Below are 57671 nucleotides of genomic sequence, written 5' to 3'. Positions count from 1 at the left end.
AGCTATGGATTTACGCGTGATATCATGTATGTCACCATCGGCATGAACGTGCTGAATGTCATCGGCAACTATTTCTTCATCTTCGGTCCCTTCGGCTTTCCAATACTTGGGGTTGAAGGTGTAGCAATATCAACAACTGTCAGCCGGATCTTCGGGTTGCTCGCGGCCATTTTTGTCATGACAAAGCGGATCCCTGGATCGCTGCCCTTGTCGATGCTATTCAGTTTTCCGAAAAGGCATCTAAAGAACCTGCTCAATATCGGGATTCCTTCTGCAGGCGAGCACCTTAGCTATAATGGATCGCAAATGGTGATCACTTATTTTATTGCTTCCCTTGGAACCCAGGCACTGACCGCAAAGGTTTACACGCAAAATGTCATGATGTTCATCTTCCTTTTCAGTATCGCAATCAGTCAGGGAACACAGATTTTGATTGGCCATATGGTCGGAGCAAAAGAAGTTGAGAACGCATATAAACGAGCATTAAAAAGTTTAAAACTTGCGATATTGATCTCAATCGCAGCTGCAGTGATCGTTTCTTTCTTTTCAAAAAACCTGCTGGGAATCTTCACTGACAACCTCAGCATCATCGAACTCGGCACCATCTTAATCCTGCTTACCATCATCCTTGAACCAGGCAGATCTTTCAATCTGGTGCTGATCAGTTCATTGAGAGCTGCAGGCGATGTGAAATTTCCGGTTTATATGGGAATCCTGTCCATGTGGGGAGTCAGCGTAACGCTTTCCTATTTCCTCGGAATCTACCTGGAGATGGGACTCGTCGGCATCTGGATCGCCTTCATCGCAGACGAATGGCTGCGGGGGCTGCTGATGCTGTGGCGCTGGAGATCCAGAGTTTGGGTGAAAAAGTCGTTTGTAACCGCGGAATAAATGAAAATTACCGTATTAAAGTAAAAATGCACTTATTTTGCAGAAGAAATGGTCACTCGGAAAACTAATTTATATATTTATAGCTAAAAAAATATTTATATAGCGAAAATCATGATTTTATAGTGACTTTTTTATTTATATAGCGAAAATTTCTTTTTTATAGCGACTTTATAATTTATATAGCGAAAATCGAATTTTTATAGCGAATTGGTAATTATTAATGTTTTTTTCCATTTCTATGAAAAACTGCAGGCAAATTGGAATCGCCTGCAGTCTGCTGCAAGCCCTCTCCCAGGGCTTGCTTTTTTAATCTGCAATATTAATATTATAGTCCCTGAACCAGATATGAATCTGGGCAAGCTGTGCCAGCAGCTGTGGGCCGGTCATCAATTGGCCGAACCAGGGCACTTTGAAGGAGGCTCCTTCGGTTTCAATCATTTTTTGCAGTGTGGCTCTGTCGAAGAATTCATGCAGCGCACTGTTTGAATCGGCCATGAAATCTGACAGCATCCCCTGTACTGCCTGAGTATATGCCGGATGGTGGGTCTTCGGATAAGGACTCTTTTTTCGGTATAATACTTCATCAGGTAAAGTGCCTTCCAATGCCTTGCGCAAGATTCCTTTTTCCCTGTTGCCGTGCATCTTCATCTCCCATGGGATATTCCAGACATATTCCACAAGGCGATGGTCGGCAAACGGCACCCTAACTTCAAGGCTCGCGCCCATGCTCATCCGGTCTTTCCTGTCGAGCAAGGTGGTCATGAACCAAACGATATTTAAATAGAATAATTGTCTTCGCCTTGCATCGATATGATTCTCTCCTTCAAGTACCGGCACCTCTGCTATCGTCTCATTGAATTTCGCCATCATATACTCTTCTAGACTCAATTTTTTCCGCCAGTGGTCTCTCAGCATATTTTGCCGTTCATTAATGGACCGCATCCACGGGAATCCTTGCCGGTTCAGGTCATCCTCCCTGTGGAACCAAGGATATCCTCCAAAGATTTCATCAGCACATTCACCTGAAAGGCCTACGGTAAAATCCTGTTTGATTTCACGGCAGAACCAGAGAAGTGATGAATCGATGTCAGCCATCCCCGGCAGGTCACGAACATGCACGGCTTCTGTCAGATAGTCTGCCAGATCGTTCTGTGAGATGACGCTGTTATGGTGAACGGTCCCGAATGTTTCCGTCATTTTATTGATCCAGAAGGCATCCGCATTAGGCTGGAACTCATTTTCCTTGAAAAACTGATCGTTACCTTCATAATCGATCGAGTAAGTATGCAGGCTCCCCTTGCCCTCAGTCTTATAATGATTCGCGGCAATCGCGGTGATGGCGCTTGAATCCAATCCCCCGGAAAGGAATGTGCAAAGCGGAACATCGGAAACGAGCTGCCTTGTTACAGCGTCTGTGAACAACTCACGCACCTTCTCGGAAGTTTCTTCAAGACTGTCTTTGTGTTCTACGCTTTTCACATTCCAGTATCTCCACACCTTCAGCCCATTTTTTGAAAAAATGAGTCCATGACCTGGACGGAGCTCCTTCATATTCTTAAAAATACCAGCTCCTGGCGAACGGGATGGCCCGAGCCCAAAAACTTCGCAAAGCCCTTCCCTGTCTACCTCCGGCTTCACATCAGGATGTGCCAGCAGAGCCTTTTGTTCAGAAGCAAACATAAAACCTGACGCTGTTTCAATAAAGAAGAGCGGCTTTACACCAAGGCGATCACGCCCGATGAACAGCTTTTCCTCCTGATGATCCCAAACGGCAAAGGCAAAAATCCCATTTAAATGATCGAGGCAATTTTCCTTCCATTCCATGAAAGAATTGAGCAAAACCTCTGTATCAGAATGACCGTTAAAAGAATATCCTTTTAATAGCAGTGCTTTTCTGAGGTCTTCAGTATTATATAATTCTCCGTTATAACAAATGGTATAACGGCTGTCTCGCTGTGCTCTGGTCATTGGCTGCTTGCCTCCCTCGGGATCGACAACCACCAGCCTTTTATGGCCCAGTGCAGCGTGTTGTGAAGTCCATACATTGGTATCATCAGGACCTCTTTTACTCAAAGTTTCCGCCATTTTTGCAATCGTCTTGTGCTCATGGTCCAAATTTTTACGATAGTCTACCCAACCGGTTATTCCACACATTTACCATCATCCCTTCTAAGCGGAACTTTTTGCCTGCCAATGATTCGTCCTGAAACGCAGTAATCGCTTAAGCATTACTCATCTTATGCAGCAATATTCAAACTGGTTAATTGCCTAACTTTTAAATCATGTTATAAATTCGCCGAAATCTGTCTACAAAGAAGGTGAGCGACAATAAACGGAGGATCCAAATGAATCGACAACAACGAAGCAATTTGATTGAATTCCAGCCCCGGTCGTTCAATGCCGGGACCGTAGAATATATTAATTCGCAATGGGTTTTCTTTGATGAAGAAACGGACGAAGCCGCACTTGTTGAGGAATTTATCCACCAGGAGGTTGAAGTTCAGCGAAACAGCAAATGGTGCAGGGGGTTTTTGCTGGATAACGGAAGCATCCAGACTGGCAATGAAACCATCTCTCTGATAGACCAGGAAATGATCAGGATCAGGAAGCAGCTGATTTATTCTTTCGAGCGTCTGTTGGATGAATTGAATGATGAGGCATTTGTCCAATTTATCAATACATTGAATTCGTTGAATTTCTCCATCTATGATTGTATCTATTGTTATAACCATCTGACATTCCTCGATCATGAAACAGGGAGATCCGGTGTGAATTTTTTGATTTTCGATAACGAAGAATACATCTGCAGCGTACAGCATCACTTTGATTATTATGAAATACAGAATGACCGGTTTGAACTGACCTTGAACAACGGGAAGCGGACCGTGATCGAACGGATTTCCTAAACTGCAAAGAAGCCTGCATTCGATGTGAATGCAGGCTTTTACGTAATCGTTTTTTCTCAGATGAAATGGACATGCAAGAATCTTCGTAAAAACATAGAAATCGATTTTCTTATTTTACCGTGTAGGCAACGTTTTCTATGGTCCTGAAACCTTTTTCGAAGGCATCCGTTTCGAGCGGCTTCTGGATATAGTAACCTTGTGCATAATGGCAATCAAGGTCTCTCAAGATATTCATTTGTTCATGAGTTTCAACGCCCTCAGCAACAATCTTCACTGCTAAGCCCTGACCCATGGTGATGATTGCTTTGACGATGGCAATATCGGAAGGGTCGTCATGAAGATTATTGATAAAGGACTGGTCGATTTTAAGCGTATCAATTGGCAAATTGCGTAAATAGCTTAATGACGAATAACCTGTCCCGAAATCATCGATTGATACTTTCACCCCGAGCTCCTGTAATGACTTCATAACGGAAATGCTGTAAACAATATCCTTCAGCATCGCGCTTTCTGTCAGTTCCAATGAAAGATATGCCGGGGCAAGCCCGGAAACCTTCAGAGCTTCAATCACCTGGCCGATAAAAGCATGCTGCTGGAATTGATAGGCGGAGACATTAACAGAAATCCCGAGATTCGGGAAACCATTTTCCTGCCAGTACTTTGTCTGGAAACATGCTGTTGTCAGAACCCAGGCGCCAATCTCCTCAATCAATCCTGTTTCTTCGGCGAGCGGGATGAACTGCGCCGGTGACACAAGCCCAAGATGCGGGTGCTGCCAGCGAATAAGGGCTTCTGTACAGGTGATTTCTCCTGATTTCAAATCCATCAGCGGCTGATAGCAGAGACGGAACTCATTTTTCTGCAATGCTTTCCTTAAGTAGCTTTCCAGCTCCAGTCGCACCATTGCCTGGTCATTCATCCCGGTTGAAAAATAAGTGATTTTATTCCCGCCCTGGTTTTTTGAACGGTTCATCGCTATATCTGCATTTTTCAGCAGGGTATGCTCATCAAGGCCATCCCCCGGAAATGAGCTGATCCCAATGCTGGCTGTGACAATAAACTCCTGATTCTGGTGATATAGAGGCTTTGATATAAGCCTTTGCAATTCTCTTGCCATCCTGGTCGTCTGATCGATCTCGACGTCCTCTGTCAAAAGCATCGTAAATTTATCGCCGCTGAATCTCCCAAAATAGGCCCCTTTTGGCATCTGATTCTGGATTCTGTCAGCCAGCTGTTTCAATACAATGTCTCCCGCATAATGCCCAAGACTGTCATTGATGATCTTGAAGCGGTCTATGTCAATAACAAGGACTGCGAGTAGTTCTTTCTTATGCTTAGCGCGGTGAATCATTTCCTCCAGCTGTTCCGTAAATCTCATCCTGTTGGGCAAACCTGTGTCCTGGTCATAATAGGCAAGCTGAATGATTCTTTCCTCTGTCTTTTTTTGGCGGGTGATATTCCTGCCGATTCCATACGTTCCCACACAGGATCCATTGACCGTGATGGGGATGTTTTTTATCTGGAAAATCTGGGACTCGCCGCTCTTAATCTGAATTTCGATGGTATAGGTCTGATCTTTTCCCTTCAGCGCTTGAATAAAATGCAATTTTGCACGATGAACGTCTTCAGGATTAATAAAATTCAGCGCAGACCTGCCAATAAGTTCACTTTCACCATAGCCGAAGGTTCTCATGAACGCCTGGTTAACGCTTGTGAAGTTCCCATTCAGATCTGTCGAATAGACAAAGTCCCCATTATTGTCAAACAAGGACCGATAATATTGTTCAGAAACCTCAAGGCTCTCATTAAGATGAAGGATGTCTTGTTGTGTAGTGGCCAGCAAATGTGTCAATGTGTTGATGGTGTGCTGGTCATGGCGGCTTGCATTGAGCTCTTGTTTGTTGAAAGCAGTAAAAGAGAGGATGTAAGGATGCTCTTCATAAAAATTCCCTTTGGCTTCACAGCTCAGCACGGCAGACACAGGAAGCTGTTTCTTAAGTAATTGCTGAAGGCGCTTAAGCTTCCCTGTTTCTGTATAAAAAATTTGCACCAATAGATTGGCATGCTCTTTGAATGAATTGCTCTCTATAAAGCTATTAAGTTGTTTGTCACTTTCGTAAACGCAGCTTTTTGTCGTAGCCATTGCATTCTCCATTTTCTATATTTCTCCAATATCCCTTAACTCTTAAATTACCATAATTGACCGGGTGAAGATATGACAAAAAGAGAAAAGCTGCCCATTTCTGGACAGCTTTTTTTCGACAAATCCTATTTAGAACAAGTCTGTTCCGAGCGGAAGTGAGAAACCTAAATATAGTACAAGCAAGATTGCGACGATGAATTGCACCCACAAAATAGATGCCTTTTCGTTCTTTCTTGTACGGATCAAGATCATTTCAAGCATAGAGATGACCCACAGGCCAACCGCTGCTTTCAGCACATACATAATGTTGATATTGATGCTGAAAAGAAGCCAGAAGCCAGTCAATAGGATCAGCACGTAAAATAATCTAAGGACCATCTGGACAATTTTAGCGCCCTTTTCCTTACCGCTTTTATGTAGTCCCAGTGCAACGAAGAATAAAACAAGAGCCAAAAACCAGGCTGTCATATGGGCATGTACCATGTACCCGTCCTCCTAATAGTAAAGTCTAAAATATCATAACATATTCAATAGGAATTTCATAAGTATAAGGTAATCTGCCAGACATGAAAAAAGAGACACCCTTTTCAGGATGTCCCCCAGCCATTACATGGCCAAATCGGTATGTTGAGGTTGTTCTTTTGTCTTAAATAAATAGACTGTTACAGTCATCAAAGCAAACAGGATCAGAAAACCAAGAAGAACACCCAGATTCCTCAACGCCATTGAAAAATCATTTAGTGAAATCAGAGCTTTAAATCCTGCAATTGAATAAGTAAATGGCAAGTAGGCACTTAAACTTCGCAGGTTCTCTGGCAGCATATCAATTGGAAGGTTTGATCCAGTTGTCGAAAGCTGCATGACAACTAATGCAAAAAGAATAAACCGGCCGATATTCCCAAACGAAGCAAAGAACATAACTATTGCCGCAAATACAATACTAACCAGTATAGCAAACATTATGAATCCAACTGGGTTTGTAACCTGCAATCCCAGGAATGCGAGGACCACGATGGATAGAAGGATTGCCTGAACAACGGCCAGGGAAGCAAGATTCAAAAATTTCACGGCAAACCAGCCCACCTTGGATACATTTAGTTCCTGAGGCTTGTTGAAATTGATGAACATTGACATGATTAATATCCCCACGAATAATGCAAGCGTCATTACATATGGCGCAGAAGAATCTCTGTAAAGTGAATAGCCATTGACTTTGTTACTAATTAGTTCCACCGGTGAGGCGAACATGCCGATATTTTTTTCATTAGCTTTAATTTTACCAGTTTCCTCGGCTCCATCCTTTAATCCGGCAGCCAATTCACCGCTTCCATCATAAAGTTTCCCGGCTCCATCATTCAATTTTGTTACTCCATCTGTCAGATCTCCCCAACCTTTTTCGACACTTACATTTCCGTCGCTAACCTGGACAACTCCAGAATGAATCTTGGAAGCACCAGCTGTCAGCTCACGCCATCCATTATCTACGGCAGCATTTCCATCGCTGACCTGAGCTGCACCTGAATGGATTTTTGTCGCACCAGCAGCGAGCTCCTTCCAGCCTTTATCTACCGTTTGATTCCCGGCAGAGATTAGCGCTGCTCCCCCATCAAGCTCCTTAACTCCTGCTGTGATGGTTCCCCACCCTGCATTGACCGATTTATTTCCTGCAGCTATTTGAGATGTTCCATCATGAAGCAAACCGACCTTAGTGATCATTTCATCCCAGCCTGCCGCTACACTTGCTGTTCCGGCAGAAAGGGCTGGGGCTTTTGCTGCTAAATCAGCTACTCCATTGTTTATTAATTTCTGCCCTTCTGCCAGTTGAGTAATTCCTGATGCCAGTGATCCTTGTTCTGCAGGAATTTTTTCATTGAACGCTGCAGCAATCTGATCCGCTCCATCTTTCAGTTCTTGTAGTTTGGTTGCATTTTCTGGTTTTGTGGCAGCATCCCTGATTCCTCGGCTCGTCCCTAAAATAGTTAAAAATTCTTTATCTGTGGCTAAACTTGGGTTCTTAGCAAGATATGATTCTATCAGTACAGTCAGGTTTTGCAGATTGCTTCCTAGATTTTGAGAATTTGTAATTACTTCGCCAATCCCGTCCGCCACTTCTTTAGTTCCAGGTCCAATTACCTTTACAGCCTGTTGTGCAGCTTGTAAACCAGCCAAGACTTCGGAAGTAGCAGCCTTAAGCTCTGGCATTTTTTCTTCTAACTGCTTACCACCCGCAGCCAACTGAGTAATGCCCGGCTGCCCGTCTTTAAGCTTTTGCAGAAGCAATCCAGTCCCTGCATTTACATCTGCTGATCCGTCCGCAAGTTTTGTAATGTCCGCTGACTTTTCATTAAGAGAGCTTAATAGCAGGCCAGTACCGTTTTTCAGGTCTTTAGAGCCGTTTGCAAGTTTTGTAATATCGCTTTGTTTAGATTTCAAGCTTCCTGCCAATTGAGCCGTACCGGCTGCGAGCTCCTTTGAACCATTAGCCAATTCGGAAATACTTCCTTGTTTTTCTGCTAATGTGCCGGCCAATTGACCAGTACCGCTTTTTAGTTCCAGAGTTCCAGCCGCAAGCTTGGAAATATCCGCTGACTTCTCATTTAGAGAAGTCAATAGAAGCCCGGTTCCATCCTGGAGTGCAGCTGTTCCATCATGCAGTTGCGCAGAACCATCAGCTGCTGTCTTAAATCCATCTGATACTTCACCAAGACTCGCGAAGATATTATTCGCATACTTTTCCGTTATCTTGTTTGCCAGCTTCTCCCTTAACTTTTCAGTTGCACTTTTAGTGACCTGTGCGGCCATAAAATTAAGGCCCTCATTCTGGATATAATTGAGTTCCAACCTTTTCGGGTCTGGTTCAAGAACTGTCGTCACTCTCTCAGAGAAGTCTTGCGGAATTTCAATGACCATGTAATATTTAAAGCTTCTCAATCCTTCTTCTGCTTCCTCTGAATCTACAAACTTCCAGCCTAAGTCATTGCTTTTCTTCAAGTCTGCCACAAGATCTTCGCCGACATTAAGGGGCTCGTCCCCGGAAATGGCACCTTTGTCATTATTGACAATCGCAACTGGCAGATTGGAGAGATTATCGTACGGTCCCCAATCTGGAGACAGCAGGATTCCGCCATAGACGATTGGCACTAACAAGGCTGCTATTACAGAATAGAGTACCCCTTTACTCGATGCCAGCTGGGACATTTGAGCCAAAAACAAACTAAACCAATTCATTCATACTCCCCCATGAGAATTATATATATATGTCAAAGCGACTGAATGAGTATTCAATCACTGCCACAAATATATTCTCATGTATGGGTAAAAACTCCTGCAAAAATTACAGAAAATATGAAATATTTCTAAAATTATAATAATATAATAAAAATTCTCCCTATAATTTATAAGGAGAATCAGGAGATTATATCTATTAATTTGTCACTGTATTCCTTAACGTCCCAATGCCTTCAACCGATATTTCAATGGTATCCCCGGCTTTCAAGAACCTTGGCGGCTTAAAGCCTTTCCCTACTCCTGCCGGTGTTCCGGTCGCAATGATATCACCCGGCTCCAGCGTCATCCCTTGTGAAAGCACGGAAATAACCTCTTCAACCGGAAAAATGAAGTTTTCTGTATTGGAGTCCTGCCTTACTTCACCATTAACAGTTGTCTTTATATCCAGTTGATTCGGATTGGCGATTGTTGATTTATGTACAATCCATGGTCCCATCGGGCATGTCGTATCAAGGCTTTTGCCAATGAAAAACTGTTTATGCCTTGCCTGGAGGTCGCGGGCCGTAACATCGTTTATAATTGTGTAGCCAAAAACGTAATCCAGTGCTTCTTCCCTTTTAATTCCTTTCCCTTTCTTGCCGATGACAACTGCCAGTTCACCTTCATAGTCCAATTGCTCTGTCAATTCACTATGGGTTAAAATTTCTTGTTCATGGGCGGTGACAGTCGTAGGTGCTTTGGTAAATACCATGACATGCTCGGGAATATCTTCCTTGCTCCCCATTTCGATCGCATGCTCAGCGTAATTTTTCCCGACACAGAAAATATTCTTGCCCGGACGGGGAATTGGCGCCAGCAATTCAACGGATGATAGCGGAAGGTAATGTTCACTTTCCAGCTTGTTATCCCTTACCCATTGAACTGTCTTTTCAGCTTCCTGAAGAAATTTGTCGCCTAGCGATATGGCTTCAATCATGTCAGATGAAAAAAATTTTTCGCCACCCATTTTTTCATGAATTTCTTGCAGTGGCAAAACATGACTTCCTTCTTCATTTACGATTCCGATCCATTTGCCTTTTTCATTTTTTACTGTTGCGAATTTCATTTAAATTTCCCCCTTTATTCAATGTTTCGTGTATGAAATGCTCGGTATCCCGAGGTTTTGTGAAATGATGAATTTCTTTACCAGATGTTTTCATCTCATCCAGGAATGCAAGGATTCCTGGTGTTTTTTTACGCTTATATCCTGCCACCCACTTTATGAATGTCCAATCAAGCTTTTCCTCACAGCCTTCATTCATATCAGGCCGCGATTTCTTATGATACATGACACGCCTTTTGAAAATACCATAGAGGCATCTTGAAGTAGAGTAATCGAGGAAGATGATTGTATCCGCTGCCCGCGCTCTCATCTCGATTGTGCTGCCATAGTTTCCATCCATGATCCATGAATCTTTTGCCATGATTTCTGTTAAAATAGCCTTCCACTCATCACTTGCAGTCGTTTCCCATCCAGGTTTCCAAAACAAGGCATCAAGATGGTATACCTCTTTGGCAAGAACCACTCCCAGCTTTCTGGCAAGTGTTGATTTCCCCGCACCCCCGTTGCCAATGATCATGATTTTTTCCATCAGGCTGCACCCTTTTTAAAACGCTGTTTCTTTAAATAAGTACCGCTTCGCCACAGCCATTCGACCGGTCCATAATAAAACCTTTTGACCCACCAGCTGCTGACAGCTAATTGACTTGCATAGATGGCAAGAGCCAGCATTGTTCCAGCAAATATGGACACATCGCCATAGTAACCGAGTCCGTAACTGTAAAATATCATCGTTGAGAAGATAGACTGGAATAAGTAGTTGCTGATTGACAGCCTCCCGGCAGCTTCGAGCGGGTAAAGGATCCTGTCCATTTTCCTGTGCTCGGATAGAAGGGCAATGATCAGCGCATAAGCCATCGCCAGCATTGCACCTCCAAAAATATCCTGGGCATAATCAGTCATCAACGTTCTTCCATAAAGGTACGGAATTGACTTGATCAACAGACCGAGAATAAAAAGTGCGGCTGCGTATGACCTGATCTTTTTCTTATTCCTGTGTACTTGCTCGAACAGCCTCATTTTGGCCGCACCTGCTCCAAACATGAAAAAAGGCAGAATCGTGATTAAATAAAAAAACAAACCCATGAGATTATTATTTTTATACCACTCTGTCATTCTTTGCTCTGTCACTTCGGCAAAGCTCCCAGTTTGATAGACACTTATTGCCTGTTCTGCAGCCTGTCCATCATACATCGAAAATTCTGCCCCTCCTTCCACCGCCGAGGCTGCACCGAGCATCTGCACGAGAAGGAGATTTGGAACAATATAGATGGCCAAACCTGCAATCATCAACCTTTTTGCGCTCCATCCCAGAAATAAAAGAAAGGCAAACCCGCAGACTGCATAAGTTATGAGGATATCCCCTTCCCAGATAAAGAAAGCATGGATACAGCCAATCAGCAGCAGCAGCGAAAGCCTTCTTACGGCAAGCGGAGTGAACTTCAGACCCTTATCGAGAATACGCTCTCTTAAGATCACCAGCCCATATCCAAACAACATCGCAAACAACGGATAAAAACTTGCCTGAATCAACACATCGATGAATCTGTATGTAAATAAATTTATATTTCCCTCCCACCATGTTTCAGGATCAATATAAAAATACGGTGAGTGGAATGAAATCATGTTGACAAGAAAAATCCCTAACAATGAAAAACCCCGCATCCGGTCGATCGAAACAATCCTTCCCGATGCCCTTCCGTTAATATCCATTTTCCCCCTCATTCCATCCAATGTTTAACATATAATCTATGTATATCACACTATCAGCGAACCTTGCAAAAGGAACGGAGGATCCAGCATAGAAACCACTACCTTATATACGGATTGGATATCATGCATACAATTTTATAGAAAAGGAGACACCACCTAACGGCATCCCCCGCAATCTATTAATTCACAAATCTTCCAGCCTTTCCCTTCGTTTCCCAATATTCATTCCTCAAATGGACCTTTTGGATTTTACCTGAAGCAGTCTTCGGCAGTTCTTCTACAAAGGTTACCCCAGTAACGGCTTTGAAATGGGCCAGTTTCTCCCTGGAAAATGCAATAAGATCCTTTTCCGTGATTTGTTCATTTTCACGTAACACTACATATGCGTGCGGGGTCTCCCCCCATTTTTCATGCGGGACGGCGATGACTGCAGCTTCAAGGACAGCCGGATGGTCATACAAAGCCCCCTCGACCTCAATGGACGATATATTCTCCCCGCCACTGATGATGACATCTTTTTTACGATCGACAATGTCGATATTCCCGTATTCGTCTACGGTCGCCATATCACCTGTATGGAGCCACCCATTGCGGATCGTTTCCATGGTTGCCTCTTCATTTTTCCAGTAGCCTTTCATGACTCCATTGCTTCTCGTGATCACTTCGCCGATTTCCTTGCCATCATGTGCAACCTCTTCGCCAAAGTCGTTGACAACCTTGACCTCGCAGCCAATCATCGAGATGCCGGCCTTCGCTTTCATCCTGTACTGTACATTCAATGGCAGTCCCTTCAAGTGCGACCTGACAGTTGAAATCGTACTTAACGGGGAAGATTCCGTCATGCCGTACACCTGGATGAACTCCCAGCCAAGTTCTTTTTCAACACGTGTAACAAATGCTGGCGGCGGTGCCGATCCAGCTATGACTACACGCACCTGCTGTTCAATGTTAGGCACATTTTTCTCATAATACTGGAGCAGAGCATTCAAAACTGTCGGTGCCATATGCATCACGCTGACTTTATGCTTTTCCAATGCGCTGAAAATCGCCTTGGGGGTTGTTTTGCGGAAGCAAACCTGAGAAGCGCCGTTTGCTGTGTAATAAAATGGCGACCCCCAGCCATTCACATGGAACATCGGCAGGACATGCAACAGGACATCTTCATCGCTTACCCGCAAATGATGCATCGTGCTTAGTGCGTGCAGATAATTGTTCCTGTGGGTAAGCATGACCCCTTTGGGATTCCCAGTCGTTCCACTTGTGTAGAGGAGGCTGCAGACATCATTTTCATCTAATTCTTCGCGTTTGAACGGTTCGGGAGAATGCTGTAATAGCCACGCATCGTATCCGATTTCCTCGAGGCTGTCTTCCTTATAATGGACAATGATTTCCTTCACGGTTTCCAGTTGGTTTTTGATTGGCTCGACGAGATGGTATAAATCCTGATCGACAAATAACACTTTGGATTCACTGTGGTTAAGGATGAATAGATAATCCTCCGGTTTAAGGCGAATGTTCAAAGGCACCATCACACCTCCGACCTGGAAGACACCATAAAAACCTTCAAGCATTTCAATTGAATTTGGCGCAAGGTAGGCAATCCGGTCACCTTTGCCGGCTCCAAGCTTCCTCAAACCATCCGAAAGCTGGTTTACCCTTTCGTTCAACTCAGAATATGTAAGCGCCCTGTCCTCGGAAAAAATAGCCTTTTTGTCTCCATAAAGCGATACCGCACGGTCTAGAAACTGGTTCAACAGCAATGGAACGTTCATTATTTGCCTCCTGTAATAATAAATTTAAAATTCTTAATATATAAATATATTAACATATCTCCATCTCTGTTATACAAAATTTCAACTGTTATATAACATGATTTTTCATAGCTGATTTTACAGGAAATTTTCATAGGAACTTTGTTTAGTGTAGTTCCTTATTTGAAACAAATAGGCATTTTAATCACATTCTTTATTTGGGCACATAGGATAATAAAGAAATCAAAATAAAGGGTGTTGCTCATGCCAGCAATAGTTGGGGTCATACAGGTCATTTCAATTAGCAGCAGTGCGGTCTTCCACATTGGCGATGTCTACAGAATAACTCCCCGTTCCAGCGCTAAAACCTTCTCCGGTGCGGGCTCATTCAATACCGGAGACGGATTGACCATACACAATAATCTTAGCTCGACAAATACCTATGACCAAGATGCAATTGATCAAGGAAATTATTTGAATGTATAGTGCGGGTGATTAGGTTGAATTTTTATATACAACAATCGATCAATATCAATTTTTTAAAGGTTGAGGGAATATCGAACTCTTCTGTCCTGCAAATTGGCAGTGCTGGTTTGATCAAGCCAGTTTCTAACCTATATAACACGGGCCGCTTTATAGCACCAGCTCCAGAGGCGCTGCATCCCTCCCAAATAACAACAGGTACATCATATACACCAGAAATACTTGAGACACCTGCGGTTCCTTTACAGGCTCCGGTTACACGAAGCTAACATTTAAAAACTGGTTCGAGGCGAGGTGATTCGTTTGAATGCTGAATTTTATGAATATGTTAAAAAGCTGCATTTATATGTACAGCACCAAAGCAAAAAGATATCCAAATTGGAAAAAATGGCCATGGATTTGCAGCAAGAAGTTGCAGCATTGAAGGATCGGCCTCCAGTCCAAATTGGAAATATCGAGTACAAATTCGACCAGTTGAAGGTAGAAACTCTTGAAGGGACTTTGAATATTGGCTTGAACCCGAGTGAACTGGATGGAATTGAGGATTTTTCGGTAGATCAAAAAGCGGTTAATGTACCTACTCCTGGAAAACAGCTGTTTAAGAGGACAATCGAAATTGAAACAGCACTGTACAAATACCTTGAAACGGATTTAGAGGGTATCTATCGCGATGCTCAAGCGAAGCTGGGGATCAATGTAGATGATTCTTATTTCACTTTTATAAAAGAAGATATCAGAAAACAGTTGTCTGGCAGAGTGGCGGCACATTTAAAGGAAAGGTCCTCCGGTGAGAATGGGACGGTAATAAGCCCGGAGATGAATAATCAAGTGATTGACCTGCTAAAGCAGGAGATTCAGAATGGTGTATTCCTCTTCCTCAAAAACCTGCCAGATAATGTAAAGGAAGGTCGTTCAGAATGAATTTTCAAGTCTATAACCGGGATATTTGCGTTGGCGACATCAGAATCCTTGGCGTTTCAAGTTCCTCGCTGCTAATGGTCGGGGATGCAGATACCATCAATTTGGCATCCACATTCGATACTCCTGCAGAGTCACTGATAATCGGGCCGTTCGTCCCTCTTTCGCCGGAAGCTGGACGATGATGCTTCAAAGAATCGCTAGTGTTGATAGAATAAAAATAGATTCAGTAATATTTTCTTCAGTGTTCCAAATAGGTGATTCCCAGCAGATCCAGGCATTTTCCAGAGCTCTGGCAGTCCAAAGAGAGCGTGAAGTATTTTATGAGAATGAAGGCGCATTTAGTGCCTACCCCATTTTTTCTGAGCCCATTACATTTCAACCGGATGTTGAAACCATAAATAGTTCTACTCATAATGTTAATCCTGTCTTAAAGGTGCGGAGTATCAATATACTGGGTGTATCGTCTTCTTCAGTGGTGCATCTTGGGAATACCTGCAATGTTTCTATGGAGGCAAGGGTCAAGCACATCCGGCATCTCCTGCCGCGCCCCGAACAAAATCGTTGATGCATGCATATTGTTTTATCAAGGCTGATGTACTCTTAGGCCATTCTACCGTTCGTATATTGACTTTTGGGCAGCGCATTTTTTTAATGACTCTGAATTTGGCTAACTAGCCGCAACTTTTTATGTATATCGCCCAAAAGAATAGCAGAAAAGGATGTTTTCAATGCCAGCAATCATAGGTCCAGTCCAAATCTTGAATGTAGGCGGCGGGACGGTGCAGTTTGGCGACACACTGTTCATCTCGCCAAAAAGTAATTCAAAAACAGTCGCTGGGCAGGGTGGTTTCAATACTGGTGGTTTCATTGTTACGAATAACGGACTTAGCGCCAGTAATGTCCTTGATGCCAACCTGATCGACCAGCCGACAGTAGGAAATAACTAGCGCTTTTTACGTTTTCGAGCATTTGATTTTGAAATTCTCGGCAGCCTTGTAGAGGGCTGCTTTTTTATCCATTTCAGGAATTTTTGCAGTTCAGGATGTAAGCGGAGCAATTCAATACTATTCAATCCCGTAGCCAGCTCCTCATTTGTGAATAAAGCATGTATCTGTTTGTGGCAAGGAATGCAAAGGCTGGCAGTTGGCATGAAGGCTCCGCCCCTTTCCCTTGGTGTCAGATGATGGACCGTGACCTCGACCTCATTCCTGCCGCATAGTTCACAAGTGTTGATATGGCTTTTCTTTGCCATTTACAATCCCTCCTTCAACAAGCCCTGTTGGTAATTTCCCCTTCATGGATTTTCTTAATCAGTTGTGCACCTGTCCCATACGCTACAAAAAAGGAATCGGCAAGGATTGTGTGAACAATCAACCGATTCCTTTAATTTAGAACTGATCCATTTCCAGAAGATGTCCGCCATCAAAGAAATATAAATATTTCTCTTCAACTGGCTTTTTCCATACTTGTTGAATCGCCTTTGCATACAGGCTGATCTGGATTCGATAACGCTCTTCCAAAATCGGTTTTGCCTGTTCGAACCCGCCTTTATAGCGGTCATGGATGCCATCTGTCTTGAAGTCAAGCAGGACTGTCCCTGTCTCATCCTCGAAAATACAGTCGATGACCCCCTGGATAAAAATCGGCTCATTTTCTCCCTGCCAATCAGGGTAAACCTCTTTTGCCGGTAATGAGAGATAAAATGGAACCTCGCGGCTGACCTTGTTTGCTCCAAGGAGTCGCTGGCCGATCTCAGTATCAAAAAAGGCAAGAATCCATTTTTGATCGACTGCCTCCTTCTGTTCCGGGAACAGCAGCTCATTCTCGACCATTTGCTCCAGCTGTGATTCAAGGCTTAACTCTGTAATCGGCCTGGAAAGATCGATATGCTGCATGACCATATGCATCGCGGTTCCCCGTTCTGCAGGGGTGAGTTTTTTTTCCTGCATGAACCTTGGCCTGTTAAGGATTGGCTTCGTAAACCGGCGGACGATCTGTGTCCCGCTCTCCTCATCCCTTGTTTCGTGGTTTCTCTTCAGCTCGGTTACAGACTGTTTCGAACGGTGATTGGCCGCTTCCTTAAAGTGATATTTCCATGAAAGCTGTTCATTGACCTTATCAGCCAGTTCCGAAACCTGGTTTACAGCCTGGCCAGCTGCGACAAGATCCATCAGGCTCTCGCGCTCTTCGTCTTTCTCATCGGCATATGAAATGATTTCCTCTGCGTTAATCGTTGCGATTTTCCAGCGGGATGGATGACAGTTAATCTCTTCGTCGAGTGCAGGATGCAGGATTGCCTGGCTTCCCCTGATCGACTCACAATCCTTATGACGGATAACAGCTGGCCCTATCCAGTCAATATAGCCTGATGCCGATGCCCTTAAATATTCATCAAGGAGCCATTCCGGATGGCTTGCTTCGTCCTGCCACTTGCTGATCGTTTTATCTGCATCCTTCACAGAACCGATCAGGTAGAGCTTTTCTTTTGCCCGTGTCAAGGCAACATAGAGGACACGCATCTCTTCAGAAAGCATTTCCATCTTATGCTTGCGTTTGAACGCCAATTGCGGCAAAGATGGAAACGAAATTCGCTTCTCAGGGTTGATGTACTTAACAGCAAAGCCAAATTCTTTATCAAGCATATAGAATTTTTTCAAGTCCATCGTATTGAAATTCCGGGCAAGTCCCGCTACGAAAACTACTGGGAATTCCAGCCCTTTGCTGCTGTGGATCGTCATGATCCTGACGACATCCTCCTGTTCTCCCAGCGCCCTTGCCGCGCCAAGATCATCGCCACGCTCCCTCATCCGTTCAATGAAGCGCAAAAAGCGGAACAAGCCGCGGAAGCTCGTCGCTTCATATTGTCTTGCGCGATCATAAAGCGCTCTGAGATTAGCCTGGCGTTGTTTTCCGCCTGGCATCCCGCCTGCAAAATCGAAGAACCTCGTCTCCCTGTATAATTGCCAGATTAAATCAGAAACAGATCCTTGTCTTGCAGCCGTTCTCCATTTTTTCAAGCCTTCAAAGAAACGACTCGTCTTTTCATGAAGAGCTTCATTTTCTATTGTCGGCTTGTGGAGACAGAATTCCGTCAACGCCTCATAGAACGAACCTCTTTTCTGGCTGATCCTGATGATGGCTAGTTCTTCTTCGTCCAGGCCGACGATCGGTGACCTCAATACAGCGGCAAGCGGGATATCCTGATAAGGGTTGTCGATTACTTTCAGCAAAGAAAGCATGACCGCGACCTCTGTCGCCTGGAAATAGCCAGTCGACAAATTCGCGTAAATCGGGATTCCCTGCTGCTTGAATTCCTCCATGATTTGAGGAGCCCAAGTCATTGAGCGAAGAAGGATGACGATATCGCGATAATTGACGGGTTTGGATGTTTTTGTTTTGGGATTATACACACCCCGGCGCTCTTCAACCATATCCTTGATATGCTTGGCCATCAGCCTTGCTTCGAGCTGGGACTGTTCAAGGTCTTCAGCATCGAATTCAGTATCAGCTGACTCATTCAATTCTGGGGAATCATAGTCTGTTGAAGCACCTTCTCCCTTATCAATCAACAGGAGCTCGACTGGGAAGGAATCATCCTCAGGATAGGGAGCCCCTTTTTTCAATTCAGCATTATCATCGTAATGGATTTCACCGACTTTTACGCCCATGATTTGTTTGAATAAATAATTGGTGCCGTCCAGTACTTCGCTTCGGCTCCTGAAATTCTTCGCAAGATCAATTTTCAGGCCAGTTCCTTCACCCTCAGCCGTGAACCTGTTGTACTTTCCGAGGAAAAGGTTTGGTTCAGCAAGACGGAATTTGTAGATCGATTGTTTTACGTCCCCAACCATGAACAGATTCCCGGCTGCCTCTCCTTCTGGCGTTACCAGCTGGAGGATGGCTTCCTGGACCATATTCGTGTCCTGGTATTCATCAACCAGCACTTCCTTGAATTTATTGCGGTAGGCCAGTGCAGCTTCGGAAGGCGATACAGGAGATACATTTCCATCATCAGTCTTTGCAGTCAATATCTCAAGTGTGTAATGCTCAAGGTCTGAAAAATCCACGAGACCACGTTCCTGCTTCACTTCTCCAAACCTGTGCGAAAATTCTTTCACGAGGTCAATCAGCACGGCGATCAACGGTTTCATTTCCTGCATATCCTTCAGGAAGCTTTCTGGTTTTCTGGAAAATAGTTCACTTCTTAAATCCTGGACAATTTTCTTTGCACGGTCCCTGAGCTTGGCGGCTTTATCGACTAGATCCTTATTGTAATCATCGCCGCGACATGTCTTTGCCCTCCCAAAATCAGCAAGCTGTATCGCTTCATGCAAATCTCCCCAGGTTTGTTCACTGGCAGCCAGCAATGTGTCGATCACATGAAGATCTTCTGTAAAATTGACAGCCCGTGGTGCCGGTCCGCCCGGCATCCTGGAAATGTCCAGCGCTTTTTCGAGAAGCTGTTTTGCCCCCTGAAGCTGCAGCTCGATATCTGAGATAAGTACTTTCATAAACGGCAAGTGCTCGATCGCAATGCTGCCTGCTGCTTCGTACATGGATACGATGGAATCAAGATACGCATCAGGGGAAGGATTGGATCTGGCAAAATCAAACAGGTCAGTGATGATGTCCTTCAACCCTTCATCGCTGCGGTCATTCGTGAACGCATCCACCAGATTGAAAAAAGGCTGATTATCTGTTTTGCCGTATTCTTCTTCAAAAAGATCTTCAATCACTTCGTCCCGCAAAAGCTGTCCCTCGGTTTCATCCGCGATTCTGAAGCCAGGGTCAACATCAATCAGATAATAATATTTCCTGATGACTTCAAGGCAAAAGGAATGGAGCGTTGAAATGGACGCTCGATTCAACAGGCTCAGCTGCTTTTTCAGATGTGTTGAATCAGGGTGGCTGTTGATGGCTTTTTCAAGCGCTTCACCAATCCTGTGACGCATTTCAGCCGCAGAAGCATTTGTGAACGTTACGACGAGCAGCTCATCGACGTCAATAGGATAGTTCTCCGAAGTGATTTTCCTGATGATCCTCTCGACAAGAACAGCCGTTTTACCTGATCCGGCCGCCGCTGCGACAAGTATATCCTGCCCCGAGGCCATAATTGCCTTCCACTGATCTTCCGTCCATGTCGCGCCTTCCGGTACTGGCGGTATATTCATTCTAGCCAAGGTCCTCTTCCTCCTCTCCTATTGCTGACAGTAGGCCGAACTTCTTGATTTCTTCAAGTCTTGCAGAATCGACTGCCAGCCCATCATCGGCCTTCAAGTTTTCGTCTTGTCTCAGCGACTGCAGCAGGTCTTCCTTTTTAATGACAGGAAGCTTCCTGAAGTCATTCGATTCAACCGCCTGGTCAAACTGGCATACCGGCTTGAACGAGCAGAATGTACATGGTGCCCGGTCCTTGAGTTTGTATGGAGCAACATCAACAATTCCGCTGACAATCCTGTTGCCGGTCTCCACATACTTATGGCGCACAAATTGCCGTAAATGGTCAAAATCCTCACGGCTGGCAACCTTCGAGCTCTTCAGCAGGCTTCCATCTTTTTTAAAACCCGCGGAGATGATCTGTGAACTGCCTGTATCGAGCCCCTTGTCCATCATCCGGATGACATTCTCATCGCTTAGCAGCAATCCGTTCATTTTAAAACGTTTAAGGATTTCCTCTTCAATTTCATCAAGCGTCAGCATTTTTGAAGCATTGACAATCGGGTTGTGCACATGGAAATAGAGTACACCTGCAGGGTCAGCCTGCTTCCCGACAAGAAGCGGTGAATGGGTGATAATGATATCCAGGTAGGTGAGCATCTGAAGTGCCACACCGTAATACACCTCTGTCAGATTGACATCCTTCACGCTTGATTTGTAATCAATCACTCTCAGGTATACACCATGGTCATCCTCGGCTTTATCAACACGGTCAATCCTGCCCATCAGCTCCATCTTTGTGCCATTTTTCAGCGAAAAGCCCAGCGGAGGCAGTTTACCTTGCCGGCCGAAGCCGAGTTCCAGGCCGACTGGGGAGAACCCGCTGACTTTTGCATGCTCACTCAACACGAGAGATGCGCGGCTGATGATGTTCTGAAGTTTTTGCCTGATATAATGATGCCTGTTTGAGCTAAGCAGGATTTCATTCTGCAGTTTTGGAGCAAGCTTTTGCACAGCATCCCTTGCCAATTCTTCAGCCTGTGCCCTTGTAAGCTGGGCCCAGCTAAGGTTTTGCTCCATCACCGTTTCAGCGATTTCCTTCAATGCCGCGTGGAAAAGATCGCCGATATCCGGAGCCTCGAGCCGGAATATCTGCCGGTCTCGCAGCTTCAAGCCATGCTGGACATAATGCGAGAATGGACAGCTGTTGAATAGTTCCATCCTGGAGACACTTGCCTGGATTTCCTCGCCATACAATTCCTTCGTGACAGATTCAGACAGCTGTTTCGTCCTGTTTTCATAAAACAGGCTGGAAAGAACTTTCCGGGCTGTATCTGCCCAGCGGTGATTCTTCATATAATAATCGTACACATCCCACCAAAAATCATAGACAGGATAATTCCGCTTCTTCAGCTGAAGCTGGGATGTCAGATAGGATAAGGCAATATTTTCACCGGCAGCATATTCAAGCTGCTCTGCTTCCGGCAATTCCGAAGGATCTGGCAGGAAGAAATGCGTCTGATGTCCTGGAAACAAGTCCGAAATCCTTTTGATGAAGGAAGAAGGCATCAGGGCTTTCCCCTCTTCATTGGCAATCGGATAACTGATATAAAGCTGCTCCGAAGGCGTCACAAAAGCCTTATAAGCCGTAAAACTCTCATCCAGCAGCTTAGTTCGGCTGCCCGGGGCAAGCTTCAAGCCTTTTGATTGCAAAAGCTCGCGGTCGTCATCCGCAAAAATTCCTTCCTCGGTCATCTTGGCAGGAAGAATGCCTTCGTTCACGCCAATCACAAAAGCCACCTTTACATCGGCAAGCCTTGTTTTTTCTATGTCGGCAACCAGTACCTGGTCAATTGCCGGAGGAATCAGCGAAAACCTCAGTGACTCAAAACCAGCATCAAGGATGGAAACGAATTGCTTCGGTGCCACCTTGCTGTCACCCAGCATTTCGACGAACTGGTCAAGGAGATTGATCACGGCATTCCAGGCCTGCTCGTGCTCCCTTGCGTCAATCAGCCTTCCTTCCTGCTCCGCATATATTCTCCATGCTTCGAGCTTGGCGGGAATATCGAGCTCCTCCAGGAAGAGATAAACCGCTTCAGAAAGCTTTCTGCCTGTGTCAGCACGTTTCAGGCGCCGGGCCATTCGCAGAAGCGGTGAAGTAATTAACTGCTTCAAGTCATTCAGTTCCTGTTCAATCTTCTTCTCAGCATCCGTCTGGGCCACACTGTCATACTCGAGCCCCCGAATTCTCCGATATTTCCAGCGGTCTTTTCTCGTCCATTTATCTCCCTGGATCCCATATGCAAGCACATAGTTCTCCAGGATATCCATCTGTTCACGCACCCTGTTCAGGTCAGCACCCTCAGGGAACAGCAGGTCTGTCTTTACAGCCCGGAAAATCGGCTCATACCGCCAGTTCCCCAGGACCGTCTCCAGGCTTGAACGGACAAGCTCGATCAATGGATGGTGGAGCATATTCCGTTTCTGGTCGATAAAGAATGGAAGTCCGTAGTCTTCAAAAATGGTTTCCAGTACTTCACGGTATTCGCTTCCCCTCATCAAGACAGCGATATCGCGATAGCGGTATCCATCATCCCGTGCCAGGCCAATGATTTTTCTGGCAACTCCTTCAAGCTCGGAACGTCTGTTGGCTGCCTGTGCGATATGGATTGACGCCTCGCCTGAATACGGTACAGCCGGCCTTGAATCGAATTCCCTTTCAAGATGCTTCAGGGATTCATCCTGCCAGCGCCGCTGTTCAGACAGCACGACATTATCTTCTAGCTCATAGCCTTTTGTCCTTATCATGTCATAGAGTGTTTGGCAGGTCTCTCCTGTCAGCCTGAATAAATGAAGTTCATCAGGCTGTTCATGCTTGAAATCCCTGTCAACCGGGAGTGCGATTGTCACTCTTTTGGAGGAGGCAATCAGCTGATCAATGATCATGAGTTCAAGCGGCGTGAAACTATAAAAACCATCAATGTATACTTCCGCATTTTTCAGATAGTCAGAAGCCGGGATCTTTTCGGCAAGCAGCTTGAAATAATCCTCGGAATCTATATATTTACCAAACAATTCATCTTCGAACTGGCGATAAACCAGCTCCAGGTCGTGGATCTTATCATGTAATGCCTTGTTTCCTCCGGAGCCTTCAGCCATTTTTCCGGCAAGTTCTTCCGGATTGATGGCATAGCGTTTGAACTCGATCAGCATTTGCTCCATCTGCTGGATAAAACCATTTTTATCCGCAGCTTTCTGGAAGATTTTCAGGTCCTCTTTTTTGTCTTCAATGATTTTGCGGATCATCATACTGATCCCGACGCTGTCCAAATGCTGGCGTATGTATCCTCCCGTTTCCTGAAGCACTCTCCACGCCAGGCGCGGGAAGCTGTATACCTGTGCCCTGATCATTCCACCAAGGTCAGGATCTGTGGATAATCTGTATTCTGACAGGAAAGACATTTGTTCCGGCACAAGATAGACAATCGGATCTCCTTGAGGATCCGAAACAAGCCTGTCCTTCATTTCCTTCATGATCAGCTCGGTTTTCCCGCTGCCCGAGCGCCCCAGTACTAAACGTACAGACATCTGACTTCCCCTTTCTTCTAGTAAAATAACAATCTTCCAAGCCTAACTTTTTTGCTTTCACGACGTGCACTGTGCCTGTTTTTTATTTGTAAGGACATTGGAGCCATCGTTGATCCAAGTACTATGTTCAAAAAAGCAATAATCTATGAAATCAGCCACCTGCTAAAGTCGAAAAAGGCGCTTCTCTCACATGCGCCTTTTGTCTGCCAAACAATTGTTCTGTATGTATCCTATTATACCTTTTTCACAGGCCGATTTGGAAGCAAAGAGCCCGTTAATTTTTCCCATAGTGCATGACCTTCTTGAGTGCAAATGAACAACCATCATCGGACGGGGAATCTGCATATATTGTATGTGGCAGGTGATGAAAATGAAATCGATAAGCTTTTTTCAAAAAGCTTCCATCCTACTGACGCTGAGCGCCATTATGGTCGCCAGCAATATCTATACATTGATTCCCGTTTATTCGGTGGTATCGGATAGCCTTAGGATACCAGAATCTCATGTTGTTCTTGCAGGCGGGCTATTCACCTTTCTTTATGCCTGCGGTCTCCTCTCGTTCGGACCAGCATCGGATTATACAGGCCGGAGGAAGATCCTCGTGTTCGGTTTGCTGGCCTCCGCTATTGCCACCTGTGGTGTCGGTTTTTCTGCCGGGTCCCTCAGCCTTTGGATCACTCGTTCTCTGCAAGGTTTGACTCTGGCTACATTTGCTTCGGTTGCCTTTGCCTATTCATATGATCTGTTCACTGCCCGGCAGAGAACCATCCTTGTGGTCCTGATCAACACTGGCTTTTTGATTGCCGGCATCTTCGGCCAGGTCGCCAGTGCCTTCCTGGCTGAAACTTTTTCCTGGAATGCCGTCTTCTATTTCTTTGCTGCCGTTTATTTAATTCTGTTTTCTTTTGCTTTTTTCCTGCTGAAAGAATCGCCGGTACAGCCCTTCGAACGAAAACCGCTGGGGATGATATTTTTTCAATTATTAAAAGAGCCGCGGTTGATGAAGTGTTATATCATCACCTTTTCGCTCCTGTTTGCGATCATCGCCTTCTACGATGCGATTGGCCGTTTCTTTGCCGGACCTGCATCTGACCTTTTGCTGATCCGCCTGGTAGGATTGATTGGTGCCATCCTATCACTATTCACCGGGACATTGATGGACAGATGGGGTGCACTGAAGACGCTGATGTTCGGGCTGGCAATCGGCTCCACGAGTGCGTTCACCCTGCTGTTCCTGCACACAGCCAGCGCCCTGATCATTCTCTCCATATTTTTTGTTTCATCCATCTCACTAGTCATCCCCACCGTCATTACACTAATTGGGGCCTTCGGCAGCAGTCAGCGGGCGAAGGCACTTTCACTTTATTCATTCATCCTGCTGACCGGTGCAAGCCTGGCTCCGCCAGTCGCCGCTGTATTACCGTTTCACGGAGTCATGCTGTTATTGACACTTCTGTTTCTTTTTAATTTCATTTTATGTATTTTTGTAAATGAAAAAGCATTCCAGTCAGCGAATGCTGGCTGAAATGCTTTTGATTGGTGATTTCATGGCAGGAAGTTTAGTTGATTCTGTTGCTTTACTCAAAAGGTTTTTTTAATAAAATTAAATTCCTTTTTCAGCTGACTGGCTTCTGATTTTTACTAGTCATTTCCTTTAACAGCTTTTTGTCAATTTTCCCGACATGCGTTTTTGGCATGTGAGTGATAAAGTGGATCTGTTTCGGCACTTTATAGCCAGCCAGCTTTTTTCTGCAATATTCCTTTACCCCATCTCCGCTTAACGCTGCTTCTCTTTCAAGGACGATGAATGCCGTCACGGCTTCACCCCATTTTTCATCGTGCACACCGATTACCGCGGCTTCCAGGATGGAAGGATGTGAGCTTAGCCAGTGCTCGATTTCCAGGGGATAAACATTCTCTCCGCCTGTGATGATCATCTCCTTTTTCCTGCCGACGATATAGAAAAACCCTTCTTCATCTTGTCTGGCAAGGTCGCCGGTGTGGAGCCATCCATCTTTCCAGGCATTTTGAGTCGCGCTGTCATTTTTCCAATAATACGAGAAGGCATGCTTGCCCCTGATCGCCAACTCGCCGATTTCACCGGCTGGCGCTTCACTTCCATCGTCTCTGATGACCTTGATGCAGGTGAATAACATCGGTTTGCCGACCGAACCTCTTTTGACATCCGCATCTGAAGGATCGATGAAAAAATTATTCGGGCCAGCCTCCGTCAGGCCGTATCCCTCTTTGAAGGCCAGGCCTTTCTTTTTATAAGCTTCATAGATATCCAGCGGGCACGGAGCCCCGCCAGATAAAAACAATTTCATATCCCTGAATTCCGCTTGCTGGAACTCTTTTGATTTTACTAGCATGTGGTGCATCGTCGGCACAAACAATACGATCGTACATTTATGCCTGATCAAATATTCAATCGCTTTTTCAGGAGTAAATTCATCCCCCAGCACGACGGTCCCACCTGCCATCAGGATGGGGATCGACAGAGCATTCAGCCCGCCTGTGTGAAATAAAGGCAAATAGGTGATCGTCTTGTCTTCATCTGTCAGGTTCCAGCTCGCAATGGTCGAAATGCTGTTCCAGATGATCGCTCGATGTGACAGAACAGCACCTTTTGGCTTTCCGGTCGTCCCTCCTGTATAAATCATCGCCAGCGGGTCTTCTTCATCCAGATCGACAGGCTGGATTTGCTTCGGACTAGTAATCAAATCCTGATAGTGTGAACCATTGATTTGGATGCACTGGCCTGCTTGATCCCAGACCATCGTCACTTCTTTTGTGAATTTCGAATGGAACGCCAGCAGCGCCGGTTCACTGTCTTGTATGATAAAGGCTAATTCATCCACCGACAGCCTCCAGTTCAAAGGCACAAAAATAGCACCAATCTTCCCACAGGCGAATAATAAATCGAAGTAACTGACCCCGTTGGGCGCAAGCGTTGCAATCCTGTCGCCTTTTTTGACACCAATTCCCTGCATCCATGCCGCAATCGCCCTGGCTCGTTCATTGACTTCCCTGAACGACCATTCCTGATCTGTACCGGCATCAGCAATCGCAGCAGCGTCCGGTGTCAATCTCGCTCTTGATTCAAGCCAATCGAGCTCCCACCTCACCGCAATCTCTCCCTCTCTCGACGTGATGGGTTTTATTTTAAAGATTGGGAGTTACAGGATAGTTACATCGAATGCAAAAAACACCACAGCCTGGATGGCCATGATGTTCGGGTCGCTTATTTAATTAACTCTTCTTCTGATAAGATGCCCATATTCCTCACATGATTCTTTGCCTCGGCATCGCCAAGTCTGTAAACCATTGCGTAAATCTCCTTCAAGGCCATGTCATATTCTGCATGCTCGCGATCCGGGTCCTTGAAAGGGTGCAGATGGGAATTCCCGTAAGTCGCCCAGTCTGCTTTATAGTTCACTTCCAGGTACTCGCGCAGATCCTTGATTTCCTCTCCTGTCGCGATCAACGTGAAGAAATGGCCCTCCTGATCTGCTGGCGTATCCAGCACCTCGCCGCTTTCTATATTGAAGTAATACCTCTGTTTTTGCTCTTCCATGTACAGCACCTCAATCTTTTTTATACCATTTACCACTTTTGGAGGGAAGTTAACCATTAAATGTGGGTGTGATGTGTTAAAAGCCATTATTATAAATATCCTAAGTTATTTTTGGCTCATATTAGAGGGATACTGAAGTTTCCTACCAGTTGGATTGGTTTTAATGCAAGTTTGGTGACTTTCTGCCAATAGGAGAAGTTTTATACCTGTTGAAACGATTTTTTTTCGGCTGATTTGAATTTATTCCCGGCTGGCTTGATTTTATCTCCGGTTGGTGCAGATTTATCTCCGGTTAGCTTGATTTTATCTCCAGTTGGAAGAGATTTATCTCCAGTTGGCTTAATTTTATCTCCGGTTAGTTCAGATTTATATCCGGTGGCTCAAAATCAATCCAGGTCAGTAAATCATACTCCCCTGTTGGCTGCATTTTCATGGTTAAAAAAGATTTAATCCCCATTAAAGGCGTTTTAATCCTCGTTGAAAAAGGTTCATTCCTAGTTGGATTAGTTTTAATCGCGATAGACCAAATTTATTCCCCGTTGCCCCTGAACCCCAAAATAAAAAAGCGCAGCAAGTGCGCTTTTTCAACATTACATCATGATTCCGCCGTCCACATGGAGGGTGGTGCCATTCACATATTTTGATTCTTCTGAGGCCAGGAAGAGGTAGGCATTCGCGATATCCTCGGGCAAGCCCAGTCTGCCGAGCGGGACGAGCATTTTCATTTGCTCAATCACCTTTTCCGGTACTTTAGCTGTCATGCCGGTCTCAATGAATCCTGGGGCGACGGCATTGACGTTGATTCCTTTGCGGCCGAGCTCTTTTGCCCAGGTTTTCGTCATCCCGACAACCCCCGCCTTTGTTGCTGCGTAGTTGGTCTGGCCGACATTGCCGTAAATGCCGGAGACGGAAGAGGTATTGATGATTCTTCCAGATCCCTGCTGGACCATTGCCGGGACAACGGCCTGGGCGCAATGGAAGACGCCTGTCAGGTTTACATCAACAACTTTCTGAAAATCCTCCACAGCGAGTTTGTGCAGCATCCCGTCCCTTGTGATGCCTGCATTATTTACAAGAATATCAATCTTGCCAAAATGGGAGAGAACATCCTTTACCATCGAATCCACGCTATCCTTATCAGCGACGTTCACCTGGAAAAAGGCTGCTTCATAGCCTTCTGCTTTGAGCTCGGCTGCGCGCTGTGATCCTGTTTCCTCATCAAAATCCGCCATTGCCACCCGTGCGCCTTCACGCACAAAGGTTTTCGCTGCGGCAAGGCCAATCCCATTTGCCCCTCCGGTAATGATCGCTACTTTATCTTGCAGTCTCATAAAAACACCTTCCTATTCTGCTAAAAATCCATCGATATGCCTTAGCAGCTGATCCAAATCATCCACTAGTGGCGAATGGCCGCAATTCTTCAACTCTGCAAATCTTGCACGACCTGCAAAATCCTCGACAATTTCGTCGGCCATCTTGCTTGTGACAACAAGATCGCGGTCACCTCGGAGGACTAGGACAGGAATCTGGATATCCTTTACCTGATCTGTCCCCATCCCCAAACCGTTATCAACACCACTGATATTAAAACTATTGAGAGAATGATAGACCTCTGCCAGATTTCGCTGTGTCAGCATATCATCGACATACTCTTCATAATGTGCTGCTTCCGGCTGACGCTCGGTATAGATCAACATATTCCACATCGCCTTTAAAAATCCTCTATTCTGCCCGTCGTATGCAGTCTGGACAGCAATCGTTTTTCCGGTATCCGCCTTAACATCATCATACGTCTTAAGTCGATTGTCCAGATCAGGCAAGCCTTCCGGACTCGTTCCGAAGAACGGGTAACCCCTTGTTGACGCAGAGGCGAGCAGCACCAGTTTTTCGCAATAGCCAGGATAATCAGCAGCAAACTGCATTCCTACCGCACCACCTGTCGACCAGCCAACAAGTGAAAAATTCTTTAACCCGATTTCGTCGACAAACAGCTTTACATCATCGGAAAAATCCTTGATTGACATGATGGGCTTGCGGTAACTCGAGCCGCCGAATCCCCTCATGTCCATCGCATACACTTTATACTCCGGATTCATCTGATCAATCAGCACATCCCAATGCTTCGACGATGTCATGTTTCCATGGATCAGCAGCACGTTTTTCACGCCGCCGTCCCGTTCCCGGTAAGTAATGCTTTCACCGTTCGGCAATTCCACCTTTTTCAATTCAACAGCCGTTCTCTCCATTCAAGCTTCACCCTTCCCCCAGCGTATAGTTGTTGCTCCCCAGGCATAGCCGATCCCGGCACTGACAAGGACTACAACATCACCATTCTTCAGCTTCCCTGCCTTTTCAGCCAGTTCCAGCGACAGGATCTGGTCCATCTGGCCGATATGTCCATAGTCTTCGAGATAAATAGAATTTGATTCACCCAGTCCTAATTCCTGTAAAACAAACTGGTGTGCGGAACGCTTCATATGCAGCATCCCAATGTATGAAATATCTTTTTCTGAAAAACCGCTTTTTTCCACAGAACGGCGGATGACCTTCAGGAAGTTGGCCATCGACTTTTGCTCCAGCCTTTCTTTCATTCCCTGTGGATCGAGGACATCAAGCTGATAAAGACCCCGCTTCAGACTTTCTGCCGAAAGCGGATTTTTCGTTCCCCCTGCAACCACGACGACATCCTCGGAAAAAGAACCGTCAGTAATCATTTCTGTTTCGAGCAGCAGATTTTCCTGATGGCCCTTTTTCAGTAAAATCGCCCCGCCGCCTGCTCCGAGATTGTACATGAAGCGGGTCCGCGGATTCTGGTAGTCGATGAAATCCCCGTTCCGATAGCCGCCAGCCAGCAGCACCGTTTTGATTTCAGGGTCGGACAGCATCATGCCCCTGGCAAGTTTCAATGCCATGACTGTCGTCCCGCAACGCAATGCTGTATCAAATGCCCAGGCATTATAAGCGCCGATTTCTTCCTGAAGCTTGATTCCGGCAGTCCATAATGGATACTCCTTGTATTCCTCACCGATATAGATCACCAGATCAATCTCCATCGGATCGATACCCGCTTTTTCGATTGCCGTCTTTGCAGCCCTGATTCCCATCTCACATGTATGGTCTTCCTGACCAGGAACAGGCTTTTTCTTGATTCCCATTTTTTCTTCCACAACCATTTCCGGAATTCCTGCTGCCCGAGCAATTTCCCTTCCTGTTATATATGTTTCCGGAAGATAGATTCCTGTGCTGACAATCCCGATCTGCACGTATTCAGCCCTCCTTGCAAATGGCTCATTCTCTGCCTGTAAAACTAGCATTCTCCTACAATTCCCTTGATATAAGCCATCGCCTCATCGATTGATTGAAACAAGGCTTCCTTTTCATCCTGAACATGGGTAACTTTGACACGCCAATATTTTTTGCCGCTTCCGGCTTCAATGTCTGTAAGCTGGAAGCGGAGCACGAATGAGGTGACTTGCTGCATCTCCATCATGACTCGCCCTGACTGACGGCATCCGAATTTAAGGAAGCAGGTGCTTTCTTTTTCCTGCTGAATTTCAACTTCTTTAAGGAACCGACAATCCCCATCGGGAAGAACATGACAGCGAGTATATAAATGATTCCAAAAAAGATGATCCATCTTTCAAAGATCCAGTGGACCTTTGCCAGTTCTGTCAGCCAGTGGTGGGAGAATTCGATGATCCCGGCGCCAATGATGGCACCTACTAGCGTTCCGACTCCGCCGATGATCGTCATCAGCAAGGCGTCGAGAGTGATATCCATCGTGAATACACTCGTGTTGACAAACCTGAGGGAGACGGCATACAAAATTCCTGCGATCCCGGCAATCACTCCGGACACCACACTTGCAATGACCTTATACTGCAGGACGCTGTATCCCAGTGACTCCGTCCTTTGCTCATTTTCCCGGATGGCCTGAAGCACCTTTCCGAGCGGCGAGTTCGTGAACCTTTTCAATAAGATGAACACAATCACCATGGAGCCAAGGCAAATCAGGTAAAAATCCGTCCGGTCCTTTAAAAAGTCCGGGACTCTGAATGTGAATCCATCATTTCCATATGTGACTGTCCGCCATTTTTCAGCAAGCACGAGGAACAACCCGGCAAAGGCCAGCGTCAGCATCGCGTAAAAATGGCTTTTCAGCCTTAGCGTGAGCAGGCCGACAAAATAACTGACAAGTGCTGTAAGTAAAATCGTGACCAATACGGCCAGCAAAAAATAGCTCGTTTCCGGTTCGAATCTTTTCATGAAGACACCAACCGTGTAAGCACCGATCCCGAAAAACATCGCATGTCCGAAGGAGACAATGCCCGTGTATCCGAGCAGGATGTCATAGCTCATCGCAAGCACGGCAAAAATGAAAACCTGTGAGAGCAGGATCAGCATGCTCCTTGAGTCATAGACAAAAGGGAGAACAGCCAAAAACACGGCAGCAAGTAAATACAATATATTCATGCGATTTGAAAACATCTTTATCACTTCCGCTTCACCCCTTTGCCCCGAACAAGCCCTGAGGCCTGAAAATAAGCACGACTGCCATCAGCAGCATGTTCGCAGCCAGTGCCAGGTCCGGTACATAATAGGCCATGAAAGAACCTGACAGACCGACTAAAATTGCCGCCATCACCGAGCCTGTGAAGCTGCCCATGCCGCCGATGACGACAACGATGAACGCCAGGATGGCGAACTCCATGCCCATATCGGCATAAATCACACCGGAATAAGGTCCTAACAGCATGCCTCCAAGTGCCGCCATGCCTGCTCCGATCATGAATACAAACATAAAGACCTTCTGAATATTGATTCCCAGCGACTGGACCATTTCTTTGTTCATGACACCCGCACGAACAACGAGACCGATCTTTGTTTTCTTCAGCAAATATTGGACGGCGAGAAACACCGCGAACCCGACGGCAATGATGAAGACACGGTATTTGATAATGATGATTCCGCCGAATTCCCAGCTGCCAGACAGATAATCAGGCGTGGCTGCTGAAATCTGGTTCGGTCCCCAGACGACTTTTAACATTTCGGATAAAACAAGCATCAAACCGAGCGTGATCAAAATTTGCTGTACGTGGTTGCCGTATACCGGCTTGATGATCCACCGTTCCGTCACGATTCCAAGAATCATGCCCGTAAGGATGGCACCAATGATTCCGGCAAGAAAGCTGCCTGTCGATGTATAAATCCAAATCCCGCTGTAGGCTCCCCAGGCAAACAAGCCGCCATGGGCAAAATTAAGCACATCCATCAGGCCAAAAATCAAAGTGAGACCGGCTGCCAGAAGAAAGACCAGCATTCCTGTGGCAAGGCCGTTAAGGCTCAGGTTTATCAAAACATCCACACTTGCTTCCCCCTTTCTCAGGCAATCCCGAGATACTTCCTTCTCATTTCTTCATCATCCCGCAGAATATTCATTGAACCGTTCGAAACCGTCCTGCCATCATCAATAATGTAGAAGCTGTCTCCAATCGTGCTGGCCATCATGAAATTCTGCTCCACGAGGATGATGGTCGTTTTTTCTTTCATTTGCTGGATCGATTCCATGACCTTCTCGACGACAATCGGGGCAAGGCCCTTGCTTGGCTCGTCAATCAGCAGCAATTCATTGTCATTTACATAGGCCCTGGCGATCGAGAGCATTTGTTTTTGCCCTCCGCTAAGCAGTCCGCCTGGCTTGTTCCAAAACTTTTTCAAGTCAGGGAACAGATCCAGTATCCAGTCAAGCCGCTGACTGGTTTCATCATTTTCTTTCTTGACTGCCACCTTGATGTTCTCTTCGACGGTCAGGTCAGCGAAAATCCCCTGATCTTCGGGCACATAACCGATTCCTTTATTGGCGATTGTGTAGGTTGGCAGGCTCTTGATTTCCTCACCTTTATATAAAACAGATCCCTTGGCAGCCGGATTCAATCCCATGATGGTCCTGAGGGTCGTTGTCTTCCCGGCGCCATTACGGCCAAGAAGTACCGTCACTTCGCCTTTCGGCACCTCAAAAGATACTCCTTGAAGGATATGGTACTGGCCGATGAATGTTTCTATTTGATCAAGCTTTAGCAGCGTGCTCACTATGCAACCCTCCCAAATATGCAGACTGGACTGTCTCATTTTTCATGATTTCTTCAGGAGTTCCGTCAGCAAGCAACGCGCCGTTGAACAAAACCATGATCGTATCAGAGAGATCCATGATCATATCCATTTTGTGCTCGATCAATACAATCGTCCTGTCGCCCCGTTGTTTGATTTTACGGATGACGTCAAGTATGGCCGGAACCTCTTCCAGTGACATTCCCGCTGTCGGTTCATCAAGTAAGAGCACTTCTGTGTTCAAGGCAAGCAGCATTGCGATTTCTAGCTTTCTTTTTTCTCCATGGGCCAGATTCCTCGCAAGTGCATCCTTCCTGTCATCCAGCAGCACAAGCTTCAGCCACTCCTCTGCCTGCTCCTCGAATTTATTGTAGGATTGGAAGTGTTTAAGCATTTGATAGCGGATTCCCTCATGCGACTGGACCGCAAGACGGACATTTTCCATCACTGTCAGGTTTGGAAAGACATTGGTGATTTGAAAGGAGCGGCCGATTCCGGCCCTCGTCCTTTTTGTCGGTGACAGCCTGGTAATCTCATTGCCTTTAAAGAAGACCTGTCCTTCGGTCGGAGTAAGCTGACCGCTTAACAAATTGAAGAATGTCGTCTTGCCAGCACCGTTTGGCCCGATGATCGATTTGAAATGGTTAGGGGGTACCGAGATGCTGACAGAGTCCACCGCGGTATGGCCGCCAAATGTTATGCTAAGATTTTTTGTTTCGAGAATTGCCGTCATGCTTTGGTTCACCACCTTTAGAATATTGGAGTAAAAGTATAATGAACTCCGGCTGATTTACCGAAGTTCATTATGGACATTTAAGTTAATTGCGTACCGGAGGAGCCGTTTCTTCCGGTGACAGTTCACGGATCAGGACTGGGACTGGATAGTTGACTCCATCCTTTTTCTCCAGCTTGATGGCGTATAATGCCTGGAGTGCCTGATGGTCCTCTTCCCGGAAGGTCATCTTGCCTTTCGGAGTGTCAAAACTCATGCCTTCCATTGTTTTGATCAGTTTCTTGGAGTCCGCGTTTCCTTCGGTTTTCTTCAAGGCTTCTACGATTGCCATCGCAGCTGTCATGCCTCCTGGAGTGAACAGGTCGGGCAGTTCGCCATTAAAGCGTTTTTTATGTTCGTCCACGAGCCATTTATTAATGTCATTTTGCGGAAGATCATGATAATAAACAGTAAAGCCTTCCATGCCAATCAGCGGCTCCATTGTCGAAAGTGCAGCGATATCAGGAGCACCGGTAGAAATTTTAATGCCTTTTTCCTGGACCTTCATGTCAGCAATCTGGTTCCATGGTGAGTTGGCGCCAGCCCAGACAACGAATAAATAATCCGGCTTCTGGTCGATGATTTTCTGGATGTTCGATGTGAAGTCCGTTGCAGCAGGATCTGCGTATTCTTCATGGATGATTTCTGCGCCGAGTTTTTCTGCTGCTTCCTTGAAAGCCGAGACGCCATCACGGCCAAACGAATAATCCGGTGCAAGAGTAGCGATTTTCACGCCTTTCTTGGCAATTGCAGCAGCACCTGCTACAGCATCCTGTGAAGAATTCCGCGCTGTGCGGAAAATATATTCATTGAATTCGGATCCGGTAATGCTGTCTGCAACAGCAGGTTCTACAATCATGATCTTTTCATATTCCTCAGCCAATGGCAGGACTGCCAGGGTGTCACCAGAGCTTGATGAACCCACAAGGAAATCAACTTCATCTTCCTCAAGAAGCTTTGTTGCTTTCTGGACAGCTACCTCTGGTTTTGTTTCCGTATCTTCGACAATGAATTCGATTTTACGGCCGGCTACTTCATTGGTTCCATCAGTAGCATATTCCAGACCAAGCTCGAACCCTCGAAGTGTCTGCTTCCCATAAGCCTCAAGCCCGCCTGTTTGTGAAGCCAGGACGCCGATCTTGATCGGTTCCGTGTTTTTCGGTTCATCCTTCCCTTCTTTTCCTTCTGTTCCACCTGACTTCTCTGTTCCCGATCCGCCACAGGCACTCGTGAACAACAGGACTAAAATAAGCATAAAAGATAAAGCAAAATTCCGTTTACCCGCTTTCATTTTCTCTCCCCCTTTAAAATGTTGCATCAAAGCCACAAGCTTTGACATCATCTTAAAAAAATGCAGTTACAAATGAGTTACAGCGAATTTGAAAAATATGAAACTATCTGGGGATTTTACTTTATAAGAAATTAAGGGGGGCAACTTCAATGGATTCTATATTCTGGTTTCTTATCATCCTTTTCAGTTTGCCATTGCTGATTACAACTGCGATCATGACACCGATTCAATACAAGTACATAAAAACCATGGAAGATTCACAGAAAAGGCGAAAGCAAATACTGAGTGAAATGTATGAGGAAATGCCTGTCCAGGAAGAAGTCCTGCACATGAACCTGCAGTCGAATCCATTGTTCCTGCCGGCGAATATCCTCGCGGGAATCATCTATAAACTCAGACACAGATAAAAGGTCAAATAAAAAAGTATCCCCTCCTATTTTTATGGCGATAATTGGACTAATGCCTAAAAATACGGAGGGGATTTTTTATGCAAGCTATCTATTTAATTAATGAACAGATTCATATAAATGGGTGTACCCGGGATGACAGCTTTGAAATCCAGCAAAATGCCCTGGCTGATTTTATTCAAACAAAAAGAGTAGTGCCGGTAAAGCTGAATCCATATCAGCTGAATGAACATTATACAATCCCGCATGCCCTGCTCTATGACTTGCAGTTCCACAAAAGACAAATCGATTGCCTGCTCATGTATTCAGATCAGTCAATCACTGACTTTGCCATGACTTATCCTGCCAGATGGCTGATGCTGAAAAGTTATTTTGACAGGGTCGTTACAGTTGTATAATCTGAACCAATGCTTATGAGCCATCTGTCCCGCCAAAGGCGATACAGTAGCCATCAAGGTCCTTAATGGCAAATTCCTTCCAGGGTCCATTATTTTCATCCACCCACGGTTCGATCACTATAGGAGCACCTTTTGATTTAAATTCGTGATAAAGTTCATCCAGTGCCTTCCAATCCTCGACATAACAATATAAGTCAATACCAATGTCTGACCCTTTCGGCGGAGGATTTGGCCTGACGTCTTTTGGATCGCTTGCTTCCAGCAGTTTGATTCCAAGCCCTGTAAAGCCATCCCGGATTACCCACCAGTCCGTTACTTCGCAGCCTAATACTTCCGAATAAAATTTCTTTGCACGATCAAGATCTGAAACTAGCAATACCTTTAGCGAACTATGAATCTGCCTTTCCATTCCCTTCTCCTCCTTTTGAGCTCACGCATTCGTTCCTTCGATGATCATGTCATACATATGCCTGGTCGGTTCAAGCGGAGTTACACCTAGCTCTTCCTCCAGTACGTCACAACACTTCCGATACCACCGGATTGCCTGTGGACGATTGTTTTTTCGATAATAGCAAAACATCAATAGTCTATACGCTTCCTCCCATGTTCGATCCTTGTGGAGGATTTTTTGGCACCAGTGGATGGCAGAGTCATAGTTTTCACGCCTAACATTCAGCTGTGCCAGTTTCTCGGCACTGCGCAAAAAATAGACCAGCAGCCTTTCCCGCTCATTGATGCACCAGTCTTCATATCTCCGTTCCGGGAGATAATCCCCATTATATAAATGCAATGCGCGCTCTAGTTCCTCTATTGATTTTTCGGTGTTCTTCTCTTCCAGACCGGTTTCTGCCCATTCTTCGAAAAGGCGTGAATCCAGCTCTATCGCTGCGTGAGGATTTATTCCATAACCAGTCCCATCCCTGATGACGAAAAACGGGGCTGCCCTTGCCTTACGTGCAGGTTCAAGGACATTGTTCAAAGCATTCAGCGCGACTTTGAAATCTCTGTCTGCATTTTTATCCTCATATGCTGGCCACAGAATCTGAAAGATATCTTCTTTCATCAAGAACTGATTCCTTTTTGTCAGGAAAAGCTGGAAAAGCTCTTTCGCCTTCCCTCTTTGCCAGCTTCTGTCCTCCACTTCCCTATCCCCAAGCCAAAGACGGAATTGTCCCAGAGTCTGAACCCTTAACGTATAGCCAGGATGGGCATTAAGGCGTGGAATTTTTAAATCCTCCATCAGCTTCTCCGTATATGCCGGAACAATTGAAAGCTTCATTGCCTGAATCAGCATCGGGGAGAGGATCTGCAAGTCCCGGGGGCCAAATGTCGTCTTCTTTTTCAGGAAAAATTCATATCCACCAGTTTTCATTCTTTTTAAAAAGCTGGCGAATGCCGTTTTGAAACCTTCTTCATCGCCTAATGTAAAATATTGAACTGAATCCCAGAATGACAGCAGCATTTTGCCATACTCATCACCGCACTGATAGAACAATTCCTCTGCTTTTCTCAGGAATTCGGCTGCTTCCTTGAACCTGTCATTGTAAATGGCCGAGATTGACATGCAAAGCGTGATCAAGGCAGAAAGCCAAACATCCTTCACCTGTTCCGTTTCAAGCAGCGCCTTTCTTCCAGCCTCGGCAGAACGCTCATATTCCCTTCTTGACCCATAGAGTATGCAAAGGCCCATCAGCGGTTCAGCCTTCCCTCTTTCGATGCTCAGCCGGCCCATAATATCGAGTGCAGTTTCATAGCATTTTTCTGCCATCTCCAGATCGTATTGATCAATCAGCTGAACAGCATGCCCCATTCTGATCCAGCCGCACGCCTCCACGAATGGTGCCTTGCTGTTGATCCCATGTTCAATGCCTGACTGGGACAGGATCTTCGCTTGCATTCCATTGCCTGTAAAAGCTTCAATCAATGCCAACAACAAGTCTGTTTCCCGATGGGATAGGGGCAGGTGGAGCTTATCCACTCCCTTTATATCCGTTAAAATCCTCCTGGTCTCAGCGAATCGGCCGGTCCTAAGGTAGAGACGAGCCTCAAGGTTCCCGTCTTCAATCTGCACCCCCATCGCCCTCGCCCGTTCAATCCATTTTTCAGCTTTCACTGCCTGTCCGGAATTGATCAGGTTTTCGGCAAGCAGCCTGTACAGTCTTCCTGTTTCCTTGGCTGTGCCCTCGAGCTTTGCTGTTTCCCTGAGTTCGATTGCCCTGGCCAAAATACGTTCCGCTTTCAGAGGCTGAATTGTATCAAGATATATTTTTGCTTTTCCTTCAAGCGCTCTGCTTTCCCACTCCACATTGCCGGTACTCTCAGCTGTCTGGATCGCTTTTTCATAACATCTTTCCGCCTGCTGGTACATGGACCGGTAGCGATAAACCTCACCTTCCAGGAATAATAGGGAACAATAGCGCTCTTTATTTTCCTGTGGGATTTTTACCAGCCGCTCCTGCAGATTCTCGAGTTTGCCCCTCTCAAGGAGTTCCAATCCCTGTTCATCCATAATCGCTGCTGCTGCATTATATTGGCCGGCCTTTTCATAGCAGTATAAAGCTTCTTCCCACTGTCCGTTCTTTTCAAAATAACGTCCACTGATCAAAATCAAATAATGGTAATGCTCTGGCCGGTTTGTGAGCAGCCGATTCTCGAGGAACTCACGGAAAAGAGCATGATAGCGGAATTGGTTCTCGCCAACTTGATGAATGAACAGGTTTTTCGCTGCCAGCTGCTGCAGCATCTGGACTGAACCGTTCATGCCAAGGATGTGATCACATACTTCAGAGCTGATTTCTTCGAAAATGCAGGTCTGCTCGAGGAACTGCTGAATCATCGGAGGCTGTTTTGAGAATACTTCATGAACCAGGTATTGAAACAAATCCTCCAGCGACTTTGCAGGCTCCGTTAAAAGGTCATCAAGACTCTGAAGATGAGGCAGCTGCTGAGCAATCATTCCGACCGCGATGACCCAGCCTTCAGTAATGTTGTACAATTGGTCGATTTGTTCGTCACTGATTGTCATTTGATAATAGTCAGAGAGCAGTAATTCGATTTCTTCCTTGCCAAAAATCAAATCGCTTTTCGAAATCTCATTCAACTCATTCCTTGCCTTCATTTTGGCAAGAACCTTCCAACCCGGCTTCGTCCTGGTCGAAATGACGAGATGAAGATGGTCTGGCATATGCTCAAGCAGCTTTTCCATCCAGACATTGATATGGTAGGAATGTTCTATTGCGTGGAAATCATCCAGGATGACGATAATTGGCGCAGGTATTTGCAAGGTTTCGTTGATGAAAAGCGAAGAGAGCATGCTTAATTCCTCTTCTCTTATATAGCGATCCATCTTTTTCATATAGGCTGTTAATTCAAAGCCAAAGTCCGGGAACAAGGTTTGGATCGAAGCTGTCAAATAGGATAAAAACGGGAGAATATCGTCATCGGAAGAAGTGATGGTATACCAGCAGCATTGCTCGTTTTGGTCCCTGACATACATCGCGAGAGCGGTACTCTTCCCATAACCTGCCCCTGCCTGGATAACGGTCAGCCGTTTTTCGGTAATCGCTTTCATTTTCTTCGAAAAATCCGCACGCCTTATCCATTGTTCCTGCAAACTGGGGACAATCAGCTTTGTTTTGATCAATGGCAATGTTCCCTGCATATAATCTCCGCCCTGTTTATATTATAATGATGCTAGTCTAGCATACAAAATATAAAAAAAGACTCGAAATTTGACGAGTCTTTTCACATAGAAGCATATCTCAAAACTTTATATCCATTTCTTCAAGCGGCCAGTAGCGCAGATTGACCTTGCCAACCACCTGCTTTTCCGAAATGAAACCAAACTGTCTGCTGTCCCAGCTGCCGAGGCGATTATCACCAAGAACAAATAATTTTCCATCTGGCACTGTTTCAACTCCGGTCAAATCCTCGAGGGTAAAATCACCGGTCAAATAACCTTCTGCCGATTGGTCACGATACTGCTTCAGAAATGGTTCGGCCACTTTCTTTCCATTGATGAATAACCGGTCCTTTCGATATTCGATCCGGTCTCCCGGCAGCCCGATCACCCGCTTCACATAGTCTTCCTCTTCATTCGCATGGAAGACAATCACATCAAACCGCTCAAGATCATCCGTCTCATACCCCAACTTGTTGACGACGACTTTATTCCCGTCCTCCAATGTCGGAAGCATCGACTCCCCTTCAACGACGTAATTGGAAAAGAAGAAGATTCTTATGAAGACAAATAAGATAATGCCAAGCGAAAAAGCCTTGATCCACTCTGCACCTTCTCTTTTCATTGCTTCTCTCATCCTCTGCATCCACCACCTGTCAACCTGATCCTGTTTTCAGTCATCGTTTTTTTGAACACTCATATTCATTTTTACTTCAATTCTTTTGCCGATATACCACAGGATGGCAATTACCACCAGAACAAGGGCAGTCCGTGCCGGATTGGTAATTAAGGCACGAATATCATAGCCAACGAAGCTGATGGTAAAAATCATCACCATTTTGCCCGCTATGACAGCAAGCATATACTGGGCCATGCTGATTTTTGAAAGCCCGGCGACTATATTGACGAGGGCAGAAGGAGTAAAAGGAAAGCACAGCATCAGGAAAATCGGCCCGAAACCATGGCGTTCAATCCAATCCATCCCTTTCTGGACTTTTGGGTGCCTCTGTAAAAACCGGAGAAGTCGTCCCTGGCCATATCGGCGGAAAATCCAAAATACGAGCAACGCTCCGAGTACCGCACCAGTCCAGGAAAAAAGAAACCCAAGCCATAGCCCAAATGCATTCGCATTCGCCATGACAAATAAAAACAACGGCAGGAATGGCAGAAATGCTTCGAGCATCGGCAGCAAAATCCCCGGAATCGGCCCAAAGGAACGGTACTGGCTGAGCAGCTCCATAATATTTTCAATTGTAAACCATTCTTTCATCCATTCAACATCCATTGAAATCTCCTTGTCCAAACAACCTTCTGGGTCGGCAGGCATCTAAAATCTTATTTTCTAATTACCTCATAGAGTCGATTGTACACCTCTAATCAGCAGCCCGCAGTCTATTTAGCTAAAAATTCCTCCAGGGCCTGTCTGTTTGCTTCTAAATCAATCGCCAGCACTGCACCGGCACCGCTCACCCTCTGATCCTCGTATGACCCTTCAACCGGAATTCTCATTGTTTCAATATCCCGATTATCCTTTGAAATCAGGCCTTTACCCATCGACAAAATATCACCAGTATCCATATTGGTATTGATGAAAGGAGTAACTACTCCTACCAGTTTAGGAAGCTTCGGGAGCGTCTGGATGCTGGCAAACTCCTTGCCGACCTCTTTTATGACACTTTGCTGACGTTCGACTCGGCCAAAGTCTCCGACTGCATCCTGCCGGAAGCGGACATATCCAAGCAAATGTTTTCCATCCAGCCTTTGCACACCAGGTTCCAATGTGACACCGATTCCTTTTGACATTTGCTTTTCAACATTGACCTCTACACCTTCGGGAAATGCCTCATCAATCAGGCGCACGAATCCTTCGAAATCAACGATCGAATAATATTGGAGGCTGACATCAAAATTGTCCTTGATTGTCTGTCTCAATAATTCCGGTCCGCCAAGCGCAAAAGCTGCATTGATTTTATTCATCCCATGCCCTGGAATTTCCACATATGTGTCCCTCATAATCGAGGTCAATTTATAAGATTCTGTATCCGGATTATAGCTGGCAATCATGATTGTATCCGAACGGGAAGCTTCTTTCCCTCTGGCATCGCTGCCAATCAACAGAATATTTGTCAGTCCGTTACGGTCACGCTCGCCGTTAAAATGGTATTCCTGCTTATTTTGATTCGCAGCCTCTTCCGAATCATTCACTCCAGAGCGATACTGCATATAGGAGTAGAGCAGCACGGCCCCGGCCAGGAGGAACAGCAGCAAAAAAATGCTGGACCATCTGATTCTTTTTCTTTTTTTCTTATGCTGGTGCCTATCAGATCTCATATGAAAGTTCCTTCCGAGTATAGTTATTGAAAAACATCATCTATAGTATTTTCCTTCTTTCACTATAACCTTAAACTTTTCTGGTGAAATTTTCAAAAAAAAATCCGCGGCATTGGGATTCGCCGCGGGTTAGAAAGTAATCGTATTTTTACAGATGGCTATTAAACCAATCAACAATAGCTGCCAGTCTGCTCAAGCGCAAATTCGGCTTTCCGCTTCTTGATAGCTCATGGTTTGATTCAGGGAATCGGATGAATCTTGTTTCTTTCCCCTGTCTCTTCAAAGCGATGAAAAGCTGCTCAGCTTGTTCAATCGGACAGCGGTAATCCTTTTCACTGTGAAGAATCAGTAGTGGTGTATTGATTTTATCCACATATGCCAATGGTGAGTGCTTCCATAATGTTTCCAGATCGCTTAGGTCTGCCTTGATTTGCCACTCGGTAAAATAGTAGCCGATATCACTGACACCATAGAAGCTGATCCAGTTTGAAATCGAGCGCTGGGTTACCGCTGCCTTGAATCTGTCTGTATGGCCGACGATCCAGTTTGTCATGAATCCGCCATAGCTGCCGCCGGTCACTCCCAATCGGTCCTTGTCAATGAAATCGTAGTTTCCAATCGCATAATCGACGGCATCCATGACGTCCTGGTAGTCTCCGCCGCCATAATCTCCGCGCACGGCATTGACAAATTGCTGCCCATAGCCGTGGCTGCCGCGCGGATTGATATAAAGAACTCCATAGCCTTCTGCCGCGAGGACCTGGAACTCGTTGAAATAAGAGTTTGCATACATTGCGTGCGGGCCGCCGTGAACTTCAAGAATCAGCGGATACTTTTTGCCCTCTTCATATCCAGCTGGCTTCATGATCCATCCATGGAGGGGCGTGCCGTCACCAGCCTGGAATGAAATCTGTTCTGGCTGAGATAAAGTAATGGAATCCAGGAACTTTTCGTTCACTGAGGTCAACTGCTTCATTTCACCAGTGGTTACTTCCAGTTGGAACAGTTCCCCAGGAAGCACCGGGTTGCTGATCGCGGCAACAATCCTCTGATTTTTCCTGTCCAGTGTATAACCATATACATGCTGCTGATCGAGTAGCGCTGGGTACACTTCTCCATTTAAGTTAGCGAAATATAAAACAGTGTTTCCCTGGTCGGTCGCCAGGAAATATAGGCTTTCACTGTCATCACCCCAAATCAACCCCGGACTGTGGGCTCCCTGTTGGAAATCCGCCGCAACAGCGTCACCGACAAGGATATCCATGTTTTCCGTGATGCATTGCACATTCCCAGTCTCCATGTCCCGAATATATAACTGGCTTAAAGTGGCATTCTCAAATTCCCTTTCATGCCCTATATAGCCAATGTATTTTCCATCTGGGGAAAAAACTGCATTGCCAAAATAGCCTTTGCCATTTGTAATCTTTGTTTTGTCTCCTGACTTGATGTCCATCAGAAACAGGTCGCTCTTGAATGAAAAATCCCGTTCCGGCGACTCATCCGCCGACAATACAAGATTTTTGCCATCAGGAGACCAGCACTGCAAATGGTAGTCTGCCTCTCCTTTTGCAACCAGCTCCGCCTCTCCATCTACAACATTCACAATGACAGTCTGCCTGTACTTCCCATCCCAGAAGCCAGCAGAGTCTGATTTATATTTCATTTCCTCAGCAACGAACGGTTCTTGTTTCTTGTCATCCTTTTTTTCGTCTGCTTTCTCAAACAAATCCTCATCCGGTTTTAATGAGACGGAACAAGCAATTTTTTTACCGTCCGGAGACCACACTGGGCCACTGGCACCATTCTCAAAATCAGTCACCTGCATTGCCTCACCGCCAGCTGCATCCAGGACAAAAATTTGATTCTTCCCGCTGCGGTTCGAAACGAATGCAAGCTTCGTTCCGTCAGGTGACCAACGTGGTGATTGACTGCGGTTTTCCCCATAAGTCCATTGTTTCGGCTCCCCGCCTTTTTCTATATCAATTATGTATAGATTGGAGGCATAATCATTCTTCTTCTCCAACATCTCAGTCTGCACAAACACACACTTTTTACCATCAGGCGAAAACTGGGGATCTGTGACGGATTTCAATTCAAATAAATCTTCTGCCTTGATCAATCTTTTTTCCATCCTGCTAGCCATCCTTCCAAAGTAAAATTGATGCTGCTCCATTATTATTTCGTTAACAGAAATATATTTCCTGCTTCAGAAAGAAACTTTTTAGGTGCTTATTCAGCAACGCTGTAAGTTTACTGTCATTTTGGAAAAGATGTTAATACAAGAAAATTTTTTATCCTCTTGAAATCCTGTTCAAAATCCATTACGATAATTACGAACAGATGTTCTTATTTTATATTGAAGGGGCAGAGCAAAATGACAAGGATTCCTGAAAAAGACCGCGATATGATGGAACAGGCCATCTATTTGCCGATGGTGCTGGTCGTGCTCAATCGGGATCTTTCTGTCGTTGAAAATAGTCCATTTAAATTAAAAAAGCCTTATTTGGAGCTAATCGAAGAAACAATGAAAGCCGTACAGAAAGAGCTCGCACAAGTGAAAACCTACCTTAAAAAGAATCAACTGAAGGTTGAGGAAGTAAAACGGGATGATGCCTTCACCATGTTTCTCTTCATTTACAAAGGATACGAAGAACACCATAATTATTTCAATCCCCGCATCCGCAACAAAGTCCAGGAATTGATGGTACACTACCTTTTCAAACGATTTAAGCCTGCTTTGGGAACAATTGAAAAAGAATCCGGCTGACCAGCCGGATTCCCCTTAGCTTTTTAGTCTTTATATACCTCACTGACCAGATTGACATGAGGATAGCCTTGCGAGTCATTGAATTTAGGACCGTGCAGAAGGTACAGTGCTTTCCGTTCAGTTTCTTTCATCCGCTGCATGAATTTTGTGCGCAGCATGGATGTCCGAAGCAGCTGATTTTCGAATGAATGATGGGATACCGGCAGAATCCTGGTCTTCTTGTTCCTGAAGGTAACTTGTGTACTTTGGGCATCCACTTTCTTATGGAACAACACATGCTCATGTGATACCCAAATGCAGTCCGGCTTTGTGGGTGAGCTTGTCGGCATGAAATAGATGGAGCTTATAGGGTCGATAATGATCGGGGTTTTATGGGTGATCCCGGTAAGCTGTTTCGTTCCTTCTTTCCTGCCTTCATAACTGCTTCCAAAATATCTGCAGCTTTTTTTGATAATATCTATCGGCCTGAAAGGGGATACATACTCCTCCTCCAGTTCAATGACCCTCGAGTAAATCCTGCTGCCGTATTCTTCAGGTAGAATAATCATCGTAAAAGGGTTTATTTCATATTCTTCTACTAAATTCCTTGAGTTCCCTGTCATTCCTTCACCTCCTAAAAATACCTTACACCCTATTTTAACATAATTGCTAAAATTTTCTTTAAAAACAGATAAAGTTCCGTTTTTAGCCACAATTAATATTCTGATAAAAATTTTCTAAAAATTATAAAAATTTAGTTGATTATCTTTTCAATCCTCCATATAATATAAAAAAGGTCTAAGAGGTGAGGTCAATGAAAGAGAAATCGTATTCTGATACCATGAAGGCCAGTGTGATGAAACGCATAAAAGCCAAGGAATCATTTGTTCTGGACCTGTATGTTGACATGTTAATCTCAGAAATTCAACTGAATACCAAAAGAGAAAAATTGATGACCAGAATCGACAAAGCGATAGATGACCGTGACAAAATCCTGTTTTTGAATTTGACGGAAGAGTTGAAAGATCTCAACAAACAATTTGGAACTTAAATGAGTGAAATCCCCTATATCGGGGGTTTTTTATTATCTTGAAATAAAAATGCGTTTAATCCTTTTAAATGAAAAAAGAAACCCTCGGCTTGAGGGTTCCCACGGTAGCTATTCATCTTCCATTTCATTTCTCTTCTGAATTTCATACTCCTCAAGTCTCGAAATTCTCTCCAGCATGGTTGGATGGCCGTAGCGGAAGATTTTCACCAGCCAAGGCGGATCAACCTGACTGAGTCCCGCCTTCGTCAGTTCCTGGAAAGCAGAAATCGCCGCACCGGTGTTATCCGTCATTTCGATTGCGTACCGGTCTGCACGAGTTTCCTGGTAGCGTGACACAAGGTTAGAGACAGGACTTGCGGCAAACATGATCATCGATAGGAACATCAGGAACAACGGCAGCGACCTCAAGTCACCAGGATGCTCCAGTTTGAATTCCTTGCCCCATCGTTCGACTGCCCAATTCATCAATTTCGAGACAAAGTAGAGACCGAACAGGGACAGCAATAGGTATCCGCCAATCCCGATATATATATGTTTCTCCACGTAATGGGCCATTTCATGGGCCATTATGAACAAGATTTGGTCATCATTCAATTTATTCAATGTCGTATCCCAGAGGACGATCCTTGAATTGGATCCGATTCCCGTCACATAGGCATTAAGGGCATTAGTCTTTTCTGCCATATCCACTTCGAATACATGTTCCGCAGGGATTTTTGCCTGACCGGCAAGATCAAGAATCTTTGCCTCCAGCTCTTTATTTTTCAGCGGAGAAAAATCATTGTACAACGGATCGATCACAACAGGCTGCAGGAACATGATAAACAAAGTGAACGGCACGGAAACCAGCCAGGCAACCAGCCACCAAAAGCGCTTGAACTTGTTCATAAGCCAGTACAGGACAATGACAATCACAAACATCATTGCATAATTGACCCAGAAATCGATCAATTCGTCCTTCATCCAGGAAGCAAAGGACTGTGTGGAAATATTATAAGTCCTGGAAAGGGTGTAACTGATGTAACTTAGAGGGAAAGTCGCCAGATAGGCAAAGAATGAAAGCCAGATTAAATAGATCGCAGTCTGGCCAATCTTATTCTTCGACGTCTCTTCTCCCCATTTCTTAAAAGCTTTAGACAGCCCCAGAAGCAGAATCAAAAAGTAAAACAGCCACTCAAAGGGCGTAGACAGGAAGAATAATAAATTCCTGACCTTCGAGTATTCCTCGCTCAGCATAAGTTCTCTCCCGTTCAGGAATGTTGCCGGATCTGCCCTCGAACCCTCAAACTCAAATGGAAGATTACTATCAGCAAAGTAAAATAAATACCAGTACACCGCAAAACCATAGAGCACATAGGCGACCACACCGTAAAAACCCATCTTTCTCGCCATAGCTTCTCCCCCTTTACGTACAACCGTGTCTATAACTATTTTAATCCTTTGTCCCAAAAATAGAACAAGTTATTGATGACCGGTAAAAATGGCAAAAAAGTTCATGTAACCGAACCCTTAGTTAGCTTCTTTCCACTGGAATAATACCCTTATGAAGGTGGAGTGCCATGCATAAGGGTATCTCTCCGCTTGAATGGTACCCTTATAAGGGTAGTTTGTCTTGCATAAGGGTATCTTTCTGCTTGAATGGTGCCCTTATGGAGCTGGATTGGCTTGCATAAGGGTATCTTTCTGCTTGAATGATGCCCTTATGGAGGGGGAATGACTTGCATAAGGGTATCTTTCCTCCTGAATGGTGCCCTTATAAGGGTGTTTTGCCTTGCATAAGGGTCTCTTTCCGCTTGAATGGTACCCTTATGGAGCTGGAATGACTTGCATAAGGGTATCTCTCCACCTGACTGGTACCCTTATAAAAGAAAAACAGCTTGCATAAGGGCATCTTTCCACCTGAATGATGCACTTATAAAAAGAAAAACACCTTGCATAAGGGCATCTTTTCAAACAACAAAAGAGTACCAGGAAAGATCCTGGTACTCTTTGTTTTAATTAAGGAAGCTGCCGTCAATCAACGTTTTGAAGTCTGGTTTGTCTTTAAGGAACTTCAAAGCGTAGGATGAATCCGAGAAGTCCTGGATTGCCTGTGCGTCGACTTCAGTAGTGAAACCAATGCGTTCCCAGGCAAGCTCGACGACATCTTTTTCAAGCTCCTGGCCTGTCGTTTCTTTGATGTCTTTGATCGTGATTTCCTGAGCTTCTGCTGGATTTTCATTGATGAATTTCACAGCTTCTTTATGTGCATCAATAATTTTTTGAACAGTATCTGGTTGTTCTTCGATCATTTTGCCGGAAGTGACCATTACGGATGCAGGGAGTGTTTCTCCGAAGGATACTTCATCCCAGCCGATGACGACTTCTGCACCTGTTTCTTTTTCAATCACTGCTGCCCATGGCTCTGGTGCCACTGCAATATCAACTTTTCCCGACTTAAGCATCGCTGCGTACTGTGCCGGCTGGCCGGTAAGATGCTTCATTGTACCGCCGATACGCTGTGAAGTGATGCCTTCTGCTTCAAGATATGTTTCATACTGGACATCATGTGTGCAGCCAACTCCAGGAGTAATGAAGGTCTTACCGGCGAAGTCATCAGCAGAATTAATTTCGACTCCCTTTCTTGCTAAAACGACGGTACCGCCAGTCGATGCTCCAGCGATAATCTTAACATCTGCTCCTGTTGTATAGTTGTTCATCGCCGGTCCTGGTCCTACAAGTCCTGCGTCGATTTCGCCTGTTTTCAGTGCGGTCATGAATGAACCGCCTTCAGCGAAAGTTTTGTACTCTACTGTTGTTCCATCCCCAAGCTGCTGCTCAAAGTAGCCCTTGTCTTTTGCCACCATGGCAGGAACGTGGTTGATGTTAGGAAAATAGCCAATGACGATTTTTTTCTTTTCGCCATTCGATTTGGATGCTCCCCCGGTGCCGCAGCCTGCTAGAAGCACAGCAAACGCCATTAAAAATGCCAAAAATATCGAAGCTTTTTTCATGTGATTCCCTCCTGATTTTATGATTCAAGTCCCCAGCGGTTCAGAACAGATTTTTCGATACGCTGGAAAATAAGCTGGTCTACGATGGTACCGATTACGCCAATGATGATCATAACCCCAATAACAAGAGCCATGTCGCCAAAATCGGATGCATAACGGAGCGTGTATCCAAGGCCCGGTCCGGTGCTCAATAATTCCCCGGCCATCAAGGCTCTCCAGGCGAAGGCCCATGCGAGTCTTGAACCTGTGACAACATAAGGAATCGCTGCTGGGAAAATCACTCTTTTATATAAATCCCAGCCATTGACCCCCATGGTTTTTGCTGCCTTTATAAATAAAGGTGAAACATTTTTTATGCCCACTCTGATATTGAGCGTCATAACGAACGTTCCTCCCAGAACAACGACGAAGATTACTGCCTTCTCGTTCATCCCGAACCACATGATTGCAAGCGGAAGCCATACAATGCTAGGCACACTTTGGAGTGCCAGGACGACTGTACCGAGAGTCTCATCAGCCGTTTTTGATTTGGCTAGCAGGACACCAAGCCCTGTGCCAATCACCAGCGAGAGACCAAGACCGACTGCAAGACGCTTAAAGCTGGCAATCAGGTCATAAATCAGCGTCTTATCCTGGAAGCCTGTTATAAGGGCTTCCAGGACTTTTTCCGGTGCTGGAAGGATGATCGGCAGCCACCATTCAAGCTTGCTCCCTGTATACCAGAATGCAATGACTGCTGCAAAAAATATGATTCTTTTAATGTTTGGATTCATGTGCAAGCTCCTCCCTGATGACTTTGTCGATCTCCTTCTTCAGGAAGCCCATGATATATTCTTCAAGCTCGACCATTTCTTTTTTATGTTCATGGCGAGGCCTTGGAATTTCCACTTTGATATCCTTCAGGATTACGCCCGGCTTCGTCCCCATAACGATGATCCGATCTGAAAGCTTAATGGATTCAGAGATACTGTGTGTTACGAATAAAATCGTTTTTTGCGTCTCTGACCAGATTGTCTCCAGTTGATCATGAAGACGCGATCGGGTTTGTTCATCCAGTGCTCCAAACGGTTCATCCATCAGGAGGATATCAGGGTTCATCGCAAGCGCCCTGGCAATCGCCACACGCTGCTGCATGCCGCCTGACAGCTCATGGGGGTAATGGGACAGATAATTGCTCAGCTGCACCATCTGCAAGTATTTCTTCGCTTCCTCTTCAGCCTGTTTCTTTGGCATTTCTTTTTTTAATGGAAAGATGACATTTTCAAGCACATTCAGCCATGGAAACAACGCCGCCTGCTGGAACACCATCCCCCTGTCCTTTCCCGGCTTTTCAATTTTCTTGCCTGAAACCACTATTTCTCCACTTGTTGCGGGAGTCAGGCCTGCGACAAGTGAAAGAAGCGTAGATTTACCACACCCTGATGGGCCGAGAATGGATACAAACTCACCTTTATTCACTCCTAGATTAATATCTTTTAAAATATCAACCTGGTGATTATTTTTGTCTGCGTACTGTTTGTGGACATTGCTGATTTCTATAAACAATCTAATCACCCTATTCTCATAAAACTAATTAGTTTAGTCGGAATTAATAAAGTTAATTATAATCTATTCAATCATCTTGTCAACATTTCATTATTTTTTCGATTATCCAGCCTGTTTTTATTGGACATTCACTTTTAAAAAGAAGGGTGTTTTAAACTTTTCTGGAGATTTGTCTGCAAGGTGTGACAGCCACAAAGATTACGAAGAACCCTCTAAAAAAAAAGACCTGCACGTATGCAGATCTAGAAAAAATAAGAATATAGAGTCAAAATGGATATTGAACCGATGACAACCACAATGACGTTCGCTCCCATAAAGGCAACGATGAACGCGGCCGCTGCACCAATCAGGCCGTACCAGATGTCTTCCTGGATGAACAGGATAGCCGGGAAGATCAGCGCTCCCAGTGTGGCATAAGGGACATTCTTCAGGACGCCTTGCAAAAATGGCGGCAGTTCTTTACCCCGGAACATCACGAACGGAAGCATCCTCGGTATGTAGGTCACGACAGCCATGCCAATGATCATGATGATGATTTCTCTACTCATCTGCTTCTGCCCCCCTGCCTTTCTTGAATGTTTCTACAGCCTCTACAAGGACAGCAGACAATAAAGTAGCAAGGACAATGGCCCATCCCGTTGACATCAGTTCAGCCATCGTGAAAATCGAGTTGAATGCAGCAGCGAGTGCTGCCAAATAAATAACTTTCACATTGGTTTTCATCGATGGAACCAATAAGCCGACAAACATAGCATATAATGCGACTGACATGCTTTCTTGAAGGGTTTGCGGCAATCCTGCCCCGACAAGGTAGCCTAGCCCTGAAAAGATGACCCAGCTTGAGTAGGCAGTGAGATTCAAGCCGAACATATACCCGGCATTGACCGTTCCCTCCCGCGTGGCTGCGACCGAAAACGTCTCATCGGTAATGCCGAAGGAATACCCCATCCTCGCCCCAACCGTATCCTCTTCCGCCTTCTCATTTAAAGACGCAGACATGAGGAAATGGCGGATATTCACGATAAACGTAGTGAGAATAACTTCAAAAATACCGATTCCCTGCGCCAGGAGGCTTAAGGATATGTATTGTGCGGCACCTGCAAATACCAGCATGCTCATCATGACCGTCTCACCGAGAGCAAGTCCCGTTGTCTTGGCGATCAAGCCAAAGGTAAGCGCAACCGGCATATACCCTATCGCAATACTGATCCCTGATTGAATCCCTTTTTTAAAATCTGTTGCCTGCTTTACAGCCAATGTACTTTCCACGACCTTCCCGCCTTTCTATTAATATGTATAAATTACAATCCTTTAATCAATTAAAATATATTATACATATTTCCAGCACCATGGAAAAGTGTTTCTTTAATCGAAATATCTATTTTTGACTGGCAGGCTCTAGTAAAAAGCGAGTAGGTGTTCTCTCTCTCGTCATGTGGTTGATATAATGAAGAATCCGCTGATATATTGCAAAATGTGGTCGATATATTCAGAAATCCGCTGATATATCGTTGGATGTGGTCGATATATTCGGATATCCGCTGATATAATGCAGAACCTAAATGACTTTTCAAAAAAAACACGGCCGCGGCCGTGTTCAGTTACTTTCCTTTAAAATCGGGTTTCCGTTTTTCACTGAAGGCTGCCAGTGCTTCGAGTCTGTCTTCTGTCGGGATTGTGACTTCGTAGGCTTTGCGCTCTATTTGCAGGCCTGTCTGCAGGTCTCCGTTCATTCCCTGCTTGACTGCGTACTTTGCCTGCTGCAGTGCCACAGGCCCGTTCGCCAGCATCATTTCGGCAAACTTCATGCATTCTTCAAGCAAGCTTTCTTTTTTGACTACAGCGGTAACGAGGCCATATTCCAGTGCTTCTTCCGCTTTAAGCTTCCTCGATGTTAAGATCAGCTCGAGTGCTTTTGCCTGACCGATCAGCCTTGGCAGCCGCTGTGTTCCTCCAGCTCCAGGTATGATTGCCAGGCTCGTTTCTGTCAACCCCATTTGCGTCCCGGCAGCAGCAACGCGGAAATCACATGCAAGCGCGAGCTCCATTCCGCCTCCAAAGGCAAATCCATTGATCGCTGCGATTGTTGGCTGCGGAAGCTGGTCTGCCATTGTGAAGACCTCGCCGATTTTATAGATATTGCGTTTCACTTCCTCATCGGACAGTGTGCGGCGCTCCTTCAAATCAGCTCCGACGCTGAATGCTTTCTCACCCGCTCCGGTAAAAATCACTACCCTGGCCTCACGGTTTATCCTGATTTCTTCAATAACACGCTGTAATTCGTCGAGTGTGTCATAATTAAAAGCATTTAATGCTTCCGGTCGATTCAGCGTCACAATTGCTGCATGTCCTTCCAAATGGAAATCAATATTCCCCATTCTATCAGCTCCTTCTTCATTGACATTCTACCTGAAAAATAAAAATTCCTGCCAAATGCTGAAAAAGAGACAGGCACAGGCGCCTGCCTCTCTTTCTTAAAGATTACTTTCCTTGCAGTACCTGATTTTTCAGTGCTCTTCTTAAAATTTTGCCGGTTGTATTTTTCGGCAGCTCTTCAAGGAATTCAATTGCGCTTGGCACCTTGTATTTCGCAAGATGCTCGCGGCAATATTCGAGCAGCTGCTCGTCTGTCAGCTCAGGATTTTTGCTTACAACATAGCATCTTACTGCTTCGCCAAAATTCGGATCTGGTACGCCTAGTACGGCAACCTCTACTATATCCGGATGGTTGTACAATACTTCTTCGACTTCACGGGGATATACATTATAACCGCCGACAAGAATGAGGTCCTTCTTGCGGTCAACAATGTAAAAATAACCTTCTTCGTCCATGCGGGCGAGGTCTCCTGTATACAGCCAGCCATCCCTGATAGTAGCGCCTGTTTCTTCTGGCATCTTATAATAACCTGCCATAACATTCGGGCCGCGGACAATTAATTCGCCAACTTCTCCAGGAGCCACTTCATCTCCCATTTCATTGACGACCTTGTTTTCAACATTCACGATTGAGGTTCCGATTGAACCAGGCTTGCGAGGGCGGTCGAGTGGATTGAAGCATGTAACCGGTGACGCCTCAGACAAACCATAACCTTCTGAAACCATGACATTGAATTTTCGCTCGAAATTCTGAAGCAATGCAACCGGAAGTGAAGCACCTCCTGAAATACACAGTCTTAGTGATTTAAGGTCATCCGGATTTCCTTCTGGATATTGGAAAAGGAAATTGTACATGGTCGGCACGCCTGCAAATACAGAGGCCTCGTACTCCCTGGCAATCCGGAACACTTCTGCCGGGCTGAACCTAGGAACAATCAACAATGTTCCGCCATTCATCAATGGTGCATTAAGGGCAACGGTCAGGCAGAAGACATGGAACATCGGCAGGGCAGTGATCACCCTGTCATCTTCGTTCATCCTCAAGTAATCGCTTACATCCTGGGCGTTGCTGTACAGATTTTTGTGTGTAAGCATTGCACCCTTAGGCTTTCCAGTCGTTCCTGATGTATAAAGAATGATTGCAATATCATCATCACTCAACTCAGGACCTTTGTAGGCAAGGTCACCGGAACCAACAACATGTGTAAACGGTTTCAATTTCGAACCTAATGTGAGCTTGGACATTTCTTCTTCAGACATCTGGCTTTTGCCAGTCTCAGCAATGACAAAGTATTCGACATTTGGCAGGTGCTGATGCATTTTTTCAGCGAGTGGCAGCATCATGTCCAGACCGACGACAACTTTTACATCACCATTGTTCAGGATATAGCCGATTTCATCTGCGGTGTAAATTGGATTGATGGGAATGACTGTTGCACCGAGTCTAAGCGCTCCGTACAAACTGATGACAAAATGTGGAGAGTTTCCTAGCAGCAAGGCAATATGATCGCCCTTTTTTACCCCTAATTTTTCAAGGCCAGATGCAAACTTTGTGACGGACGCATCCAGTTCAGCATAGGTACTTGCTTTATCCATGAAAAAATATGCCGGCTTATTGCCCAGCATTGAGGCAGTGTGATGAAGCTGTGATGAAAGATTCATATAACTCCCTTCCCCCTTTGCGGTGAACTCAATCACCAAACTTAATAAAAAGTTTTCTAAATATATTATATTGAAAGAAAATTATGGATTCAAGGAAAATATGTCAGAATTCTAACATTTTATATTTATAAAACAGAAAAGGCGGTGTATCAACACCGCGTTCAAAAAGTTAATATATTAAGTTAATAAAGTCTTCTTTAGAAATATTTCCGAAATAATGTTTGATGTCCACATCTTCCATCGCACTGACAATCTGGGATTTCTCGTATTTTATTCCTGTCAGCTTGTCCTCAATCACAGTGACATCGCCTACACCAAAGAAATCTCCATAGATTTTGCACTGATCAATGATTCCCTTGTTGACCTCAAATCGGACATCTATCTGGCCGACCGGGAAGCGATGGGAATGCTGCAGGTTGAATTTTGGCGATTTCCCGTAATTCCAATCCCAATTCTGATATCTTTCTTTTGATAGTTCATGGATATTTTCCCAGTCCTTTTCTGTTAAGACGTACTCAGGAATCTCATCCAGTCCTTCAAAGATATTTTTTAACAGAAGGGAGCGGAATTCCTCAATTGTCACTTTATTTGAAAGGAACTCGGAAATATTTGCGACTCGGCTGCGGATTGATTTGATTCCTTTCGATTCTATTTTGTCCTTTTTTACATTAAGCGCCGAAACGACGCTTTCGATTTCTGAATCAAATAATAAGGTGCCATGGCTGAACATCCGCCCTTTTGTTGAAAATTGCGCGTTTCCGGATATCTTCCTGCCTTCTGCCAACAAGTCATTCCTGCCGCTTAATTCCGCGTTTACTCCCATTTTCCGAAGGGCGTTCACCACTGGCTCAGTAAACTTCCTGAAATTATGGAAGCTGTCTCCGTCATCCTTCGTGATAAAGCTGAAATTCAAATTGCCAAGGTCGTGGTACACGGCACCACCTCCGGATAAACGGCGGACGACATGGATGCCGTTATTTTCGACATATTCGGTATTGATTTCTTCAATTGTGTTCTGGTTCTTGCCAATGATGATGGATGGTTCGTTTATATAGAAAAGCAGGTAGGTTTCATTGATATCAAGATTCTTCAAGGCATATTCTTCGATTGCCAGGTTGATCCTCGGATCTGTGATTCCTTTATTATCAATAAATAACATGGTTGATTCTCCTTTTATAAGGTTATTTCAAGACCTTCCCTGGCCAAAGTTATCGGGCCGGAAAATAGTGATGAAGCTTCGGAAACGAGCTGATCGATTTCACCATAATGTGGCAGGTGAGTCAGTACCAGCTGCTTTACTCCCGCCTGATTAGCGAGTTTTCCATTATCATAGCTGTTCATATGTCCCGCACCCTTGCCGTCCTGGTTACCATAAAAATTGCATTCTGAAAGCAATAAGTCAGCCCCGGATGCAAAAGGAATGAACTCTTCCTTAAAGGAAGTATCCCCTGTATACACCAAGGACTTGCCGCCAGCTTCGATCCGCATTGCATAGCATGGGGCAGGATGGACCGCAGGGATAAAGGATATGGTGAAAGGACCAATTTCAAGCTTTTTTGACGGGTTGTAGGCCACACCCTTTGTGATGTTCTTATATGTAAGTTTTGCGAACTCTTGCTTGTCCTGTGTATGACCGTAAATTGGCAGCTGAGGGGACTTCTTTCCCAAAAAACCCTGGATCAGACGCGCGTGCTGCAGTACACCGATGTCAGCAACGTGATCAGGATGATAATGTGACAGCACCATCGCATCCAGTTCTTCAGGCTGCACAAAATTTTGGAGCTTCGCGAGAACGCCGCTGCCAAAGTCTATCATGAGCTTAAAACCTTCGTGTTCAAGCAAGTATCCGGTACTGGCTTCATTCACTTTAGGATATCCGCCCCAGAATCCTACTATTGTCAGCTTCAATTAATTCCCTCCTATAATCACACTTTTCTTTCACTATACTTCATTTTGCCCATTTTTTCACTTTAGCCGTTTTTTCAGAAAATTATGATTGACGTCATCTGTACTGTTATAATACAATGTAGTAAATAATATCACTGTACCAAAACAACTACTCGAATGGAGGGAACATCATGATTGAAAATGTTGTAGAATTCTTTCGTAATTTGCCAAAGAAGCAATGCATTGAGTGTGGAGAAACAATTGATGAACAGCATGAATGCTACGGAAATAAATGTGACGGATGCATGGACCCAGGAAAGTTTTAACCTTCGTTTTCCTTCCCCGGTTTTCCGGGTGTAATACAATCCCTTTCCCGCAGTGATAAAACTGCAAATGAAAAGAGGGTGTCCCAAAAGTATAAACTTTTGGGCACCCTCTTTATTTTTGAGACTGCTTGGAAAATAGTCCGTTGATTTCCGTTCCAGGCGCTTCGCTTTCCGCGGGGCTGGCGCTGAGCCTCCTCATCGCTTCGCTCTTGCGGGGTCTCACCTGACCAGCTGCGCCCGCAGGAGTCTACGCGCCTTCCACTCCAATCAACTCAGGTTTCTAAATTCATTTTTTGCGCAAAAAAATACAAGAAAATCCCTCTTTTGTTATAATTAAGTCACCACAACAAAACAAACAGAAGGAGAGATTTTCTTGTACAAAAATTATAACACAAACCAGTTGACCCTTCCAATGGACATTCAAGTTTTAATCCCTCAAGAGCACCTTGCCCGATTGATTGATTTAGCCGTCGACCAGATGAATCCCAATATCTTTCTCTCTCTTTATCCTGGTGGAGGCCGGCCGCCTTACCATCCTCAAATGATGCTAAAAGTCATTCTTTATGCATATGCCACCCGGATTTATTCCTCTCGACAAATCGCCAAACAGCTAACAGAGAACATTATTTTCATGTGGCT

54 protein-coding genes (1 of these 54 running past the window's edge) are annotated in these 57671 nt (G+C 45.1%); 15 read left to right on the top strand and 39 right to left on the bottom strand.

From position 1 onward, the window contains the following. Positions 1-891, top strand: the 3' portion of a protein-coding gene (locus M3593_RS06555) for an MATE family efflux transporter (protein ID WP_144474503.1). It extends 453 nt beyond the left edge of the window; only the last 891 of its 1344 coding nucleotides appear in the window; its start codon lies off the left edge, out of view; the stop codon is at positions 889-891. A gap of 306 nt (positions 892-1197) precedes the next feature. On the opposite strand, the gene asnB is transcribed toward M3593_RS06555, so the two are convergent. Further along, on the bottom strand, positions 1198-3045 hold the full coding sequence (gene asnB, locus M3593_RS06550; RefSeq protein WP_251544159.1) for an asparagine synthase (glutamine-hydrolyzing): 1848 nt from the start codon (positions 3043-3045) through the stop codon (positions 1198-1200). 191 nt (positions 3046-3236) lie between these two features. Between asnB and M3593_RS06545 the strand changes: the two genes are divergently transcribed. After that, positions 3237-3797, top strand: coding sequence for a DUF2777 domain-containing protein (locus M3593_RS06545; RefSeq protein ID WP_144474501.1), 561 nt, complete (start codon positions 3237-3239; stop codon positions 3795-3797). A gap of 109 nt (positions 3798-3906) precedes the next feature. Here the strand turns inward: M3593_RS06545 and M3593_RS06540 are convergent, their stop codons facing one another. The 7 genes from M3593_RS06540 to M3593_RS06510 form a co-directional block, all read right to left on the bottom strand. Further along, complete coding sequence (locus M3593_RS06540; protein WP_251544161.1) at positions 3907-5940, bottom strand: putative bifunctional diguanylate cyclase/phosphodiesterase; 2034 nt, start codon at positions 5938-5940, stop codon at positions 3907-3909. A 129-nt stretch (positions 5941-6069) separates the two neighbouring features. Then, a complete protein-coding gene (locus M3593_RS06535) occupies positions 6070-6423 on the bottom strand; it encodes a YisL family protein (RefSeq protein WP_144474499.1) in 354 nt (117 codons plus the stop codon). A 123-nt stretch (positions 6424-6546) separates the two neighbouring features. Next, positions 6547-9168, bottom strand: a complete 2622-nt coding sequence (locus M3593_RS06530; RefSeq protein WP_251544163.1) for a YhgE/Pip domain-containing protein — start codon at positions 9166-9168, stop codon at positions 6547-6549. Between the two features lie 196 nt (positions 9169-9364). Next, positions 9365-10273, bottom strand: a complete 909-nt coding sequence (locus tag M3593_RS06525; RefSeq protein WP_251544165.1) for a fumarylacetoacetate hydrolase family protein — start codon at positions 10271-10273, stop codon at positions 9365-9367. Continuing rightward, positions 10248-10799 carry a DNA topology modulation protein gene (locus tag M3593_RS06520; RefSeq protein WP_251544168.1) on the bottom strand — a complete coding sequence of 184 codons (552 nt, stop codon included), beginning with the start codon at positions 10797-10799 and terminating at the stop codon, positions 10248-10250. Before M3593_RS06520 ends, M3593_RS06525 begins: the two co-directional genes overlap by 26 nt. Next, complete coding sequence (locus tag M3593_RS06515) at positions 10799-11980, bottom strand: DUF418 domain-containing protein (RefSeq protein ID WP_251544170.1); 1182 nt, start codon at positions 11978-11980, stop codon at positions 10799-10801. Before M3593_RS06515 ends, M3593_RS06520 begins: the two co-directional genes overlap by 1 nt. 179 nt (positions 11981-12159) lie before the next feature. Further along, entirely contained in the window at positions 12160-13752 is a 1593-nt protein-coding gene (locus M3593_RS06510; RefSeq protein ID WP_251544171.1) for a long-chain-fatty-acid--CoA ligase, read from the bottom strand. A gap of 243 nt (positions 13753-13995) precedes the next feature. On the opposite strand from M3593_RS06510, the gene M3593_RS06505 reads away from it, so the two are divergent. From M3593_RS06505 to M3593_RS06480, 6 genes are all read left to right on the top strand, one after another. Beyond that, the gene (locus M3593_RS06505; protein ID WP_144474493.1) at positions 13996-14217 is read left to right on the top strand and encodes a spore germination protein; all 222 of its coding nucleotides are present in this window, start codon (positions 13996-13998) and stop codon (positions 14215-14217) included. A gap of 14 nt (positions 14218-14231) precedes the next feature. Continuing rightward, positions 14232-14483, top strand: a complete 252-nt coding sequence (locus tag M3593_RS06500; RefSeq protein WP_251544173.1) for a spore germination protein GerPB — start codon at positions 14232-14234, stop codon at positions 14481-14483. A gap of 34 nt (positions 14484-14517) precedes the next feature. Continuing rightward, complete coding sequence (gene gerPC, locus M3593_RS06495) at positions 14518-15135, top strand: spore germination protein GerPC (protein WP_251544175.1); 618 nt, start codon at positions 14518-14520, stop codon at positions 15133-15135. Next, positions 15132-15317 carry a spore gernimation protein GerPD gene (locus tag M3593_RS06490; protein WP_144474491.1) on the top strand — a complete coding sequence of 62 codons (186 nt, stop codon included), beginning with the start codon at positions 15132-15134 and terminating at the stop codon, positions 15315-15317. The genes gerPC and M3593_RS06490 overlap by 4 nt, the downstream gene beginning before the upstream one ends. Next, positions 15314-15700 (top strand): spore germination protein GerPE, encoded by a 387-nt coding sequence (locus M3593_RS06485; RefSeq protein WP_313959694.1) that lies wholly within the window; start codon positions 15314-15316, stop codon positions 15698-15700. Before M3593_RS06490 ends, M3593_RS06485 begins: the two co-directional genes overlap by 4 nt. A 163-nt stretch (positions 15701-15863) precedes the next feature. Next, on the top strand, positions 15864-16082 hold the full coding sequence (locus M3593_RS06480; protein WP_023615349.1) for a spore germination protein: 219 nt from the start codon (positions 15864-15866) through the stop codon (positions 16080-16082). On the opposite strand, the gene M3593_RS06475 is transcribed toward M3593_RS06480, so the two are convergent. The 3 genes from M3593_RS06475 to addB all read right to left on the bottom strand — a co-directional run bounded on the left by M3593_RS06475 (position 16079) and on the right by addB (position 23883). After that, on the bottom strand, positions 16079-16387 hold the full coding sequence (locus M3593_RS06475; protein ID WP_251544177.1) for an HNH endonuclease: 309 nt from the start codon (positions 16385-16387) through the stop codon (positions 16079-16081). The genes M3593_RS06480 and M3593_RS06475 overlap by 4 nt on opposite strands. A 136-nt stretch (positions 16388-16523) precedes the next feature. Further along, entirely contained in the window at positions 16524-20306 is a 3783-nt protein-coding gene (gene addA, locus M3593_RS06470) for a helicase-exonuclease AddAB subunit AddA (RefSeq protein ID WP_251544231.1), read from the bottom strand. A gap of 1 nt (position 20307) precedes the next feature. After that, positions 20308-23883 (bottom strand): helicase-exonuclease AddAB subunit AddB, encoded by a 3576-nt coding sequence (gene addB / locus M3593_RS06465; protein ID WP_144474489.1) that lies wholly within the window; start codon positions 23881-23883, stop codon positions 20308-20310. A gap of 370 nt (positions 23884-24253) precedes the next feature. Between addB and M3593_RS06460 the strand changes: the two genes are divergently transcribed. Next, positions 24254-25408, top strand: a complete 1155-nt coding sequence (locus M3593_RS06460) for an MFS transporter (RefSeq protein WP_251544179.1) — start codon at positions 24254-24256, stop codon at positions 25406-25408. A 91-nt stretch (positions 25409-25499) separates the two neighbouring features. Here M3593_RS06460 and M3593_RS06455 read toward each other — a convergent pair whose 3' ends face one another. The 11 genes from M3593_RS06455 to M3593_RS06405 all read right to left on the bottom strand — a co-directional run bounded on the left by M3593_RS06455 (position 25500) and on the right by M3593_RS06405 (position 35595). Next, positions 25500-27011, bottom strand: coding sequence for a class I adenylate-forming enzyme family protein (locus M3593_RS06455; protein ID WP_251544181.1), 1512 nt, complete (start codon positions 27009-27011; stop codon positions 25500-25502). Positions 27012-27127: 116 nt separating this feature from the next. After that, a complete protein-coding gene (locus tag M3593_RS06450; protein WP_251544183.1) occupies positions 27128-27460 on the bottom strand; it encodes a hydrolase in 333 nt (110 codons plus the stop codon). A gap of 590 nt (positions 27461-28050) precedes the next feature. Next, positions 28051-28791 (bottom strand): 3-oxoacyl-ACP reductase FabG, encoded by a 741-nt coding sequence (gene fabG, locus M3593_RS06445; RefSeq protein ID WP_251544185.1) that lies wholly within the window; start codon positions 28789-28791, stop codon positions 28051-28053. Between the two features lie 12 nt (positions 28792-28803). Next, a complete protein-coding gene (gene phaZ / locus M3593_RS06440) occupies positions 28804-29706 on the bottom strand; it encodes an intracellular short-chain-length polyhydroxyalkanoate depolymerase (RefSeq protein WP_251544186.1) in 903 nt (300 codons plus the stop codon). Then, positions 29707-30774, bottom strand: coding sequence for a 3-oxoacyl-ACP synthase (locus M3593_RS06435; protein WP_251544188.1), 1068 nt, complete (start codon positions 30772-30774; stop codon positions 29707-29709). It abuts the gene before it with no gap. Further along, positions 30768-30950, bottom strand: coding sequence for a hypothetical protein (locus M3593_RS06430; RefSeq protein ID WP_144474482.1), 183 nt, complete (start codon positions 30948-30950; stop codon positions 30768-30770). Before M3593_RS06430 ends, M3593_RS06435 begins: the two co-directional genes overlap by 7 nt. Beyond that, entirely contained in the window at positions 30947-31948 is a 1002-nt protein-coding gene (locus M3593_RS06425) for a branched-chain amino acid ABC transporter permease (RefSeq protein WP_144474973.1), read from the bottom strand. The genes M3593_RS06430 and M3593_RS06425 overlap by 4 nt, the downstream gene beginning before the upstream one ends. Positions 31949-31964: 16 nt before the next feature. Continuing rightward, entirely contained in the window at positions 31965-32825 is an 861-nt protein-coding gene (locus M3593_RS06420) for a branched-chain amino acid ABC transporter permease (protein ID WP_144474481.1), read from the bottom strand. A gap of 17 nt (positions 32826-32842) precedes the next feature. Next, complete coding sequence (locus tag M3593_RS06415; RefSeq protein ID WP_251544190.1) at positions 32843-33550, bottom strand: ABC transporter ATP-binding protein; 708 nt, start codon at positions 33548-33550, stop codon at positions 32843-32845. Next, complete coding sequence (locus tag M3593_RS06410) at positions 33528-34301, bottom strand: ABC transporter ATP-binding protein (RefSeq protein ID WP_144474479.1); 774 nt, start codon at positions 34299-34301, stop codon at positions 33528-33530. The genes M3593_RS06415 and M3593_RS06410 overlap by 23 nt, the downstream gene beginning before the upstream one ends. 85 nt (positions 34302-34386) lie before the next feature. After that, a complete protein-coding gene (locus M3593_RS06405; protein ID WP_144474972.1) occupies positions 34387-35595 on the bottom strand; it encodes a substrate-binding domain-containing protein in 1209 nt (402 codons plus the stop codon). A gap of 185 nt (positions 35596-35780) precedes the next feature. Here M3593_RS06405 and M3593_RS06400 point away from each other — a divergent pair, with 185 nt between their 5' ends. Together M3593_RS06400 and M3593_RS06395 are read left to right on the top strand one after the other, a co-directional pair. Continuing rightward, positions 35781-36038, top strand: coding sequence for a DUF3949 domain-containing protein (locus M3593_RS06400; protein WP_251544192.1), 258 nt, complete (start codon positions 35781-35783; stop codon positions 36036-36038). An 80-nt stretch (positions 36039-36118) separates the two neighbouring features. After that, a complete protein-coding gene (locus M3593_RS06395; RefSeq protein WP_144474477.1) occupies positions 36119-36436 on the top strand; it encodes a hypothetical protein in 318 nt (105 codons plus the stop codon). A 13-nt stretch (positions 36437-36449) separates the two neighbouring features. On the opposite strand, the gene M3593_RS06390 is transcribed toward M3593_RS06395, so the two are convergent. From M3593_RS06390 to M3593_RS06365, 6 genes are all read right to left on the bottom strand, one after another. After that, positions 36450-36845: a VOC family protein gene (locus M3593_RS06390; protein ID WP_144474476.1), complete on the bottom strand. Its 396-nt coding sequence runs from the start codon at positions 36843-36845 to the stop codon at positions 36450-36452. 21 nt (positions 36846-36866) lie between these two features. Beyond that, positions 36867-40097: an AfsR/SARP family transcriptional regulator gene (locus tag M3593_RS06385; protein ID WP_251544194.1), complete on the bottom strand. Its 3231-nt coding sequence runs from the start codon at positions 40095-40097 to the stop codon at positions 36867-36869. 100 nt (positions 40098-40197) lie between these two features. Next, positions 40198-40752 carry a signal peptidase I gene (gene lepB / locus M3593_RS06380; RefSeq protein ID WP_251544196.1) on the bottom strand — a complete coding sequence of 185 codons (555 nt, stop codon included), beginning with the start codon at positions 40750-40752 and terminating at the stop codon, positions 40198-40200. Between the two features lie 36 nt (positions 40753-40788). After that, entirely contained in the window at positions 40789-41400 is a 612-nt protein-coding gene (locus M3593_RS06375; protein ID WP_144474473.1) for a TVP38/TMEM64 family protein, read from the bottom strand. Between the two features lie 107 nt (positions 41401-41507). After that, positions 41508-42446 carry an LCP family protein gene (locus M3593_RS06370; RefSeq protein ID WP_144474472.1) on the bottom strand — a complete coding sequence of 313 codons (939 nt, stop codon included), beginning with the start codon at positions 42444-42446 and terminating at the stop codon, positions 41508-41510. A 148-nt stretch (positions 42447-42594) separates the two neighbouring features. Further along, positions 42595-44577 (bottom strand): S9 family peptidase, encoded by a 1983-nt coding sequence (locus M3593_RS06365; RefSeq protein WP_251544198.1) that lies wholly within the window; start codon positions 44575-44577, stop codon positions 42595-42597. 243 nt (positions 44578-44820) lie between these two features. On the opposite strand from M3593_RS06365, the gene M3593_RS06360 reads away from it, so the two are divergent. Continuing rightward, positions 44821-45213 (top strand): YhjD family protein, encoded by a 393-nt coding sequence (locus M3593_RS06360; protein ID WP_144474470.1) that lies wholly within the window; start codon positions 44821-44823, stop codon positions 45211-45213. A gap of 23 nt (positions 45214-45236) precedes the next feature. Here M3593_RS06360 and M3593_RS06355 read toward each other — a convergent pair whose 3' ends face one another. Then, positions 45237-45815, bottom strand: coding sequence for a competence protein ComK (locus tag M3593_RS06355; RefSeq protein WP_144474469.1), 579 nt, complete (start codon positions 45813-45815; stop codon positions 45237-45239). A gap of 191 nt (positions 45816-46006) precedes the next feature. Between M3593_RS06355 and M3593_RS06350 the strand changes: the two genes are divergently transcribed. Next, a complete protein-coding gene (locus M3593_RS06350; protein WP_144474468.1) occupies positions 46007-46243 on the top strand; it encodes an IDEAL domain-containing protein in 237 nt (78 codons plus the stop codon). Between the two features lie 108 nt (positions 46244-46351). On the opposite strand, the gene M3593_RS06345 is transcribed toward M3593_RS06350, so the two are convergent. The 10 genes from M3593_RS06345 to M3593_RS06300 form a co-directional block, all read right to left on the bottom strand. Continuing rightward, positions 46352-47635 (bottom strand): M48 family metallopeptidase, encoded by a 1284-nt coding sequence (locus M3593_RS06345; protein ID WP_251544200.1) that lies wholly within the window; start codon positions 47633-47635, stop codon positions 46352-46354. Positions 47636-48237: 602 nt separating this feature from the next. After that, on the bottom strand, positions 48238-49236 hold the full coding sequence (locus tag M3593_RS06340) for an aliphatic sulfonate ABC transporter substrate-binding protein (RefSeq protein WP_251544202.1): 999 nt from the start codon (positions 49234-49236) through the stop codon (positions 48238-48240). Between the two features lie 17 nt (positions 49237-49253). Next, positions 49254-50009 (bottom strand): ABC transporter permease, encoded by a 756-nt coding sequence (locus M3593_RS06335; protein ID WP_144474465.1) that lies wholly within the window; start codon positions 50007-50009, stop codon positions 49254-49256. Continuing rightward, positions 49993-50781, bottom strand: coding sequence for an ABC transporter ATP-binding protein (locus M3593_RS06330; RefSeq protein ID WP_251544203.1), 789 nt, complete (start codon positions 50779-50781; stop codon positions 49993-49995). The genes M3593_RS06335 and M3593_RS06330 overlap by 17 nt, the downstream gene beginning before the upstream one ends. 242 nt (positions 50782-51023) lie before the next feature. Further along, complete coding sequence (locus tag M3593_RS06325) at positions 51024-51329, bottom strand: AzlD domain-containing protein (RefSeq protein ID WP_214704987.1); 306 nt, start codon at positions 51327-51329, stop codon at positions 51024-51026. Beyond that, positions 51322-52050, bottom strand: a complete 729-nt coding sequence (locus M3593_RS06320) for an AzlC family ABC transporter permease (protein WP_251544205.1) — start codon at positions 52048-52050, stop codon at positions 51322-51324. The genes M3593_RS06325 and M3593_RS06320 overlap by 8 nt, the downstream gene beginning before the upstream one ends. 332 nt (positions 52051-52382) lie before the next feature. After that, a complete protein-coding gene (locus M3593_RS06315) occupies positions 52383-53159 on the bottom strand; it encodes an enoyl-CoA hydratase-related protein (protein WP_251544207.1) in 777 nt (258 codons plus the stop codon). A 103-nt stretch (positions 53160-53262) separates the two neighbouring features. Continuing rightward, on the bottom strand, positions 53263-54819 hold the full coding sequence (locus tag M3593_RS06310; RefSeq protein ID WP_251544209.1) for a fatty acid--CoA ligase family protein: 1557 nt from the start codon (positions 54817-54819) through the stop codon (positions 53263-53265). A 169-nt stretch (positions 54820-54988) separates the two neighbouring features. Next, positions 54989-55978 (bottom strand): lipoate--protein ligase, encoded by a 990-nt coding sequence (gene lplA / locus M3593_RS06305; RefSeq protein ID WP_144474460.1) that lies wholly within the window; start codon positions 55976-55978, stop codon positions 54989-54991. 14 nt (positions 55979-55992) lie between these two features. After that, entirely contained in the window at positions 55993-56727 is a 735-nt protein-coding gene (locus M3593_RS06300) for an MBL fold metallo-hydrolase (protein ID WP_144474459.1), read from the bottom strand. Between the two features lie 170 nt (positions 56728-56897). Between M3593_RS06300 and yhfH the strand changes: the two genes are divergently transcribed. Further along, complete coding sequence (yhfH, locus tag M3593_RS06295) at positions 56898-57032, top strand: protein YhfH (protein ID WP_144474458.1); 135 nt, start codon at positions 56898-56900, stop codon at positions 57030-57032. Between the two features lie 373 nt (positions 57033-57405). Next, positions 57406-57671, top strand: a 266-nt coding sequence (locus tag M3593_RS06290; RefSeq protein ID WP_251544211.1) for a transposase, incomplete at its 3' end; no start/stop codon positions are given.

Source organism: Mesobacillus sp. MER 48, assembly GCF_023714225.1.
In the GTDB taxonomy this organism is placed as follows: Bacteria; Bacillota; Bacilli; order Bacillales; family Cytobacillaceae; genus Mesobacillus; species Mesobacillus oceanisediminis_A.
Note: the sequence above shows the minus strand (reverse complement) of the source record. Positions and strands in the feature narration are given on the sequence as shown.

Bases quoted from the DNA above. Each gene is read 5' to 3' on its own strand.
- M3593_RS06530 (WP_251544163.1), bottom strand. From the start codon at position 9,168: ATGAATTGGTTTAGTTTGTTTTTGGCTCAAATGTCCCAGCTGGCATCG.
- M3593_RS06535 (WP_144474499.1), bottom strand. From the start codon at position 6,423: ATGGTACATGCCCATATGACAGCCTGGTTTTTGGCTCTTGTTTTATTC.
- M3593_RS06515 (WP_251544170.1), bottom strand. From the start codon at position 11,980: ATGGATATTAACGGAAGGGCATCGGGAAGGATTGTTTCGATCGACCGG.
- M3593_RS06365 (WP_251544198.1), bottom strand. From the start codon at position 44,577: ATGGAAAAAAGATTGATCAAGGCAGAAGATTTATTTGAATTGAAATCC.
- phaZ (WP_251544186.1), bottom strand. From the start codon at position 29,706: ATGGAGAGAACGGCTGTTGAATTGAAAAAGGTGGAATTGCCGAACGGT.
- M3593_RS06360 (WP_144474470.1), top strand. From the start codon at position 44,821: ATGACAAGGATTCCTGAAAAAGACCGCGATATGATGGAACAGGCCATC.
- M3593_RS06520 (WP_251544168.1), bottom strand. From the start codon at position 10,799: ATGGAAAAAATCATGATCATTGGCAACGGGGGTGCGGGGAAATCAACA.
- addB (WP_144474489.1), bottom strand. From the start codon at position 23,883: ATGTCTGTACGTTTAGTACTGGGGCGCTCGGGCAGCGGGAAAACCGAG.
- M3593_RS06370 (WP_144474472.1), bottom strand. From the start codon at position 42,446: ATGAGATCTGATAGGCACCAGCATAAGAAAAAAAGAAAAAGAATCAGA.
- M3593_RS06490 (WP_144474491.1), top strand. From the start codon at position 15,132: ATGAATTTTCAAGTCTATAACCGGGATATTTGCGTTGGCGACATCAGA.
- M3593_RS06355 (WP_144474469.1), bottom strand. From the start codon at position 45,815: ATGACAGGGAACTCAAGGAATTTAGTAGAAGAATATGAAATAAACCCT.
- addA (WP_251544231.1), bottom strand. From the start codon at position 20,306: ATGAATATACCGCCAGTACCGGAAGGCGCGACATGGACGGAAGATCAG.
- M3593_RS06405 (WP_144474972.1), bottom strand. From the start codon at position 35,595: ATGCTTATTTTAGTCCTGTTGTTCACGAGTGCCTGTGGCGGATCGGGA.
- M3593_RS06435 (WP_251544188.1), bottom strand. From the start codon at position 30,774: ATGCTAGTTTTACAGGCAGAGAATGAGCCATTTGCAAGGAGGGCTGAA.
- M3593_RS06485 (WP_313959694.1), top strand. From the start codon at position 15,314: ATGATGCTTCAAAGAATCGCTAGTGTTGATAGAATAAAAATAGATTCA.
- M3593_RS06375 (WP_144474473.1), bottom strand. From the start codon at position 41,400: ATGGATGTTGAATGGATGAAAGAATGGTTTACAATTGAAAATATTATG.
- M3593_RS06450 (WP_251544183.1), bottom strand. From the start codon at position 27,460: ATGGAAGAGCAAAAACAGAGGTATTACTTCAATATAGAAAGCGGCGAG.
- M3593_RS06390 (WP_144474476.1), bottom strand. From the start codon at position 36,845: ATGGAAAGGCAGATTCATAGTTCGCTAAAGGTATTGCTAGTTTCAGAT.
- M3593_RS06310 (WP_251544209.1), bottom strand. From the start codon at position 54,819: ATGAATCTTTCATCACAGCTTCATCACACTGCCTCAATGCTGGGCAAT.
- fabG (WP_251544185.1), bottom strand. From the start codon at position 28,791: ATGAGACTGCAAGATAAAGTAGCGATCATTACCGGAGGGGCAAATGGG.
- M3593_RS06430 (WP_144474482.1), bottom strand. From the start codon at position 30,950: ATGATGGAGATGCAGCAAGTCACCTCATTCGTGCTCCGCTTCCAGCTT.
- M3593_RS06325 (WP_214704987.1), bottom strand. From the start codon at position 51,329: ATGAGTAGAGAAATCATCATCATGATCATTGGCATGGCTGTCGTGACC.
- M3593_RS06410 (WP_144474479.1), bottom strand. From the start codon at position 34,301: ATGACGGCAATTCTCGAAACAAAAAATCTTAGCATAACATTTGGCGGC.
- asnB (WP_251544159.1), bottom strand. From the start codon at position 3,045: ATGTGTGGAATAACCGGTTGGGTAGACTATCGTAAAAATTTGGACCAT.
- M3593_RS06345 (WP_251544200.1), bottom strand. From the start codon at position 47,635: ATGGCGAGAAAGATGGGTTTTTACGGTGTGGTCGCCTATGTGCTCTAT.
- M3593_RS06335 (WP_144474465.1), bottom strand. From the start codon at position 50,009: ATGAATCCAAACATTAAAAGAATCATATTTTTTGCAGCAGTCATTGCA.
- M3593_RS06545 (WP_144474501.1), top strand. From the start codon at position 3,237: ATGAATCGACAACAACGAAGCAATTTGATTGAATTCCAGCCCCGGTCG.
- lepB (WP_251544196.1), bottom strand. From the start codon at position 40,752: ATGAGAGAAGCAATGAAAAGAGAAGGTGCAGAGTGGATCAAGGCTTTT.
- M3593_RS06425 (WP_144474973.1), bottom strand. From the start codon at position 31,948: ATGTTTTCAAATCGCATGAATATATTGTATTTACTTGCTGCCGTGTTT.
- M3593_RS06510 (WP_251544171.1), bottom strand. From the start codon at position 13,752: ATGAACGTTCCATTGCTGTTGAACCAGTTTCTAGACCGTGCGGTATCG.
- M3593_RS06315 (WP_251544207.1), bottom strand. From the start codon at position 53,159: ATGGGGAATATTGATTTCCATTTGGAAGGACATGCAGCAATTGTGACG.
- M3593_RS06460 (WP_251544179.1), top strand. From the start codon at position 24,254: ATGAAATCGATAAGCTTTTTTCAAAAAGCTTCCATCCTACTGACGCTG.
- M3593_RS06540 (WP_251544161.1), bottom strand. From the start codon at position 5,940: ATGGCTACGACAAAAAGCTGCGTTTACGAAAGTGACAAACAACTTAAT.
- M3593_RS06505 (WP_144474493.1), top strand. From the start codon at position 13,996: ATGCCAGCAATAGTTGGGGTCATACAGGTCATTTCAATTAGCAGCAGT.
- M3593_RS06395 (WP_144474477.1), top strand. From the start codon at position 36,119: ATGCAAGCTATCTATTTAATTAATGAACAGATTCATATAAATGGGTGT.
- yhfH (WP_144474458.1), top strand. From the start codon at position 56,898: ATGATTGAAAATGTTGTAGAATTCTTTCGTAATTTGCCAAAGAAGCAA.
- M3593_RS06400 (WP_251544192.1), top strand. From the start codon at position 35,781: ATGGATTCTATATTCTGGTTTCTTATCATCCTTTTCAGTTTGCCATTG.
- lplA (WP_144474460.1), bottom strand. From the start codon at position 55,978: ATGTTATTTATTGATAATAAAGGAATCACAGATCCGAGGATCAACCTG.
- M3593_RS06340 (WP_251544202.1), bottom strand. From the start codon at position 49,236: ATGAAAAAAGCTTCGATATTTTTGGCATTTTTAATGGCGTTTGCTGTG.
- M3593_RS06525 (WP_251544165.1), bottom strand. From the start codon at position 10,273: ATGAAATTCGCAACAGTAAAAAATGAAAAAGGCAAATGGATCGGAATC.
- M3593_RS06480 (WP_023615349.1), top strand. From the start codon at position 15,864: ATGCCAGCAATCATAGGTCCAGTCCAAATCTTGAATGTAGGCGGCGGG.
- M3593_RS06385 (WP_251544194.1), bottom strand. From the start codon at position 40,097: ATGCAGGGAACATTGCCATTGATCAAAACAAAGCTGATTGTCCCCAGT.
- M3593_RS06475 (WP_251544177.1), bottom strand. From the start codon at position 16,387: ATGGCAAAGAAAAGCCATATCAACACTTGTGAACTATGCGGCAGGAAT.
- M3593_RS06350 (WP_144474468.1), top strand. From the start codon at position 46,007: ATGAAAGAGAAATCGTATTCTGATACCATGAAGGCCAGTGTGATGAAA.